General features: G+C 47.4%; 51 protein-coding genes, 1 tRNA gene and 1 riboswitch (2 of these 53 cut by a window edge). Of the genes, 14 read left to right on the top strand and 38 right to left on the bottom strand.

The window, feature by feature from the left end; genetic code table 11:
- Positions 1-291, top strand: the 3' portion of a protein-coding gene (locus MKY97_RS10385) for a hypothetical protein (RefSeq protein ID WP_342555355.1). 9 nt of this gene lie to the left of the window's left edge; only the last 291 of its 300 coding nucleotides appear in the window; the start codon falls outside the window, past its left edge; its stop codon occupies positions 289-291.
- A 107-nt stretch (positions 292-398) separates the two neighbouring features.
- On the opposite strand, the gene MKY97_RS10380 is transcribed toward MKY97_RS10385, so the two are convergent.
- Positions 399-881, bottom strand: a complete 483-nt coding sequence (locus MKY97_RS10380; RefSeq protein WP_342555354.1) for a MarR family transcriptional regulator — start codon at positions 879-881, stop codon at positions 399-401.
- 285 nt (positions 882-1166) lie between these two features.
- Here MKY97_RS10380 and MKY97_RS10375 point away from each other — a divergent pair, with 285 nt between their 5' ends.
- The gene (locus MKY97_RS10375) at positions 1167-2300 is read left to right on the top strand and encodes an FAD-dependent monooxygenase (protein ID WP_342555353.1); all 1134 of its coding nucleotides are present in this window, start codon (positions 1167-1169) and stop codon (positions 2298-2300) included.
- Between the two features lie 126 nt (positions 2301-2426).
- On the opposite strand, the gene MKY97_RS10370 is transcribed toward MKY97_RS10375, so the two are convergent.
- The 13 genes from MKY97_RS10370 to MKY97_RS10310 all read right to left on the bottom strand — a co-directional run bounded on the left by MKY97_RS10370 (position 2427) and on the right by MKY97_RS10310 (position 21870).
- The gene (locus MKY97_RS10370) at positions 2427-3311 is read right to left on the bottom strand and encodes an IS3 family transposase (protein ID WP_342553462.1); all 885 of its coding nucleotides are present in this window, start codon (positions 3309-3311) and stop codon (positions 2427-2429) included.
- The gene (locus MKY97_RS10365) at positions 3260-3577 is read right to left on the bottom strand and encodes a transposase (RefSeq protein WP_342553461.1); all 318 of its coding nucleotides are present in this window, start codon (positions 3575-3577) and stop codon (positions 3260-3262) included. Before MKY97_RS10365 ends, MKY97_RS10370 begins: the two co-directional genes overlap by 52 nt.
- 173 nt (positions 3578-3750) lie before the next feature.
- Positions 3751-3966: a hypothetical protein gene (locus MKY97_RS10360; protein WP_342555352.1), complete on the bottom strand. Its 216-nt coding sequence runs from the start codon at positions 3964-3966 to the stop codon at positions 3751-3753.
- An 87-nt stretch (positions 3967-4053) separates the two neighbouring features.
- A complete protein-coding gene (locus tag MKY97_RS10355; RefSeq protein ID WP_342555351.1) occupies positions 4054-6636 on the bottom strand; it encodes a glycoside hydrolase family 2 protein in 2583 nt (860 codons plus the stop codon).
- Between the two features lie 19 nt (positions 6637-6655).
- Positions 6656-8257: a helix-turn-helix domain-containing protein gene (locus MKY97_RS10350; protein ID WP_342555350.1), complete on the bottom strand. Its 1602-nt coding sequence runs from the start codon at positions 8255-8257 to the stop codon at positions 6656-6658.
- Positions 8254-10083: a sensor histidine kinase gene (locus MKY97_RS10345; protein WP_342555349.1), complete on the bottom strand. Its 1830-nt coding sequence runs from the start codon at positions 10081-10083 to the stop codon at positions 8254-8256. Before MKY97_RS10345 ends, MKY97_RS10350 begins: the two co-directional genes overlap by 4 nt.
- A 29-nt stretch (positions 10084-10112) precedes the next feature.
- Positions 10113-10988, bottom strand: a complete 876-nt coding sequence (locus tag MKY97_RS10340) for a carbohydrate ABC transporter permease (RefSeq protein ID WP_342555348.1) — start codon at positions 10986-10988, stop codon at positions 10113-10115.
- Positions 10989-11002: 14 nt separating this feature from the next.
- Positions 11003-11884 carry a sugar ABC transporter permease gene (locus tag MKY97_RS10335; protein WP_342555347.1) on the bottom strand — a complete coding sequence of 294 codons (882 nt, stop codon included), beginning with the start codon at positions 11882-11884 and terminating at the stop codon, positions 11003-11005.
- Positions 11885-11969: 85 nt separating this feature from the next.
- Positions 11970-13283 (bottom strand): extracellular solute-binding protein, encoded by a 1314-nt coding sequence (locus MKY97_RS10330; RefSeq protein WP_342555346.1) that lies wholly within the window; start codon positions 13281-13283, stop codon positions 11970-11972.
- 305 nt (positions 13284-13588) lie between these two features.
- Positions 13589-15655, bottom strand: a complete 2067-nt coding sequence (locus MKY97_RS10325; protein ID WP_342555345.1) for an acyltransferase family protein — start codon at positions 15653-15655, stop codon at positions 13589-13591.
- A 563-nt stretch (positions 15656-16218) separates the two neighbouring features.
- Positions 16219-16842, bottom strand: coding sequence for a hypothetical protein (locus MKY97_RS10320; RefSeq protein WP_342555344.1), 624 nt, complete (start codon positions 16840-16842; stop codon positions 16219-16221).
- 89 nt (positions 16843-16931) lie between these two features.
- Complete coding sequence (locus tag MKY97_RS10315) at positions 16932-17789, bottom strand: ABC transporter ATP-binding protein (RefSeq protein WP_342555343.1); 858 nt, start codon at positions 17787-17789, stop codon at positions 16932-16934.
- A gap of 244 nt (positions 17790-18033) precedes the next feature.
- Positions 18034-21870 carry an LAGLIDADG family homing endonuclease gene (locus MKY97_RS10310; RefSeq protein WP_342556295.1) on the bottom strand — a complete coding sequence of 1279 codons (3837 nt, stop codon included), beginning with the start codon at positions 21868-21870 and terminating at the stop codon, positions 18034-18036.
- A 503-nt stretch (positions 21871-22373) separates the two neighbouring features.
- Here MKY97_RS10310 and MKY97_RS10305 point away from each other — a divergent pair.
- From MKY97_RS10305 to MKY97_RS10295, 3 genes are all read left to right on the top strand, one after another.
- Complete coding sequence (locus tag MKY97_RS10305) at positions 22374-24134, top strand: SNF2-related protein (protein ID WP_342555342.1); 1761 nt, start codon at positions 22374-22376, stop codon at positions 24132-24134.
- Positions 24135-24138: 4 nt separating this feature from the next.
- Complete coding sequence (locus MKY97_RS10300; RefSeq protein ID WP_342555341.1) at positions 24139-25350, top strand: YqhG family protein; 1212 nt, start codon at positions 24139-24141, stop codon at positions 25348-25350.
- Between the two features lie 125 nt (positions 25351-25475).
- Positions 25476-26513, top strand: a complete 1038-nt coding sequence (locus MKY97_RS10295; protein ID WP_342555340.1) for a hypothetical protein — start codon at positions 25476-25478, stop codon at positions 26511-26513.
- A gap of 189 nt (positions 26514-26702) precedes the next feature.
- Here MKY97_RS10295 and MKY97_RS10290 read toward each other — a convergent pair whose 3' ends face one another.
- On the bottom strand, positions 26703-26894 hold the full coding sequence (locus MKY97_RS10290) for a YqzE family protein (protein ID WP_342555339.1): 192 nt from the start codon (positions 26892-26894) through the stop codon (positions 26703-26705).
- Positions 26895-27092: 198 nt separating this feature from the next.
- Here MKY97_RS10290 and MKY97_RS10285 point away from each other — a divergent pair, with 198 nt between their 5' ends.
- Positions 27093-27839 (top strand): N-acetylmuramoyl-L-alanine amidase, encoded by a 747-nt coding sequence (locus MKY97_RS10285; RefSeq protein ID WP_342555338.1) that lies wholly within the window; start codon positions 27093-27095, stop codon positions 27837-27839.
- Here the strand turns inward: MKY97_RS10285 and MKY97_RS10280 are convergent.
- A complete protein-coding gene (locus MKY97_RS10280) occupies positions 27814-28671 on the bottom strand; it encodes a divergent polysaccharide deacetylase family protein (RefSeq protein ID WP_342555337.1) in 858 nt (285 codons plus the stop codon). The two genes, MKY97_RS10285 and MKY97_RS10280, sit on opposite strands and share 26 nt — an antisense overlap.
- Before the next feature lie 422 nt (positions 28672-29093).
- On the opposite strand from MKY97_RS10280, the gene MKY97_RS10275 reads away from it, so the two are divergent.
- Positions 29094-30773: a carbohydrate-binding protein gene (locus MKY97_RS10275; RefSeq protein WP_342556294.1), complete on the top strand. Its 1680-nt coding sequence runs from the start codon at positions 29094-29096 to the stop codon at positions 30771-30773.
- Between the two features lie 212 nt (positions 30774-30985).
- Here the strand turns inward: MKY97_RS10275 and MKY97_RS10270 are convergent.
- Together MKY97_RS10270 and pelA are read right to left on the bottom strand one after the other, a co-directional pair.
- Positions 30986-31070: transfer RNA gene (locus tag MKY97_RS10270), tRNA-Leu, on the bottom strand.
- Positions 31071-31269: 199 nt separating this feature from the next.
- Positions 31270-32223, bottom strand: a complete 954-nt coding sequence (gene pelA / locus MKY97_RS10265) for a pectate lyase (RefSeq protein WP_342555336.1) — start codon at positions 32221-32223, stop codon at positions 31270-31272.
- A 400-nt stretch (positions 32224-32623) separates the two neighbouring features.
- Positions 32624-32755, top strand: a riboswitch (cyclic di-AMP (ydaO/yuaA leader).
- A gap of 5 nt (positions 32756-32760) precedes the next feature.
- Between pelA and MKY97_RS10260 the strand changes: the two genes are divergently transcribed.
- Complete coding sequence (locus tag MKY97_RS10260; RefSeq protein ID WP_342555335.1) at positions 32761-33225, top strand: C40 family peptidase; 465 nt, start codon at positions 32761-32763, stop codon at positions 33223-33225.
- Between the two features lie 90 nt (positions 33226-33315).
- On the opposite strand, the gene MKY97_RS10255 is transcribed toward MKY97_RS10260, so the two are convergent.
- The 4 genes from MKY97_RS10255 to MKY97_RS10240 form a co-directional block, all read right to left on the bottom strand.
- The gene (locus MKY97_RS10255; RefSeq protein ID WP_090924755.1) at positions 33316-33645 is read right to left on the bottom strand and encodes a carboxymuconolactone decarboxylase family protein; all 330 of its coding nucleotides are present in this window, start codon (positions 33643-33645) and stop codon (positions 33316-33318) included.
- A 113-nt stretch (positions 33646-33758) separates the two neighbouring features.
- Entirely contained in the window at positions 33759-33977 is a 219-nt protein-coding gene (locus MKY97_RS10250) for a hypothetical protein (protein WP_342555334.1), read from the bottom strand.
- 119 nt (positions 33978-34096) lie between these two features.
- On the bottom strand, positions 34097-34426 hold the full coding sequence (locus MKY97_RS10245) for a hypothetical protein (RefSeq protein WP_342555333.1): 330 nt from the start codon (positions 34424-34426) through the stop codon (positions 34097-34099).
- A 98-nt stretch (positions 34427-34524) separates the two neighbouring features.
- The gene (locus MKY97_RS10240; protein ID WP_251502829.1) at positions 34525-35106 is read right to left on the bottom strand and encodes a xanthine phosphoribosyltransferase; all 582 of its coding nucleotides are present in this window, start codon (positions 35104-35106) and stop codon (positions 34525-34527) included.
- Positions 35107-35310: 204 nt separating this feature from the next.
- On the opposite strand from MKY97_RS10240, the gene MKY97_RS10235 reads away from it, so the two are divergent.
- Complete coding sequence (locus MKY97_RS10235; RefSeq protein ID WP_342555332.1) at positions 35311-36369, top strand: hypothetical protein; 1059 nt, start codon at positions 35311-35313, stop codon at positions 36367-36369.
- Between the two features lie 144 nt (positions 36370-36513).
- Positions 36514-37164, top strand: coding sequence for a type A chloramphenicol O-acetyltransferase (gene catA / locus MKY97_RS10230; protein WP_342555331.1), 651 nt, complete (start codon positions 36514-36516; stop codon positions 37162-37164).
- 65 nt (positions 37165-37229) lie between these two features.
- Here catA and MKY97_RS10225 read toward each other — a convergent pair whose 3' ends face one another.
- The 6 genes from MKY97_RS10225 to MKY97_RS10200 form a co-directional block, all read right to left on the bottom strand.
- A complete protein-coding gene (locus MKY97_RS10225) occupies positions 37230-38360 on the bottom strand; it encodes a glycosyltransferase family 4 protein (protein WP_342555330.1) in 1131 nt (376 codons plus the stop codon).
- Between the two features lie 380 nt (positions 38361-38740).
- Positions 38741-39289, bottom strand: a complete 549-nt coding sequence (locus tag MKY97_RS10220; protein WP_342555329.1) for a GNAT family N-acetyltransferase — start codon at positions 39287-39289, stop codon at positions 38741-38743.
- Positions 39290-39423: 134 nt separating this feature from the next.
- A complete protein-coding gene (locus MKY97_RS10215; protein ID WP_342555328.1) occupies positions 39424-40548 on the bottom strand; it encodes a hypothetical protein in 1125 nt (374 codons plus the stop codon).
- A 130-nt stretch (positions 40549-40678) separates the two neighbouring features.
- On the bottom strand, positions 40679-41482 hold the full coding sequence (locus MKY97_RS10210; protein WP_342555327.1) for a Cof-type HAD-IIB family hydrolase: 804 nt from the start codon (positions 41480-41482) through the stop codon (positions 40679-40681).
- Positions 41483-41507: 25 nt separating this feature from the next.
- Positions 41508-42269, bottom strand: a complete 762-nt coding sequence (locus MKY97_RS10205) for a pseudouridine synthase (RefSeq protein ID WP_342555326.1) — start codon at positions 42267-42269, stop codon at positions 41508-41510.
- On the bottom strand, positions 42266-44002 hold the full coding sequence (locus tag MKY97_RS10200; RefSeq protein WP_342555325.1) for an RsmB/NOP family class I SAM-dependent RNA methyltransferase: 1737 nt from the start codon (positions 44000-44002) through the stop codon (positions 42266-42268). The genes MKY97_RS10205 and MKY97_RS10200 overlap by 4 nt, the downstream gene beginning before the upstream one ends.
- Before the next feature lie 219 nt (positions 44003-44221).
- Between MKY97_RS10200 and MKY97_RS10195 the strand changes: the two genes are divergently transcribed.
- Positions 44222-44770, top strand: coding sequence for a thioredoxin family protein (locus MKY97_RS10195; protein ID WP_342555324.1), 549 nt, complete (start codon positions 44222-44224; stop codon positions 44768-44770).
- 83 nt (positions 44771-44853) lie between these two features.
- On the opposite strand, the gene MKY97_RS10190 is transcribed toward MKY97_RS10195, so the two are convergent.
- The 3 genes from MKY97_RS10190 to MKY97_RS10180 form a co-directional block, all read right to left on the bottom strand.
- Entirely contained in the window at positions 44854-45375 is a 522-nt protein-coding gene (locus MKY97_RS10190; RefSeq protein ID WP_342555323.1) for a DUF309 domain-containing protein, read from the bottom strand.
- Entirely contained in the window at positions 45362-46177 is an 816-nt protein-coding gene (locus MKY97_RS10185; protein ID WP_342555322.1) for a GTP pyrophosphokinase family protein, read from the bottom strand. Before MKY97_RS10185 ends, MKY97_RS10190 begins: the two co-directional genes overlap by 14 nt.
- A gap of 134 nt (positions 46178-46311) precedes the next feature.
- A complete protein-coding gene (locus MKY97_RS10180; protein WP_342555321.1) occupies positions 46312-47409 on the bottom strand; it encodes a quinone-dependent dihydroorotate dehydrogenase in 1098 nt (365 codons plus the stop codon).
- A gap of 249 nt (positions 47410-47658) precedes the next feature.
- On the opposite strand from MKY97_RS10180, the gene MKY97_RS10175 reads away from it, so the two are divergent.
- On the top strand, positions 47659-47796 hold the full coding sequence (locus MKY97_RS10175) for a hypothetical protein (protein ID WP_342555320.1): 138 nt from the start codon (positions 47659-47661) through the stop codon (positions 47794-47796).
- A gap of 96 nt (positions 47797-47892) precedes the next feature.
- On the opposite strand, the gene MKY97_RS10170 is transcribed toward MKY97_RS10175, so the two are convergent.
- The 3 genes from MKY97_RS10170 to MKY97_RS10160 all read right to left on the bottom strand — a co-directional run bounded on the left by MKY97_RS10170 (position 47893) and on the right by MKY97_RS10160 (position 51146).
- Entirely contained in the window at positions 47893-49335 is a 1443-nt protein-coding gene (locus MKY97_RS10170; protein WP_342555319.1) for a L,D-transpeptidase, read from the bottom strand.
- A 170-nt stretch (positions 49336-49505) separates the two neighbouring features.
- A complete protein-coding gene (locus tag MKY97_RS10165; protein ID WP_062322102.1) occupies positions 49506-49748 on the bottom strand; it encodes a ferredoxin in 243 nt (80 codons plus the stop codon).
- A gap of 120 nt (positions 49749-49868) precedes the next feature.
- On the bottom strand, positions 49869-51146 hold the full coding sequence (locus MKY97_RS10160; protein WP_342556293.1) for a DNA polymerase IV: 1278 nt from the start codon (positions 51144-51146) through the stop codon (positions 49869-49871).
- Positions 51147-51811: 665 nt separating this feature from the next.
- On the opposite strand from MKY97_RS10160, the gene cimA reads away from it, so the two are divergent.
- Positions 51812-53431 (top strand): citramalate synthase, encoded by a 1620-nt coding sequence (cimA, locus tag MKY97_RS10155; RefSeq protein ID WP_342555318.1) that lies wholly within the window; start codon positions 51812-51814, stop codon positions 53429-53431.
- A 267-nt stretch (positions 53432-53698) separates the two neighbouring features.
- On the opposite strand, the gene MKY97_RS10150 is transcribed toward cimA, so the two are convergent.
- On the bottom strand, positions 53699-54253 hold the full coding sequence (locus tag MKY97_RS10150; RefSeq protein ID WP_342555317.1) for a TlpA disulfide reductase family protein: 555 nt from the start codon (positions 54251-54253) through the stop codon (positions 53699-53701).
- A 163-nt stretch (positions 54254-54416) separates the two neighbouring features.
- Between MKY97_RS10150 and MKY97_RS10145 the strand changes: the two genes are divergently transcribed.
- Positions 54417-54920 carry a M67 family metallopeptidase gene (locus MKY97_RS10145; protein WP_342555316.1) on the top strand — a complete coding sequence of 168 codons (504 nt, stop codon included), beginning with the start codon at positions 54417-54419 and terminating at the stop codon, positions 54918-54920.
- Here MKY97_RS10145 and MKY97_RS10140 read toward each other — a convergent pair.
- The 3 genes in view from MKY97_RS10140 to MKY97_RS10130 are tightly spaced (at most 38 nt apart) and all read right to left on the bottom strand, a layout consistent with a single transcriptional unit that may run on beyond the window.
- A complete protein-coding gene (locus MKY97_RS10140; protein ID WP_342555315.1) occupies positions 54906-55643 on the bottom strand; it encodes an exonuclease domain-containing protein in 738 nt (245 codons plus the stop codon). The genes MKY97_RS10145 and MKY97_RS10140 overlap by 15 nt on opposite strands.
- Entirely contained in the window at positions 55640-56728 is a 1089-nt protein-coding gene (locus MKY97_RS10135) for a DUF294 nucleotidyltransferase-like domain-containing protein (RefSeq protein ID WP_342555314.1), read from the bottom strand. The genes MKY97_RS10140 and MKY97_RS10135 overlap by 4 nt, the downstream gene beginning before the upstream one ends.
- Before the next feature lie 38 nt (positions 56729-56766).
- A protein-coding gene (locus MKY97_RS10130) for an ammonium transporter (RefSeq protein ID WP_342555313.1) crosses the window boundary here: on the bottom strand, positions 56767-57671 show its 3' portion. It continues 493 nt past the right edge of the window; the window shows 905 of its 1398 coding nt (coding positions 494-1398); its start codon lies beyond the right edge, outside the window; its stop codon occupies positions 56767-56769.

The following is a 57671-nucleotide window of genomic DNA, read 5'->3' as shown; positions in this document are numbered from 1 at the left end:
GGAATTAAACGACAGGAACTCGCAGCGTGGAAGGAACAAGTCGCCCGCGGCGAGATCGCTTTTCTCACTCATTTCTGGATCGATTCCCGTTTTCCAGGCATGACCAGCGTTACCAAAGTAGGCTGTGCAGATCTGAATCGTTTGGAACAATGGTGCCGCGAACACGGACTTGACCCCCGTTATATTCATCGAAGACAACCCTTCCCTCATTTTGATTTAATGGGCAGCAGACAGAAAGACATCCTAATGCAGGAAGGCCTGAGCGACCATGTATCCCGTTTTCACCTGTAACGCTGCTGAACGCGCAAAACGCCAGTCTTCACGGTTCATACCCGGTATCGGGTTGAAACATGAGGACTGACGTCTTCAGATGTCATATCCAATTAATTTCTTATGCACTAACGATACGTCTGCTCTAGTGATCTCATTTTTTCCAGCAGCTTCATTTCTATTTTTTTGAGCATACCCAGCATTAACTGCTGCTCCTCCTCCGTAAGCGCTTGTAACAGCTCCCAAGTCATACGACCGCGGTTGGCATTTAGCGCCGTGGCTAACTGCTCGCCCTCTTCTGTTAAAGACAGCCACACAATTCTGCGATCTTCCTCGCTGCGTTCCCGCTGAATCAGATTTTCACTTTCAAGCTGATTAAGAACGATCGTTGTTGCCCCGGATGACAGACTAAGCTGACGCGCTACATCGACAGCCATGCAGCGCTTTTCACGCAGGATCATACCCAATATATGGCTTTTTGTTGGATTCAGCTTACAGTTGGTTTCCGATTTTTGCTGCTGGTCCAATACTTTATTTTTATATCTGAAGAAGGCCTCCAACAATTGATCGACGTTTGCCAATTGCGAGTTTCGCTCCGTATTCGGGCTCATATATGTTCCTCCTGCCTTTCATCGTAACCTGCCTTATATTGTAACATATTTACACACATTTGGTTGTGAAAAAAAGAGAGCTGCAGTTGGAAGCTGTTTCTCCGATCATTCACATTAAAAATTACATATCAGCCTATTGTATATGTACAGCTGTTTGATTATAATAACGTATATCCTTTTAAGTTACTTTTAGTTACTTAATTATTTAAATAAATCTGTTGTAATAAAGTAAACTTTTTTTCTATCGTTATAGCTTTACCACTATACTGCAGGGGAATAATGAACATGAACTCAATAAAATCTTATCAAGCATCGGACGCCAGCGATACAGATGTCTGTATCGTCGGGGCAGGCCCCGGAGGCGCATTGCTTTCATATTTACTAAACCGGAAAGGCATTTCCTCACTGCTCATCGAACGGCAGCCGCATCTTCATAAATCGTTCCGCGGTGAGCTGCTGAACGCAGACGGCGAAGCCATCTTGAACAAGCACGGCTTGTATGCTCCGATTCAACAGCGCGGGGTACTGCCGCTGGAGCAGATACAATATTGGGAAGAAGGCAGCATCATCCATACGATTCATCCTGATGTAAACAAAGGGGAGAATCATGTCGGTATACACGTCCCGCAGGACCACCTTCTTGAAGCTATTACAGCTCAAACCGAAGGCTTGAGTCCGCTGCATCAGGTCCGGTTTAATACGGTCATGACCGGTCTGCTTCGAGACAAAAGCGGCAGGGTTGCTGGTATTAATGTACGGCAGAAGGGTGTTCCTGCCTCCATTCGAGCATCAGTCGTTATTGGTGCAGATGGCAGATATTCAGCAGTTCGCAAACATGCGGGTCTTGTACCCGATATCCGCAAGCACGGTTACGATCTGTTATGGGCACGCATCCCTGCACCAGCGGGATGGGAACCCGCTGTACGCATGGCTGGTATGGATGGGCAGCAGCTGGCCCTGTTTTCGCAATACGGCGGTTATGTTCAGATCGGATGGAATATTCCCGAGGGCGGGTATGCCAAACTGCGTGAAATGCCCTTTGCTCCCTTCGTAGGCAAACTTGTATCTGCCTTCCCTTGTCTTGCCGACGCTGTCGCTGCGCATATTCAGAACTGGAGTGACTTTGTACTGCTGTCCGTAGAGAGCAGTTATAGTTCCCGATGGGCGGAGGATAACGTCGTGCTTATCGGCGATGCTGCTCATACGATGACCCCGACAGGTGCCTTTGGACTGAATGCTGCGCTTGAGGATGCCGATGTCCTCTCTGAACTGCTGCTTCAGATGGCAGAGGGCCGTTTCGAATCTGCCGAGGTGCTGCAGCAGCTGCAGGCCATCCGCGGCCCGAAAGTACAGCAGCAGTTGGCTCGGCAAGTTGAGATGGAATCTTCTTTTCGGCAGCGTTATGAATCCTTCCGTTAAAGAGATGGGTATTCTGATTTCCTTTTAAAGATTTCACGCGCTCCGGGTGCTCACTGACATAATGACATAAGAAAGCCATGCCCCTAACTGGTCAAGACCCCATTTAGTAGACATTATAAAAAGACCCTAGGCTGCAAACTGGCGTCGGTACTCTACCGGCGTCAGTTTTTTCAGTTTCCGTTGTGGCCGCTTTCGATTATAAAAACGAATATATTTTTCGATTTTGCTTTGTGCTTCGTTAAGCGTTCGGATATGATAAGGGTAGAGTCCTTCCGTTTTGAGATGCGAGAAGAAACTCTCCATCGAGGCATTGTCATAACAATTTCCTCGGCGAGACATGCTGATTCGGGCGCCAACCTTTGGCAGCATGTCGTGGTAAGCATGAGACGTGTACTGGAAACCCTGGTCGCTGTGAACGACGAGTCCGGTCACGTCTTTTTGCTTCGCAAACGCCTTACTGAATGTGCGGAGCACCAGTTCATTATCGTTGCGTTCGCCTATTTCGTAGGCCACAATTTCGTTATTAAACAGATCCTTTATAGCTGAAAGATATATCCAGCGCTCTCCCACACGATACTGGGTAATGTCCGTTACCCATTTCTGATTCGGTTTTTCTGCACTGAAGTCTCGCTTCAGGCAGTTCTCTGCTACTCGCTGCGCAGGTGCATACGGGCCACTGGAGCGTCGTTTACGACGAATCCTGGATTGAATACCGAGCATTTGCATCAGGCGGAGCACCTTTTTATGGTTCATCCAAGTCCCCTGATCTTGCCAAAGGAACAACTGGAGTTGTCGATAACCATATTTCCCTTCATATCGTTGATAGGTTTGAAGTACTTGGTTCATCGCCTTTGTATCGCGGTCAAATCGTTTACGTTTTATGTAGGCATAAAATCCACTCCGTGACACGCCAAATACATCACAAAGTTTCTGGATATCCCCGTATGCCGCTACTTTTTCTATGATCTGAAATCTTTCTTGTTTGCTTCCTCCTTCCAGATGACCAAGCACTTTTTTAGCAACGCATTCTCCCGTTTCAGTTTTTGGACATAACGGTCTTGGTCCAAGTATTCTTTACGTCGCCCTCGCTGATCCATCAGTCCAAACTCACCTTGTTCCCGATATTTTCTCATCCAGCGCTTCATTCGTCCTGGGTCATGAATTCCCAGATGCTCATTAATCTTTCGATAAGTCCAGCCCTCAACCGTGTGCAGACGAATAGCCTCATTTTTCAACGTCTCCGAATACGTTTTAAACTTTTGTCCCTTAATCGCCATAAAAAATACACCCCCTAGAATTTCATCGGTTAAACCCAGGGGTTTTTCCAATGTCTATTCTAAGGGGTGCACTTCAAACAGAGGCATGGCTTTCTTGCTGCTTGCGGTTACAAGTGATCTGTTCATACAGGGGATACACAGCATACATAGGCTTCATTCATGTTCAATCAGAATCACGACGCTGAATCTTCCTTCTTAAACGCCTGTTCCTGATGCATCTCATAAGAGGGGTCGGATGACCGATTAGCGTGCTCATATACAATTCTCTCCAGATTGCTGACCCTGCGAAACATTTGTCTGGTTTTATAAATAACGTAGGTTATACCGATGATGAACAGCACGGCAATCACAAGAAACACGATCATTCCAGGAAAAAACACAAAAGACATGAATGTACATCCTCCTCTCTATGGTCATGTTTCCTTGTCCCGAATACACAATCGTATATTACTCTACGTAAATAAAACACAGGGGTTTCAAGCTTCGCCGCCATTCATCGCACTTACGCGAAGCTGTGTGAACGGCAAAGCCTGCATCTCTGGATGACGGAGTGTTACCGTTCGGCTCTCTCCCGGGAGTAGATTAAAATAGTTATCACTGAAGCGAATTCGGCCCATAGGCAGTTCCAGCTTCACCATACGTGCAATGGCATCACACGCCGTGACGGTAACGGATTGTTCCTCTTCATTCACGTGAACACTGAGCTGAGTAGGCGGCAGCAGGACATCCTTAGGATCACGCAAAAAGTAACGATTCACGGGTGCAGCAAACCCCTCGGAAACCAGCTCCACCATTACCTCTTCGGGGCGTCTTACACCCAGAATATCCGCTTCATCCACTGATACAGCGCACAATGAAGACTGCGGCTGCACCTTAACCCCATGTGCGCTGGAGTGCAGCACTTCTCCATGCAGATCATATATATTCAGCCGAAGTTGGCCGCTAATTTCATCTTGTGTATCGTTAACGATCCATAAGTCCAAGGGTTCTCCCGGCTCATGGTCCAGCGACATCAGGACCGGATGGAAGAACGTCTTGGCATAATAATAGGAAGCTTTAGGCAGCAGTTCATAATCAATCATCGACCAGCTTGTCCCCGGCCAGCTGTCGTTCAGCTGCCACACAAGCGCACCACGGTTACGATGATTGATCCGCCTGAAATGTTCAATACCATAGCGTAGGCCCTCTGCCTGAGTCAGCATGGAGAAGTTCATGTATTCCTCTATATTTTGCGGGAGGCCCGTATAACCTTCCATCAGCAGCATGCCTTTCTGGTGATTCGTATCTTTGTTCCGATAAGCCATCTCGGGGCTGCCCCAGTAAAACTGGTCTGCAGGCATATTTTTCTCCAATGTATACCGGTTGGCCGAAGCATGCATACCAAACTCACTGCTGAACAGAGCTTCATCTTTTTTATAATTTTTAAATGTGACTCCTTCAATGCTGTAATCCAGAATCGGTACTTCTCCGTATTTTCTCGGGTATACCGACCCGTGCCACACCTGCCAGTTATGACGATCCCCGGTGTCCGGATCATTCGCATCCTGTCCGTGACTTTCGCCATAAGGCGAGGATGGCCAGTACGGACGGGACGGATCAAGCTGCTCCAGCAGCTCCGGGATCAGTTCGTGATAGATCAATTCCCCATAGAATGGGCTGGTGATATCACCGCTTGCGGTTTTCATGTCATACAGCCAGTCAATCTCATTGTTGCCGCACCAGAGGGCCAGGGAAGCCCGGCTCCGCAGTCGAAGTACATTATTTGTGACCTCCTGCCGCACCAGATCCATAAAATCACGGTTAAAATCCGGAAACAGTGCATTGGCAAACGCAAAATCCTGCCAAACGAGCACACCTTGACGATCACACTCATCGTAAAATACGTCCTTCTCATAGATGCCGCCTGCCCACACACGCAGCATGTTCATATGTGCCTCCACGGACAGCTCAACCAGCTCTCTGTACCGTGAATTCGGGATGGTGCCAATCAGTTGATCCGCAGGTATCCAGTTCGCCCCTTTAGCATATATTTGGACACCGTTCAGGATAAAAGCAAAACGGTTCTCCCCCTGCTCATTGTTAAGCGCCAGCTCCAGTGTCCGTATACCAAAGGGCTGACGGTATTGATCTAAAGCCTGCCCGTCCGCATAGAGCGTAACCTCCAGTGTGTACAAGTAAGGCTCGCCCAGATCATGAGTCCACCATAAGCGAGGTTCGGAAACATGTAACACCGCATCCGTTTCCCCATCGGCCACAGGCCATGAATCGGCTCCTGCCACGGTGTCACCACGGTCGTTCAAGAGTCGAATATCACAAGTCATAACGACAGGTTGTGTACGCTTTTGCCTGTCGCGATAAGACAGCACAGAGCGCACAGCAGCCGTTATATGGACTTGAGCCTGTTCCTTGCTTATCCGTTCGGTCCGGGCATAGACATTCTCCAGCTTCGCAACCGTGCTGCGCTCCAGGCGTACCGCCCCCCAAATCCCCACGGTAACCATGCGCGGCCCCCAATCCCAGCCAAAATTCATCGCGGCTTTGCGCAGCCACGGACGTTCTTTGGTATACGAGGACCAGTCAAACAGCTCTTTGTCGCGGTGATGTAGATGGAGTGGGTCGAACCGAACCGCAATCGCATTCCAGCCATTTCGCACGACACGAGTCACATCAAACGTATGCGACATCAGCATATTAGCCGTTGTACCGATCTCATGACCATTTACATAGATCGAAGCAAACGTGTCCAGCCCTTCAAATACCAGCTCAATATGTTCCTCCGATGAGGCGTCCACATCTGTAAGGTTAAAGGTAGTACGGTACCACCACTCCTTCTGCTCGATCCAGCGGCTCTTGGCATCGTTATGCCCGAAATAAGGCGGATCGATAATGCCGCGCGCTGCAAGTGCTCCATGAACATCTCCAGGCACGGCTGCCCCGATCCAAAACCGGTCATCCAGTGCGGCTGCTGCAGCATCCATCGCCCCCTTTTCCCCAACCTCGTAATGCTGTATCCTCCATTGTCCTGACAAATCCTGACTTGAACGTCGAACGTTCACCATATCCCCTCGCTCCTCTCACCTAGCTGCCTGAAGATTTAAATACGAGTGCCTGTTCCCGGTATTCACTGGGGGTCTTGCCTGTATGCTTTTTGAAAAGTCTGCTGAAGTATTTCACATCGTCGTATCCGCTGACGGCTGCAATCTCACTCACTTTGGCTGGTGACACGGCGAGCATATCCATCGCTCGTCGAATTCGCATATCCGTGACAAAGTCTCCAAAGGTCACGCCCATTTCTTTTTTAAACAGCTCACTGAGGTGTCCCGGATGCAGATGAATCTGCCCAGCTACCTGCTGCAGACTGATATCCTGTGTGAGTGAAGATTCAATATAACCAATCGCCTTTTGCACATGTGCAGCCTGCCCCTGTCCCAAGCGGCTGTGATACGTATGCATCAGATCGTATAAATGGTGAAAAAGCTCATCACCCAGCGCCGCAGCATCCTTATCCGGCTCCGGCGTCCATGGCTTAAGCCGTGCAGGCTGTTCACGTCCAATAGCCTGCAGCGTTCGAGCGAACCAGCGGTGCCCGGCGATGAGAGCTGAGTGCAGACAGGCCGTATACGATCCGGGTGTAACATCAGATTCGGCAATCAAACTTATAACGAGTTCACGAGTCCATACCGTCAGTGTGACGGGATCATTGTCCATCAGCAAACGGCCAAGTACCGTTTCCTCCTCCTGAGTCAGCACGGTCTTGCCGCCCTGCCGGTCGCTGATCTGCTCATACCGCCACACTTTGGCATTTGTGAGTCCGCGATAACGATAGGCCGCCAGCGCGGTCTGATAGCTGTGGTGAAGCTCAACAGATTTTTGAACAGGCTCACCCGCAGCAGCACGAAGGGAACATTTCAACCACTGTTCCACTCGGTTAATCCCATCCTCAAGCCTGTATCCACTTCTGTCCAGTGCTGCGGCATAAGGCAGTATACAGACAATATGCTGCTTCTCAACCTGTGCCACAGCGTCAGGCAGGACATCTTCGAGCATATTTTGCACAGCAAATCGCAGCAGCGCATCCGAGGCTCGGTTCCAACCTGATGCCTGAATCAGGACAACCTGTCTGCTTATGGATCGTTCACGGCAGCTCTCCTCCCGCATGGATGAGAAGATGTCCGCCTGATCTGTATCAAACTCCAAAAAAGCAGGACAGACACCAGACTCGGTATTGCCTTCAATTACCCAGCTCGCAAACAGCCTTTCCCGGTTCTCGCGTAACTGCTTTCCCTCTTGGGACTTCGCTGCCCAGCGTTCTGTAATTCTGCTCTTGGCCTGCAGCACGGTTTTGATAATCTCTTCCGGTTTACTCGTTTTGAGCAGATAGTCCGTAACCCCGTTACGAATAGCCTGCTGGGCGTAACTGAAATCATCATAACCTGATAAAATAATGACCTCCAGCTCCGGTAACAGATCCAGTGCTGCTTCTGCCAGTTCCAGCCCTGATCTGCCATTCATTCGAATATCCGTCATCAGGATATGTGGACGCTCTTCGCTTAAGCGTGACCAAGCTTCCTCTGCCGAAGCAGCAGGATGCAGCAGCTCGATACCAAGTTCGTGCCAGGCAATGACACTGGCGAGTCCTGTACGTATAATGACTTCGTCATCAACAATTAATAATCTCATGGCGATTCCTCCAGGATTGGTATGGAGAACGAAATCCGGGTGCCCTCGCCCTCTCTGCTGTGAACTTCAAGCAGCGCATCCCTTCCATAATGAAGCAGCAGCCGTTCATTCACATTGCGAAGACCATAGCCTCCTACAGACAGAGGGTGTTCCAGCCGCTCTCCGTGTAAAGGACGATCAGATGAAATTAAACCGCTCTCATCTTCAGGAATCAGGCCTGCCTGCAGCTGCTTCAGCTTGTCCGCCGTCATCCCTGCCCCGTCGTCCAGCACCAGTACGTTCATTCGCTTGTACACATGATCCTTCTGAATCATTATGGTGATCGTGCCCTGATTCCCCGCCTTCTGAATCCCGTGAATCATTGCATTCTCCACCAAGGGCTGCAGCAGCAGTTTCAGCATCATTTGCTGCTCCAATGCAGGGTCAACAATGTAATGAAGCACAAACTGATCCGGGAAACGGATGGACTGCACCCGTACATAATGACGGATATGCGCGATTTCCTGCGCAACCGGGCAGTAATCCTGTCCCTGGTTCAGACTGATTCGCAGAAAATCACTCAGTCCCTCCACCATATCTGCAATTCGGTTTTCTTTGGACATCAGTGCAATCCAATGAATGGAGGAGAGTGTGTTATACAGAAAATGAGGATTGATCTGTGCTTGAAGCACACGCAGGTCTGCTTCTTTTTTGCGTGCTTCACCACGAATGATCTCTTCCTTCAGCATATCGATATGCGCACCAAGCAGATTGTAGCTCTCGCCGAGCTTGCCAATCTCGTCATCACTTTCCGATCGAAATAAGGGCAGTGGACGCTTTGGGTCTATTCGTGAGAGATGCCTGGTTAACAAAAGCAGCGGTCTCGTGATTCTGCGAACCGTAAACCAGACCAGGCCGCCGCTGATCAGGGCAGACAGGGCAACTGCAATAACAGTCAAAATCAAAATATAGCTATTCTCAGACCGGTATTGTTCGTAAGGAACCGTGCCAACCAGCATCCAACCCGTCAATTTCTCGGGATAATACAGCACGGTACGCCGCTGCTCTCCCTCGCCATACGTTGTCGTGCCCCCGCTTCCCTTCTGAATACGTGTCAAAAGTCCAGGTTCGATGTCAGACATATGAAGTCCGAGTCTGGACTTGTTCATGGAGGATAATATCTCTCCGGCGGTTCCGATCAGTTCCAGTCTGCCTTCACCCTTGCCCAATCCCAGTGCGGGCCAACCTTTCGAGATTACTTTTTCATCCAGACTGATCGCCAGCCAGCCCAGCGTGCGATAATCGTGAATGCTGCGGATTGGCCGAATTAACGTAATCACATTTTGAATGCCCGCATAATTTCGAACGGAATACACTCCCGTCCACCGTTTATCTGTTTCTCTACCGGTACTTTGGCCGGAAAAAGGCCCATAAAAGAGATCTGCGCCATCCGGCTCATACCAGGCAGCCGTTGAAAGGGCAGCGTCAAAACGCCCGGGGTAAATCGCAATGTTGGCGATATATTTTTTGGATGCGGCCAAGTTGGTCATTCTGCCCAAAATGTCTATACGATCGAGTTCATGATCCTCATTACGGCTCAGATACTGCTGTATATCCCGTTCTCCGATCAGGAAGATTGATAAATTTTCGGCATCCTGGAGCATATAGCGAAGGTTCGCCTCGACCTGCTTTAGCGTATCCATCCCCGATAATTTTGTTTTCTCCTCGGTAATCCGTGAAGAGAATAGAAAAGCAAATACTCCAAGTGCCAGCAGCGGCACAATCATTGAAGCTGTCACAACAATGGACAGCTTACGCTGCAGTGAAGATGTAAGCCAGCGAACCAACTCGGTTCCTCCTTTGGATGCGCTTTCGCTTACCCTTTGACTGCACCTGCTGTCATCCCCTTCATGACCTGTTCCTGAAAAATCAGATATACAATAATCGTTGGAATGACAGACAAGGTCATGGCAGCAAGTGTTAAACCATAATCGGTCTGATATCCGTCTGCAAAATTTGCAATGGCAAGCGGTAACGTTTTCAATCCGGTTTTATTGATAAATACAAGGGCAAAAGAAAAGTCATTCCACGCATGCAGAAAACTTAATATGGTCACGGTTGAAAGTGCAGGCAGCGACATGGGAAGCATGATCCGGGTGAAGAGCCCCCATAGACCCGTTCCATCCATAAATGCCGCTTCTTCAATGTCACGGGGAATGCTGACCAGATAAGCTGTTAGCACAAAAATTGCCGTAGGCAGTGCAAACGCAGTATACGGCAGAATCAATGCCCAATACGTATTAAGCAGGGACATTTGTTTCATCAAAATAAATAACGGAACGAGCGTGCTGTGAATCGGAATAAGCATGCCTACAACGAAAAAGGTCATGATTAGTCCTTTCCAGCGAAACTGAAATCGTGCCAGTATGAACGAAGCCAGGGCTGCGATAAACAGTGTCAAGATTAGTGATCCAATCGATACCGTTAGCGAATTGCCAAAGGCAGTTCCAAGCTTCGAACTCTGCCAGGCATTCGTGAAATTGGCCGCATTCCAGTGAGCTGGTAGACCGAAGGGCCTGCTGTAGAAATCCTCATTTGTTTTGAAGGCACTGATGACGAGCCAATAAAACGGATACAATGTTAAAATACCATAGACCGTCAGCAGCGTCCAAACGAATCCGCTGCGAATCCGGCGAACGGTATGTCCTGTGCGGCCTCGTGGTGCTGGCATAGGTACTGGTGTTCCTCGCATGAGCTTACTCCTTTCTATCGGTTCTCTTTGCGTTTGCGGCTGGTCACCCACTGGCTTGTTCCGATGAGCAGCAGGGAAATCAGAACAATCGTTGTCGAGATTGCACTGCCGAACCCATATCGGTATGTTGTAAAAGTCGAATTGTACATATATGTTGCCAGCAGCTCTGTTGCATGGGCAGGACCGCCTTTGGTCATGATGTAAACCAGATCAAAGGACTTCAGACTGCCGGAAATACACAATATAATGGCGACCTGAACCGTGCCCCATATCATCGGAAGGGAGATGGAAACCAATTTGCGTATTCCCGATGCGCCGTCTATTTTGGCCGCGTCATGGATTTCACCCGGGATGTTCTGCAGCGCAGAGATGAAGATAATCAGATAAAGTCCTACAAAACTCCAGAGGAGCGGCGGTACGAGTGAAAATATAGCGATCTTTGCATCCGAGAGCCACTGCAGCTTCCAGCTCTCCAGTCCCAGCGCATCCAGCAGGAAGTTAAGAATGCCGATCTGCGGATGATAGATGTACTGCCAGATCATCCCGATCACAACCGTAGACAAGACCATCGGCAAAAATACAGCCGAGCGTAAAAATCGCTGCAGCGGGCTGCTTTTATGCAGCATTACCGCCAGCATGAGCGCAAGTGGAATCTGGCCAAAAACCGAAGCCAGCACAAAAATCACATTATTTTTCAGAGCGCGCCAGAAGATTGTATCGTTCCAGATTTCTACATAGTTGTTCAAACCGATATACGTGGATGCTCCAATGCCCGACCAGTTGAAGAAGCCGTAGTACGCGGACCATACAACCGGCACAAACACAAACAATGCATAGATGATCACGGCTGGGGCCAGCCCCAGCATAATAAAACGCCGACTTCGCAATGCGTTCAATCTGTTCACTTCCCCTCTATTAGAAAACCCCTCCCCTGCCGGGAAGGGGAACGAACCTGTATTCGCAATAAGCATCCAGCACCGTCTATTGTTTCATCGCACCAGCTTGCGCTGCCTGAATTCGGCCTGCAATGTCTTCCGCTTTGCCGCCCATCAGCAGCTCCTGCAGACCGTTATTAATCACCTCAACCGTGGCTGACCCTAATTTGGAATCGTATACCGGCGTGATTTTCACTTCCTGCATCAGATCATACAGTTCCACAAACAGTGGATGTGCTTTCGTTTTATCAAGTTCAATCTTGTAACTGACCAGTGTGCTGCTGTCCAGCGTAGCTTTCTGACCATCCGGCCCAGCCAGTGCATAGAACAGCTCCATTGCAGCCTCTTTCTGAGCACCGCTTAGCTTTTTACTTACGCCAAGACCTGTTCCAACGACGCCTGACGTTGTTCTTGGCTCACCCTTGCCGCCTTCGACAGGAGGCAGAATCGTAATATGCGTACTGTTCAGCACCTCTTCCGGCGCATTGTTGACAAGGTTCGCAAGGGCCCATCCGCCATTCATCACCATCGCTGTTTTTCCTTGAAAATACAGCTGCATCATCTGCGTTTCATCGATGCTGTTAAATCCGTCCTGGAAAGCCTTGATACTGCCAAGCTCCTGCATTTTCTTCAACGCTTCGATAAATTCCGGGTCTGTGAAGCTTGCCCCATCCTGAGCCGCCGCTTTCAAAAACCAGTCTGTACCCGTCACCCGGTCAGCCAGCGTACTGAAAATAGTAGACTGAGCGACCCAGTTCGTTTTGTTGCCGAGAGCCATCGGGATGATTCCTTTTTCGTTAAACGAAGCGACCGCCTTCTCCAGTTCAGCCCAGGTTCCAGGCACCTTCACATTATGCTCTTTGAACAATGCTTCGTTGTAATAAATAAAAGAACTCGGTGCGAGATTCATCGGAACGGAATAAATATTTCCATCTACCGTATATCCATCCAGCGCATTTGGAATAAAATTGTCTTTCCATTCCGGCTTCGCATCCAGTTCCGCATTGATTGGCTGTAACAGATCCCCTTTTACAAACTCTTTCGTCATCGCATCCGGCCACATCACAAAGAGATCCGGCATCTCATTTGCAGCAGCAACTGTACGCAGTCTTGTTTTCAGCCCATCCGTCGGCAGTCCTTCATCTACCACTTCGATGTCCGGATGCGCCGTGCGGAAATCTTCGATAATCTGGCGCATCGCCACTGCCTTGGCATCCTGCCCGGTCCAGTTATGCCAGATCGTCACCGCGACTTTGTCTCCACCGCCACCTGCTTCGGATGAATCACCACTTGTGCACCCTGCAAGAATTACAGTGAACAAGGTCAATGCCAGTACGCCTGCAAACCATCTTTTCAACATTTTTATACTCCCCCTTGAGCATCGGATACCTGTAATTGTAAATGGTAACGCTATCATGATGGAAGGTGACGATCCGCGGATACAGGGGTGAATAATATCGGCTTCCCGCCGCACATCACAAAAAAAGCCCCCACCAGGAACATGTCAACAAGTTAAAAATCTACTCGATAACATTGCCCCAGCAAGAGCTATTCTACAAATGAAAGTAAGCTTATGAATATAACCATGCCGCATGATTAATGGAAGAAGAGATAAATAATTAGATGAGTTCAAGAGTCAGCTCGTCTGCTTGGCAGATCAATCTGTTATTGAAGACTGCTCTTTACAAGTGCTGCAAAAGCTTCAGAACCTTCGGCGGTGAGATGCACCCCGTCTTTCTCAAAATATTCGTCATGACCTTCACTTGACTGATTCCAGTCGATCAAGGAAACGTTACTGTAGCTGGAGGCAGCATCGTTCAGTGCCTTGTTGACTACCCGTTCCCAAGGCCGCGGTACACGTACGGTGACCAGATATACCCGGGTTTTATCCTTCAATCCATCAAGTACAGCATTCAAATTTCTGGAATTAAACGAACCATTCGTTCCGAGCTCCAGTACTACCTGGCTGCCCATTCGGTGATTACGCTTCAGACCTTTCAGAACATCCCCGGCCTGCCACATCTGGCGGCCAACATGGCCATCGACATAGACCCGGGATATGTTCTGTTCCAAATAAGGTTTGGCGTCCAGTATAACCGAATCTCCGATAATCGTATATTCGACTTTTCCATCCTGTATGACAGGTACTGACGGCTCATCTTTTTTGCCTGAATCCGATGCATTACCTGCAGGATTACCTTGCTTGGAACCGGAGGAATCTTGTGAATTCGAATCCGGTTTGTTCCCGGCTGAGCCATCCTGATCTCCGTTATCGCTGGGTGAATCACCTGGCTCAGGTAATTTCGAACCTGCTGCAGAACCAGTTTCCGGCTTGCTGCCTGCATCTGTTTTACCCTCAGACCCTGATTGGGCTTCTCCTTGGGTATCGTTATTCTTTTCTCCAGAATCTGAAGATTGGGTTGTGATCGGCATCACATTCTGTCCCTGTTCCTCAGCCGTTTGATCTCCGTTTAATACGGTAGACATGGATACTGAATGGGAATCTGAATTAGCTGCTGCAGGAAGCACCGTCTGTGACACGGTATAACACAACAACAGAACTGTCATTAACAGACCTGTTCGTTTCCACCAGACATGACGGGGAATAAGGGAGGTCCGCCCTCTACCCCATAACTTGGAAAAGGAATGACGGAATCCGTTATGCCGAATTGGATTTTCAATATATTTCAGCGACATGGAGGCAAGTACGATTGTCGCAATCACCTGCAGCAGCATGCGCACAGGATGTGCACCCCCGGTATCTACAGCTGGGCTGGTCAGTACAATAACCGGATAATGCCATAGATACAGCCCGTACGAACGTTCACCGATCCAGCGCAGAGGTTTTGCACCAATCATACGTGCCAGCATGGATGAAGGGTGAGCAAGTACAGCTACGAGAACAGCAGCAGCTGCCGCCTGCAGCACCATCCCCCCCTGATACAGAAAGGAATCATACTCACTCGTGTTCAACATCATATAGATCAGCACTGCAAGAGCAGCAAGTCCAGTTCCATCCAGTACGAGCCGATTCAACCCGGACAGTGTGCTCGGCAGCTTACGGCTGGGCCAGACTACAGCTAATGCAGCACCCGCAAGCAGCGCGAATGCACGGGTGTCAGTTCCATAATATACTCGGCTTGGGTCCAGATCCGGATTATACATGATGGCCATTGCGCCAGCAGACAGTTCAGCCGCCACCACAATAAAGACGACCAGCCATCCTTTCCTCTTGAACAGCACAATGGCTGCAATCAGCAGCAGAGGCCAGACCAGATAAAACTGCTCCTCCACGGCCAGGGACCAGAAATGTCCAAAAGGAGATGGCGGACCGAAACTTTCAAAATAGGAAACATGGTGAAAGATATACCACCAATTGCTTATGTACGCAACACCGGACACGATATCCCCTCGCAGTGAAGCAAGCCGGGAGGAGTCTGTGCACAGCAGCCAGAGCATGACTACCGATGTCATGGTCAGCATACCAGGCAGCAGGCGTCTAAACCGCCTTAACCAAAAATCACCTAGTGCGATGCGCCCGTGCTCACGCCACTGAGATAATAAAATATCCGTAATCAGATAGCCGGACAGAACAAAAAATATACCTACACCGAGCAGACCGCCCGGAATAAAATCCAAGTTCAGATGATAAGCGATTACGCCGATTACCGCGATGGCCCGCAAGCCATCCAGCCCGTTCATATGTCTCTTCGTATTCACTGATTGTGACATGTGCGCCCCTCCTTGCTGCTGCGAGTCCACATCCATGGAGATCGGGGCATCCTGAATCTTTCAATCGTTCTGGTTGTTATTGACATACGTGCTGCACCTTCCATCTTTCATTTACAACATAAAGAAGACGAACTGCCTATAGATTTAGTTGTATAGATTATGAATTAACTATATTTATTCGCGTAATCACGATAACATTTAGCATTATACCCCTAAGAGTATCTCTACAATTTACAAGAATAGTTACAGACCCGTTTAAGGGATGTAACCTTTCCTGCCAGCATAACCAGCTGTAAAATCATACTCTATATTCAATGTTTAATATAGTGCTTTGGCTCGGCTGGACAAAATTACCTGAGGCCTGAAGGAATACAATATTGCCTGCACTCCGGCTCTCTTGAATAACCCGTTAAATCGAAAAAAGCTGCCGACTTGCTCAGCAGCCACTATCCATTATAAACCGATCCGGAACCGGATTGAAAGTTTTGCTCATAATTGCTTCTTCCAGCCTAGGACTCTGGAGGTGGAACGGATGAACCATTTCTTGTAAACGATTTTCAACATCAGGGCATGGAATCCAGCTTCCGCCTGTGAATCATAAAAAGAAATCCACCTGCTGCAGCAGCACCATATACGATTGGTGGAATGGTTACCCATAGCTTATAAAGTGCAGTCTGTGAATCATAATTAACCAGTACATTTATCGTATCATTTAGAGGAGGCAGCAGTACGATCAATGATTTGAATCCCTCTGGCAAAACATGTTCTATACCTTGAACTGAAAGTGTAATAACAATGAGAACGCTGAGCATTAAAAAAGACATAACACGAGAACGAATAAACTTGGAACTAAACCAGCAGGTCAAAGCGACTGCGAGCCACGATGAAACCATATGATAGATCAGGGACATGCCTAACTCTTCCATACTCGGGTTTCGATCAAACTTCTGAAACAGGGCTGGATAAAGAACGGCATAAACCGCCATAGGAATCGTAAAAAGCCAGCCATACAGCAATTTTGAAAGATAAAGTTTGACTAGACTGCCGCTGTGCAGTACAGTCACCGCTTCCTGATTTGTCGTTTCAATATCAATCAACGTATAACAAATCACAGCAGCAATAATAAATATAAATGTTGTGGAAAATGCATAACTAGCCATGACCGGGTTAGGAACGACACTATACACGAATAGGATACCCATAAAGAAAACAAAAACAGGCGGACCATAGCGATAAGAGCGCATGAAACAGGTATGTACATAGGATATGATTGAGATCATAAGCTCAGTTCCAGTTCCTTTCTTGTTAAGCTGACAATCTCTCCGCCTTTATTGATAAATTCGGGTAAAAATCCACGATAATCTTCATACATCAAGGTCAGGACCAGATGCCCGCTTTCACTGCTTTTATATGTAATGTCCGGGAAGAATTCAAGTAGGTGATCCATGATGTCCCGATCTATCATCCCTTCTAGTTCAAAATACACAGCCTTCTGTTCTGCAGCAATGCTTCTATTCTCCTCACTTAGTCTCCCTTGACGGATCCAATACGTGTTACTTTCCAATTGACCTGCTAATAAAGGATCATGAACAGCTGCCAAAATGGATGTCCCTTCTTCTTTAATTTTCTTCAGAGAATGAACCAAATGCCCGGTGGATTCTTTATCCAAGCCCGAGAAAGGTTCGTCCAATACGAGAATATCCGGCGTCTTCATCATCGCCTGCATTAGATTTGTTTTTTGCAGCATTCCTTTTGAAAATTGACTCATCTTTACATGCTCATTTTGTTCCAGATTAAAAAAAACATGCAGCTCCCTGATGCGATCTTTCAGCTCTCTTTTAGGAATGCCAGATATTCTTCCCATGTGAGTTAAATACTCCGTCGAAGTCATTCTTAGTTTTGATAATCGGTCAGGTGTATATCCAATCACGATATCGGAATGCTTAAGCAGTCTCTGTCCGGACGTTAATGGAATTAGTCCACTTACCATTCGGAGCATCGTACTTTTCCCGGATCCATTGCCTCCTCTTACAATATTACATTCCCCTTGACGAATCGTGAGCGAAATATCTGTTAAAATCTCTCGACTACCATATTTCTTAGAAGCTTCTTTTAATGTTAGCAGCGCCTCCATGTTTCTATTTCACCACCTTGCAAAAATGAATACAAATATAGATTAACACAATAATACAAAATAAGTTATATAATGTATTCGATAGATTCAATCATTCAGCCATTTCCTGCAAAAGAAAAAGACGGGAGCATGAACACATGCTGCCGCGTCTTGGTAAATGGTCATACTCTATTGTATTGTCGATGCGTTGTTCGATGTTTTGTCCGATGTTTTGTTCGATGCTTAATTTGATGTTAAATCAAGCTCAGTTACACCTGCTGTACCCGCAGGTACCGCAAGTTTTGCAGCCCTCAATATTGATCAGGGACGCCGACCCGCATGATGGACATAAGTCAATCGATTTGTTAAAAGTATGCTGCTCCTCACCCACCGTGTCGTTTGAATATGAACTTGGTGTCTTTGTGCTGTGCAGTACTTCCTTCATTTCGTCCTTTTTCTCGTGCGGCGTTTCGACTGCATCTTCCGTGCGCTGCGCCTCATTCGTCTGCACATGGCTTTCCAGCGCTTTGGCCACGGCATCTGCAATGGATTCCACCCGATTCGCTCCGAAGCCAATCGCTCCTGAACCGCCGATGCCCTTTAGATGTTTGATCAACAGTTCCACCTTATGACCGTGATCTCCATATCTCAGGAATAGAGAACATACCCGGCCCAACGCCTCAGCCATAGCAAACACGTCCGAGCCTGCCTTGCCCACGTTAAGGAAAATCTCACCTGGTGTTCCGTCCAGATCATTAATCGTAATATAAGCCATACCAAATGGCGTATTGATCTTATACGTTGCTCCGCGCAGCACCTGCGGACGACGTTTGTACTGTTTGTCGACGACACCTGCAGCTTGCTCTGGCGAGACGGACGTCCTTGTACTCTGATCCATTGGCACCGAACGGGCTGCCGAGATAAGCTCAGCTGCCCGGTTTCTAAAGTCCTCTTTGTCCATCCCGATTTGGCTTGTTTTCTCATCTGTGTTCATGGAGTCTATTTTCTCGGCAGCCTCCGCGTTCTGGTCCACCGCCAAGGTTTCTTCTTTTTTGGACGTGGACAACACCTGCACATCCCTGCTGCCATCCCGGTAGATTGTTACCCCTTTACAGCCTAATTCAAAGGCCAGCTCATACAGCTTTGCGGTATCTTCTACCGTAAAATCAGCCGGACAATTCGCCGTTTTCGAGATCGAACTATCTACCCACTTCTGGATGGCGGCCTGAACGCGAATATGATTTTCAGCCGAGAGGTCCATCGCTGTGACATAATAATCTGGGAGAGGTTCACCGGGATGCTGCTCCAGCCAGTTCTGGGCAATCGGTACAAACTGCTCATCGTAACCGAGGCGGCTCTGACGGAAATATTTAAAGGCAAAATACGGCTCAATGCCGGTGGACGTGCCCACCATCGTTCCGGTGCTGCCCGTAGGCGCCTGAGTAATCAGCGTCACGTTACGAATCCCTTTGTCACGGATCGCCTCTTCAACCTCAGGGTACACTGCGGTCATCTGTTTCATGAATCCGCTTTGCAAGTAAGGTTCAATCTCAAACGCAGGAAACGCTCCTTTCTCTGCAGCCATCTCCGCCGAGGCCAGGTAAGCCTCTTTAGCCATGAATCCGTACAGTTTATCGAGAAAATCAAGCGACTCTGGGCTGCCATAACGGATACGAAGCTTAATCATCAGCTCCGCCAGTCCCATCGTGCCGAGGCCCACGCGGCGTTCACGCTGTTGATTTAACCGGTTTTCTTCAAAATGATACGGCGTCGCATCAATGACATTGTCCAGGAACCTGGCCGAGATGCGTATTGTTTCCGCCAGCTCATCCCACGCCACATCTCGATTCATTTCATCATAAAATTTGGACAGGTTGATCGCCGACAAGTTACATACTCCCCAACCTGGAAGGCCCTGTTCTCCACAGTTATGAGCCACAATTCCACCAGCAAGCAGGGAATGTGTAACTGGCTCTGTAATATCATATACCGTGACGTATTCTCCTTTTTCCAACGTTTTAACTCTCGACATAAACTTTTCCGGCTTATTTGACGGTTTTGCAATTCGCTCCAGAGCCTGTTGTTTCCTCGCAGCATAGTTAAAACCTATTTTTTCTTTGAAGCAAAGAAGATTGTTACCCGAGATAATTAACTCACAGTCTCCTTTACTCCGGTAATTCCTACATTTCCCACCTTTTGTCGTGTAATCAAATAAAAATTGTGGAGATTCAGTTCGAGCATAAATAGAACTATTAATTCCATAATTCAATAGCAGCAGCTGAACACCCTGAAGCAGCTTCTTGGAAGTGGAAGTTAAGCTTACTGAATGATGCGCTTCATCTCTTTCATATACTGCAGCATCCGCGCTAAACAAAGCCTGTAAAAATGCTGTCACCGTTTTTTTCGAAGAAGTAAATATCAATTCGGGTACCTCTTTCTCCGGTCCTTCTGATAAAGTCACCCCGATATCTGCCAGTTGCGAAACCAAGTGTTTCCTCCGCCAGCAGACCTGCTTTGTTCCATTTGTTCTTTGACCAATCTCTGCCCTTATTCCTGAAATTTTCTCGCCGGCATCAACAAGATGTGCTATAACCTCTTCATCATCAGCTCCGAAAACCATACCTACTGTCCCACGGGCAGAAACCCATCCATTACCGACGTACCATCCTAGAAATAATCCCCCTTCTGCTCCTAGTCGATCGTCCTCTGCAAATCTGCCTTCTCCTGACTGAATATACACATCGTCTTCGGAATTGAGGTTTTTGGCTTGTTTCCATCCGGATTTGGTGTACAGCTGATGCTCGGGAGTCACACTGATTTCAATTCCATTTTGTAAATGTATGGTAAGGGTCTCTTTCTTTCCCGTTGGAAACACGACTGCTGGTGTCATATGCAATCCAGGTATTTCATATGAATGACCACCAACAACATCGGCCTGTTTAATAAGCCGATGATCCGTCCCTACCAAAAAGGACTCTCCTGCTGTTCTTTTATACAGATCTTCAATGGTTATAAGCCCATATTGAGTCGTTATTCTTGTCTTAGGGTGGAAACACGGATTCGTACATATGATTGGATTGAAATACCAGCTGTTGGACATCTGGTTGTAGTATTCCATGAATACTACGCCAGGCTCCGCTGATTTCCACGCCGATTCAATAATGGTATGCCATATTTTGCGTGCTTTCACTGTACGGTATGGGACGATCTCATGGCCTGTTTCCTTCCATTTAGACAGATCGCCATCCCACACCGTGTCATAATCCGGATCACGGGTATCGGGAAAAACTAGCTCCCAATCATCGTCCTGCTTCACGGCTTCCATAAATGCATTGCTCACGCAGACGGACAGGTTGGCATTGGTCACCTGCCCCATCGTTTGTTTAACTGTAATAAAATCAAGCACATCCGGGTGCCAGTCATTCATCATCAGCATGAGCGCACCGCGGCGACTGCCGCCCTGTTCAATCAGCCCTGTCGTATAGCTGAACAATCCACCCCAGGATACAGATCCGCTGGACGAGCCATTAACCCCTTTCACCACAGCCCGCCGAGGACGAAGTGAAGACAGATTAATACCTACACCTCCGCCGCGCGCCATAATCTCGGTCATTTCGGTTAATGTCTTCATAATGCCGCTGCGGCTGTCCTGTGGAGAAGGAATGACATAACAGTTAAAGAGCGTCAGCTCATCACTGGCCCCTGCACCAGCAGCAATACGGCCACCAGGAACCAGTTTCCAATCGTCCAGCACCGCACGAAACTTCATCTCCCAATATGTCCGCTTCTCAGGGGTTGATTCAACGGAAGCGATAGCTTTCGCCAATCGATCCCACATTTCTTCCGGTGTCTTCTCTATAGTAAGTGTCAGTTTCTCGACATCCGTTTCTACAATTACATCGCTTCGTGTCCGTACTTTGACATGCGGCCCCTGTCGTTCCACAATCTCCCCGACTTCCTTCATTGGAAACTTGGGATCATCCTTCGTTAAAACAAGCACAACATCCCCGACTTTTGCATGATGCGGATCAGCGTCTTTCCATGCGTAACGATCCAGAAATATCTTTTCGCTGAGTCCTTCCAGCTTGTGCAGCGGCTTCATGTTGTTTGTAACAGCATGCGGCTTATTCTCCTGATTATCTTCTGGATGAACCATTTGTGTGTTGGATGTCATGGTTACACGCAGCCTCCCCGGAATTAAATATTTCCACTGACAACGTTCTTCTCCTGCGAATAAAATATGCACAATCACTACATATAGTGATATTAATCCATTATAGTACACCATATATTGATTTTCCATCGAATTTCCATTATAAACTCTTTTGATCATGGTGCTGTACTCAACTAATTTCTCTAAATCATCACGTTATCTCTTACGAATGTTGTGCAATTTACAGGACGATCTGATCCGTCTGATCGATAACATTCTCCGCAGCAAACGGAATTCCAATATGAGTTATGAACTGCCTCTCCTTCGTCCATACTATTACCTACGAATAAAACGTCATCTATATTTTGAATGAGCTTTTCACACGAGCTGCTTCGACGGCTTATGTCAAAGTGAAGTTCAACATCCATAGAATGGCAGGGGAGGTCCGCATCATGAACCGGAAAAATCCGCAGCATACCAATCAACCTGCAGCCGAGTTACCTGTACCTCTTGAGTTTGATCGCAGCTGGCTGACGCAGCTGGAATCGCGATTAGATAAAGGCGGCCCTTGGGGAGACTATCGGCTCTTTCAACTGGGCATTCAGGCTGAAGAAACGAATCTGATTCCTAACTTTGACGAAATTCAATGTCTAAAGCACCTGCAGGGTCTTACTCCACTTCCTCACCAAATGGATACAGCACGTAAAGTATTATTTGAAATGTCTGGCCGAGCCATTCTCGCCGACGAAGTCGGTCTGGGCAAAACAATCGAAGCCGGTCTTATCCTGAAAGAATATATGGTCCGTGGTCTGGTATCCAAAGTATTAATCCTTGTGCCCGCCTCTCTCGTACTGCAGTGGGTACGTGAACTGAATTCAAAGTTTGGCATTCCTGCAGTTGCTCAGAAAAAGGCCTACTCCTGGCAAAACGAGGTCGTCGTTGCATCGATGGATACAGCCAAACGTGACCCGCATAAGGATATGCTGCTCAGTATCGACTACGACATGATCATCATTGATGAAGCTCATAAACTCAAAAATAAAAAGACAACCAACTATCAATTCATGCTGCAGTTACGCAAAAAATACTGCCTGCTGCTCACCGCTACGCCGGTGCAGAACGATATGAGTGAGCTCTTCAATCTGATCAACCTGCTGAAGCCTGGTCAACTGGGTCGTCAAGGCGATTTTGCAGCCAACTTTGTCGTCGATAAGCGGGTTCCCAAAAATCAGGAACAGCTCAAGGATGAGCTGTCCAAAGTCATTATTCGCAACAGACGCGGCGAAGGTCCGGTGCAGTTCACAAAGCGTAATGTTTCGAACGTGGATCTGCGCCTCTCCCCGGAAGAACAGGCACTCTATGACGGGGTCACCTCGTTTGTTAAAGACCAGTACCAGGAGGCGGGCGGCAATCTCAGCAGCATGCTCTCCCTCGTAACCCTGCAGCGTGAAGTCTGCAGCAGCCGGGATGCGGTGTTCGTGACACTGGTGAATCTATCGAAAAAGCTTCCGCTTGATTCTCCGCTCCGGGATAAAATCTGGGAGCTTGTAGCACATATCAAAGCGATAAAAGAAAATACAAAAGCCGAGAAAACGATGGAACTGATTCGTAATATGAATGAGAAAGTCATTATTTTCACGGAATACCGGGCAACGCAGGAGTATCTGTTGAACTATTTTCGCAATAACGGACTTACTGCCGTTCCTTATCGAGGCGGGATGAACCGTGGCAAAAAAGACTGGATGATGGACCTCTTCCGTGGTCGTGTACAAGCGATGATTGCCACGGAAGCAGGTGGCGAAGGGATTAACCTGCAGTTCTGTCATCACATGATTAACTTTGATCTGCCTTGGAACCCGATGCGGGTCGAGCAGCGAATTGGCCGGGTCCATCGCCTTGGGCAGCAGAATGACGTTAATATTTTCAACCTGTCCACCAAAGGTACCATTGAGGAACATATTCTGAACTTGCTGCATGAGAAAATTAATATGTTTGAGATGGTCATCGGCGGGCTGGATGTTATTCTTGAGCGGCTGGAGCAAAAGGAATCGATTGAAAAAAGCCTGTACAAGATCATGCTGGAATCCCAGAACGAAGAGGAACTTCGCAGCAAAATGGACTCACTGGGGCAGTCACTGCATACGATTCGGCGCGAGGTTGCGGATGAGGTACCTCTAATAACCAAACTTGATCTTGGAAAAGGAGGCCGCTGACACCATGACGATGTCACCACATGAGATTCAGGCTTATGTCCTGACCTATCTTGAAGCACTGGATTGTCAGATCATGGAGCGCTCACCTGCCCATGTGACCGTTAAGCTCTCTCCGGAAGCCGACAAGGCATTAACCAATCGCCCTTACTATTGGGGGTTTGTGGAACGTGTAGGCGTGGAGCCGGAGACGATGTCTTTTACGTTTGTTTTTGACCCGGAGGCCTATCAGCAGATGATGGAAGCTGCGGAAGCGAAGACCAAGGCCGCACAACCCGCCCCATCTGCAGCTGAGACCAATTCCAATGCTCCCAAAGAAACGATTCTCGGGCGTTATTTTGGCATCACACCCTCCATGCCGCAGCTCGGTCCCGGACGAATTTTACGGGAAGATGTCGTATATGGCAGCCGCAGGCTGCAGCAGATTTTTGCCGCGGCCCGTGAAGGCGGTGCCTTTGTCAATCTATTCGAACAGGCTGCAAAACGCCAAATTCGGGCCTCGGTTCCAGCCGTATATGAACCTTGGCTGGGCGTTTGTTTCAAAGTTGAGTTTGCCTGCGATCTGAAACGGGAAGAATTACACTTCCTCGGCATTTCATTACGCTCAGGTGAGATTATCGAGAACTTCGGCAGCAAGCTGAACCGGAGGGATCTCAGTCCAAGGCTGGCCGAGAACATGCATGCACAGGCACCCAAAATTTCGCTGGTCGATGCAGGCGCTGCACTTGAACTGCATCTGACCCGACACTTAAGCCAGCTGGACTATGGCTGGGCGGCCAAAGCCAAGGAACGGCTGCAGCTCGAACTGGATGTTGTCGATGCCTATTACGAAGCCGTACTGCGTGAGGATATGCCCGAGGTTGCTGAAGCTGAAACGGAGAAGGAGAAGGATCGTGCACCATCCTCTGCAAACCGTACAAGTGCCCGCCGATCCGCCAATGTCCAAGCAGCCCCCTCGCCTTCGGCCGTTCCCTCTGTGAATAATCGAGTGCGCAGTGTACTGAAACCGGTCACTGCTGATGCGGAACTGGCGGCCGAACCTGCTGTTGAACAGACAGATGAAAGTACTGACTCCGAGCAGGAAAAAGCAAAACAAGCCGTTATCGACCGTGAAGCAGTGAAACTGCAGTATGAAACACGGCGGACCGAGATGATCTGGCAGTACGAACCCAAAGTGAAGGTTACAGCCATCAGCAGCGGCATGTTTCACTTAAGATAGACGAAGACACTACTTTTCCTGCAAATGCTGGCAAAAGTAGTGTTTATTCATTATGGGCGGAACGACAGGTTGCAGCATCCTTTGCATGTTCTCTCCTCTACAATGAAATCAGGAAGAAGGTGTTCATGTTGAAAAAAAATTCTGCCAGAGAACGGACCAGCATGCAGAAACGCATGCACGTTTTCCTGAGCGTGCTCATTGTCTTCGCCACCTTTTCGTTCTGGCCAACAGCTCACGCAGCCGTACCGGCAAACACTGCAGCACCCCTCGCTGTAGAGCAGTATGCACAGCTGCAGGCCAATGCACTCGGCACGTCCGATCCGGACTGGCTTGCAGCCAAGCTGGAATATTTCCCTTTGGGGCCCGGAACCCACGGCTGGCTTGTGTATGCGAGCGTACAAAACAAGCAGATCGGATATATGATTATCTCCATAACTGAACAAGGACAGCTCATCCTCAGCGAATATGGCCATGGAGAACAATCCCTGTATAATAACGAATTGCTCGGACAAGCCTTGGAACGACAGCATATAAATCTGAAAACACTGCAGAACGGCGGCTGGAAAGTTACTCGTCATTATGCTCCTCCTTTGCTGGCGTATTGGAAGGTGGCACGAGCGAATCATATGGATATGTATATTGATGCTTCTAACGGGGATCTGCTGCCAAACGCTGCGTTGGAACATTTGGAGACAAGCAGTTTATCAGAGCACGACAGCCTGAACAAATATCCGAATTCGCCTATCTATGCTGCTAAATCAACGTTTACGACAAGTTCTGTGCATGTACGGGAGCCATTCGACCCATCGCTTCAGCTGACATGGCTGACTTCAGAACCGCTGCGGATCTCTCAAGTCCAAGCACAAATTGTGGGAAGCAGTTCAGGTGCACTCGTTTTCGCAGCAGAAGAACTCAATCTATTCTATGGTGGTCCTCTGCCGGTAAGTGGACACCAACTTTGGCACGCAGAAACTTCACCTGAAAAAGGGTCGGATAACCTCATTAGTCCCGGTTCGAACTCGAACTCAGGTTCAGACTCCGATTTGAACTCAGACTCAGGTGCTGCTTTTTATGTCGGTCTGGGTGGTTCTAACTCAATTGAGCGATATGTACCCCTTAGGCAGCTGCTGCGAGACGGTGGTTTTTATATGACCAGGCCGTAAATTGCAGCACCCAGCTTCTTTTGCGAAACCATGAACTCTAAAGAACTCTAATCTCCTGCCAAACACAATCCGATATACTTTTTCCTTGCTTACCCACCGTCAAACACAAACATCCACAAAAAGACGCGTTCCTTTCTTTAAGGAATGCGTCTTTTTGTATCTTTTAATAGACAATCCAGGTTTACACAGTTACCTTGATCTGTTTTTCTTTTTGCGGACCCACAGCGATACAGCAAAGGGAATCATGCCAAACCACTTCATCGTCCAGGGTTCTTTCTTTCTGCTCTGCTCTCTCCGTTCTTTCCGCTCATCTTTAGGGGTGTCAATATAATGCACCACACGCTGTGTAATGTATTTGACAAGCTCATCACTTTTAGCCATACTGCAGCCTCCTTTGTTCCGCACAAATTCAGATGAAGCAGCGTTACTACTATTGTGCGCTGGAGGGGATTAATCTAAACAATTTTTTTGTGCATTGGTGTATGAAATTAACAAAAATGCACAGTCTAATGCCAAAGGTATCCACCCCGTCCCTGATCTGCTTCAAATCCCTATTTCCATGAAGGAGTGTACATTTTCATGTATAATCTGCTTGTCTTGACAGCGGCTCTGTTAATCAACTTTCTTTGTGTTCCCGCTATGCCTTCTGCTTCAGCAGCCATTCACACAGATCCTTCTGTCTACCAGCCCTCGATTATGCCTATGACAGATGGGGATGCATATCGCTCCAGCCATCACGCTTTTGCAGCACCCGTCATTTTGCTTGACGTTGGACATGGAGGCATTGACGGCGGCACGACTGAAGCAGGCGTTCTGGAGAAAGACATCAATTTGGCGATCAGTCAAAAAATATATCTGCTGCTTCGCAGCAAAGGTTATGCCGTCATCATTAACCGTCTCGGCGACTACGCACTCAGTGATGAGAACAGGTGGTTGAACAGCCGCTCACGTCATGTCAGGGATCTCGCTCAGCGCAAAAGTCTCAGTGAAGAAGTGAGTACGGATATTGTCGTCAGCATTCATGCCAACTGGAGTCCACGTTCGGCCACGCACGGACCTGTCGTTCTTCATCAAAAAGAAGGCCGAAGCTATCTGCTGGCACAATCCATTCAGGATACCATGAACCGCTTATACGGCACGCATCGTGAAGTCGTGTGGGGTAAGCCCTTTTACATGCTGAATTACGTGAAGCAGCCGGCAGTTATTGTGGAAACCGGCTTTTTAAGCAATCCAGCAGATCGGGCCAAAATCAGTAATCCGTTAGAACAAAAACGAATTGCCCAGTCTATTGCTGATGGGATCATTTATTACCTGTCGGTAGTGTAGGCGCTGCCTGCCAGTGCCACACATCCCGTACCAGATCTCCAATACCCACGAACTGCACCTGATGCTGCAAACGTGAGACGGACTCACAAATAACGGCTGAGGTGTTCAACCCCGTATGACCGACGTGCCCAATGACAACACAGCTTTTCTTATCTACGGCGCGTTGAACAGCCAGATCGAACTGCTTCCGAATATGTGCTTTTGAATTATGATCATCCAGAAATATGTCGTTTCCAACGGGCGGCATATTTTTGGCTGCAGCAAGCTCGCCCGCAACAGATCGAAAGTTAGTGCGGCTGTCGACAAAGAACAACCCACGTTCCCGGCATACATCCAGCACAATGGACATGATGCGTTTATCCGAAGTGATTTTGGAACCCATATGATTGTTCATACCAATGGCGTAGGGCACATCATCAATCGCCTTCTCCACTCGTTCCCGAACCTGTTCGTCTGTCAGATTGGAAGTGATCGCCCCTGGACCAAGCCATTCCGGTCTTCCCTTTTTAGGTTCCATCGGCATGTGTACAATCACATCCATCCCTTTTTTATGCGCTGCGACCGCATCTTGTTTCGTTGTTTGCAAAAAAGGCATCACGGCTACGGTCAGCTTCACCGGCATATCCAGAATCTCCGCCGTCCCCTTCATATCATTGCCAACATCATCAATGATGATGGCTATTCGATTGGGCTGAGGTGCTGTACTTGTCTCCGGCTGGGCCAAAGCCCCCCTTTCCCCTAACGCTCCGGCAGCACTTAAAATACATAGGAAGACCAAACATCGAAATCCCATTCCAACTGAAAAACGGCGTCCTTTATTCTTACGCATCATCTTCTGATCCTCCTCCATACTTGGTGTTCTCATTGTTTGATTACTTGGGCACTTCTATGTAAGCTCGCACTCCCAATTCATTCTAAAAAAAATCTGAACAGAAAAAGTCTCCATCAGAGCTGAATCCAATACTTGTTAAACTCTTTTTACATATTCAACCCATCCAATAAGGGATGCTGCTTCTTTCATCTTCTCAGGTCACTTTAATGCAAAAAAAGCGATTTTTTTACAAATAACTGCAATTTGCAGGGTATTTTTTGTCCAAGCTATATGGTAAAATTTTCAAATCAAGACCAAGCACACAGTTTATGTGACGGAGGGGTGTGATGCGCGATACCATTTGCTGCCAAGCGGGCATTTTTATGTTTTTCTTGATCAGCTGTTGATGCAGTACTCAATCCGAGGGAGGGTAAAGTATGAAGATGAGATTGAAATGGAAAAAGTCAGTTAATATTTTGCTTGCCTGTTTAACCGCATTACCCCTGATGTTGACGCCGACGAACGTATCTGCAGCCAGTGATGCCAACATCAACTTGGCTTCAGAAAAGCAGCTCATCAAAGGTTTTGGCGGTATAAATCATCCAGTCTGGATTGGTGACCTTACACCGGCTCAACGTGAAACCGCTTTCGGAAATGATCAGAACCAGCTTGGGTTCTCTATTCTCCGAATCTCCGTCGATCCGAACCCCAATAACTGGGCTCTAGAAGTCCCAACAGCCAAGCGCGCAATCGAGAAAGGTGCGATTGTATTTGCATCACCTTGGAATCCTCCGAGCAGCATGGTGGAAACTTTCAATCGCAACGGCGATACCAATGCCAAGAGACTGAGATATGACAAATACGGTGCGTATGCTCAGCATTTGAATGACTTTGTAACCTTTATGAAAAATAACGGCGTGAACCTGTACGCGATCTCCGTGCAGAACGAGCCGGATTACGCTCACGACTGGACGTGGTGGACCCCGCAGGAAATCCTTCGTTTTATGAAGGAAAATGCAGGCAGTATTCAAGGTACCAAAGTTATGGCCCCTGAATCTTTCCAATACTTGAAAAATATATCTGACCCTATCCTGAATGATCCGCAGGCACTCGCCAATATGGACATCTTGGGAGCTCATACGTATGGAACGCAGTTCAAAGATTTCCCATACCCGCTCTTTAAGCAAAAAGGAGCCGGTAAAGAGCTGTGGATGACAGAAGTCTATTATCCAAACAGTGACAACAACTCCGCTGACCGCTGGCCAGAAGCGTTGGACGTATCGTACCATATGCACAATGCAATGGTTGAAGGCGACTTCCAAGCTTATGTATGGTGGTATATCCGCAGACAATATAGTCCGATGAAGGAAGATGGAACGATCAGCAAGCGTGGTTATAACATGGCTCATTTCTCCAAATTTGTTCGCCCTGGATATGTCAGAGTAGATGCTTCCAAAAACCCGGATACCAATACCTTTGTATCTGCCTATAAAGGCGATAACAAAGTCGTGATCGTAGCCATCAACCGCGGTACTTCGTCTGCAAACCAACGATTTGTACTGCAGAATGGTAATGCTTCCACCGTTTCTTCATATGTTACGGACAGCAGCCGTAATCTGGCGAGCCTTGCACCGATTAACGTTTCCAATGGCGCATTCACCGCGCAGCTTCCAGCACGGAGTGTGACTACATTTGTTGCTAACCTCACTGGTGGCGGCGGGAATGTAGGCACAGGTACCACTTATGAGGCTGAAACAGGAACAACGCTTACCGATGCAGTGATTGAGAACCTGTACCCAGGTTTCTCCGGTTCCGGTTACGTGAACTTTAACGCGTATACAGGTTCCGCAATTCAATGGAATGAAATCAACAACACGATTACCGGCACTAAAAATGTCAAGTTCCGTTATGCTCTGGAAAGTGGTACAAGAAACCTAGACATTTATGTTAACGGCACCAAAGTAATCAGCAACCAACCCTTTGAGGCAACAGGGAGCTGGTCAACCTGGGGTGAGAAAACCATTCAAGTGCCTATGAATTCAGGTACAAATACCCTTCGAATCGTAACCACAGGTTCAGAAGGACCCAATATTGATAACATCACGGTTACTGCTGCATTATAATCTTCATCCTAATATTGGTCTGCTTCATGCTCTACATCTTTCTATCATGGCAAAAAGTGGCCAAGCCCCGTTTCTGCAGCAGCTCGGATCGATGTGTGAACGAGCATCGCGCAGCTGCAGGACGGGCTCCCCTCATCGAATGACTGGCTTATGACCAAAAAGATTAAAAAAGCTCCTTCAGGACATGTCCTGAAGGAGCTTTTTTAATCTGATGCGGTCGAGAGGACTCGAACCTCCACGGGGGGTTAGCCCACACGGACCTGAACCGTGCGCGTCTGCCAATTCCGCCACGACCGCATATTCTAGTCTCACCAATTATTATCGGCGACAAGAAATAATATATCATGCGAGATCCATTATGTCAACACTTAAAACATCTAACAGGTTCGAACCAGATCTTAAGATCTGGTTCGAACCTGTTAGACTCTTCTTATACTCTTCCTTCAGAATGTAAATTCAATAAAACAAGCTTAAGAAGATTCCAAAAAACAGGTTACTACAGCTTGGAAGGCCAGCTGCCATACCAAGCATAACCTCCTCTTCTTTCCTTCTCGATCTCACTCAGCTTATATTTCACAATCCCGTCACGACCAACAAAAATAGGTCTGTCCGTACCAAGCTCATAGAAACGAGCCCAGATTGGTGAAGCGCTGGAATCCGCAATAATCCGGCTGTCTCCGTTCCCTCTCTCATATCGGTATCCTGTAATCTTCACTTTGTTAAACCAGGCTTCAGCGCCTTTAATGGATGCCGTTATTCTGGCATTGGGTGGTCTTGTCTTCAGAAACTTGACGATGTTTACACTCTCAGCAGCCGTTAGCGAAGGCACTTCGTAACTTCTTCCGCCTGCTGGTCTCAGCGTACTGGAATCATGCTGCTGACCCCAAACCGTCAATTTCCCGCCGGATGACACCTGCGTGTTCAAAATGGCGTCAACCCCTTTAGATACCGCATTCTTACTGCGATTCGCAAGTGAAGTATCGATAAAAGAAAAGTCCCCTTTCCGGCCTGCAACTTCATCGAGCATGAACATCACATTAATCATCGCGTCATCATTGTAAGTAATATGCTTATGATAGCCGGAGCTTTGATAGATTTGCGGCCAGCCGCCGTTGGAATACTGCATGTTAAGCAAAAAATTTATGCCCTTAATGGCTGCAGCCGAGTAACGCGGATCTTTATTTTTCTTGAATTCCTTCGCAAGTCTTCTAATCTCGGAGTATGTAGCTTTATTATCGATCGTTGATTTGGCCCATTCACCTGATGTCTGACCGTAATCTTTTCTCCAACCTCCGTCCGGGCGCTGATTTTTCAAAATATCAGACAAACTTGCGGTTGTGCCTGATGCATCAGCTGCGGATACGGATGCTGCAGGAAGAACGACCATTCCTGCTGTGGAAAAAACCATGGAACATGCGAGTACAAACGTCATCCACTTTTTGGCTTTCACAAAACATCACACTCCCAATTCATAAATTTTCCGTGCATTCTGGCTTACAACGGAATTATAAATCCCATTGTAAGCAATTTAAATACAAAATTTGTATGTATTTAATAAACTCATCATATGCAGCATCTCTTTCTTTGTCAATGTATGCGGCAGCATACGCTTATTAACTTCATTTCACCGGAACGGAATATTGCTTTTAACTCTTGACAAACTTGTTTATTATCCATTCTTACACCGATGAAACATTAATGACTATTTTGTAATCTTTAGTAGTCTGTTTTAAACATAATTCCGACTAAATTCGATAATTCCGCTAACATTGAGCCGGAAAGAAGACGTTAAAACAGGTTTGACAATTACGCATTTATGCAATATAGTTTCAAATAGTTACAAAAACTTAATTATTCATTTGCCGAGTTTCAGGATTGAAAACGGGGGAACCATTTTGGGTGAATTATTCTTATACATAGGAAATATAGGGAACCTTCTACCGAACCCTTAGCTAACTCCGTAGGCATCGAAGGGAGAACATTGATTTTGAAAAAACTGATTATCTCCATTTTTGGAGCTGCTGTACTATTTACATCTGGGGCAACAACCACTGAGGCAAGCACAATAAATACCGTAGTTAACAATATGACAGGCATCCCGTACAAATGGGGCGGCACAACGATGGCCGGTTTCGATTGTTCCGGGTTTATGAGATATCTTTTTAATAAATACAGCATTGAACTGCCGCGCACGTCACAGCAGCAGGCCAAAGCGGGGACACCTGTTTCCAAAGCAGGAATTCGCACAGGCGATCTGGTATTTTTTAACACAACCGGCAGAGGGATTTCACATACAGGGGTATACATTGGCGGAGGTCAATTCGCACATGCTTCCAGCAGCAAAGGTGTCAGCATCACCAAGCTCTCGAACCCTTATTTCAATGATCGTTATGTGACGGCAAGACGGGTAACAGGTCAGTTTATGTACAACAAAATGATCGGAAAATTATAAGATCACCCTATTCTGCAATACAAAAAAGGAGACACCGGTTCATTCCGGAGTCTCCTTTTCTTTTCCTTGTGAAGGGATCAAACGAACGAACTAATGCAGGGCCTTCTGCACCCGCATTGCTCCTTGTGACAAGGCATGACCGCCCCCTACAGCTCCAGCGACAGCTACAGTCTCCATAATCTCCTGATCCGTCGCTCCCTTGGAACGAGCCTCTTCTACATGATAGAACGTGCACACTTCATTATTGGCAAACAAACCGATGCCCAGTGCAATCAGCTGCTTTGTTTTGGCATCGAGCACACCGGGCTGAAAACACTCCCCCGTAAACTCGTGGTACGATTTCACCACGTCTGGGAGTACATCGCTTAAAGCGCCAATCTGATCCTTATAAGCATGAACTTTATCATTCATTAATGTCATGGCTTGCAGCACATCCTTTCGGCTGTAAATACAGCGAATTTTTCCACTGTACCTATGTTCTCTCGACTATGCCGCAATTATGCCATTCCACGATGGTAAATCCAAACATTTAATCATTCGCTCAGAACACTTTGGCGAGGTTCACTGAACAACTGGTAACGATAACGGCGATCCAGCTTCACCACACGGCGGTTCTGACGACGAATCAGCACCTGCTCATCATCCCAGGCAACGACGATGCCTGTCACATCATTCGACTCCAGTTCATCTCGCACAACTCTTACTTTCTCCCCTGATAAACGCAAGGCATCCAACTCTGTATCACTAATCATGTCCAGAACTCCTATATTCAAATTACCTTACAAAAAGAGACCTAAATGAAAAGTCATTTAGGTCTCACGTGACTGTATTGGACTGTCATGTCATTCGAAGAAAATGTCCCGACTGAGAGTTACCGCTGCGCGTGCTCTTTGCTGTCGTTCTTCTCGAACCAAAAATCTAGCACTTTGGCGGACATCACACGTTCTTCAAGGTACTCCACTTGGTGCGTTGTAAATTGTTCTTTCCAAGAGAAGGACAACTCTTCACACAAGCCTACAATCGTCAGTAATTCTGACCAGGCAACATAGCGTTTGTACCAGAAAAATTGAGGATGTTCAATCATATAGGGATAAAGGTCATCGAATTCCGTATGTTTACAATCCAGGGCACGTTCAAAATGAACTTTCGATTCCGCCAGCTTATCAATAAAAAATTGTTCCGTTGCCGGTTGGTTCCCCATGGTGCTGCCTCCTCTCCCTAACATACCCCCATTATAAAGGAAATCTACGGCCATGCAAAGCCATAGTTCAAAAATTAGGTCCTATTTTCTTCAAAAAGTCACATTTCATTATCGTCGAACTGCACCGTGCCATTGTTCAGCGAACGAATGCGTACAAGTGCTTCCACCGGAATGCCCTGCTCCCGAATCGTACGTGCACCAGCCTGGAAGCACTTCTCAACCACAACACCGAATCCAACCAGTTCCGCGCCAGAACGCTCGATAATCTTGATGACACCGCGGGCAGCGTCTCCATTGGCAATAATATCATCAATGAACAAAATACGGTCATTCTCATGAATGTATTCGCGAGATACCATGATGTCCGTTACGATTCCTTTCGTAAAGGATGGTACACGTTCGCAGTAGGCGTCAGGATCGGCCAGAAGCGTTTTTTTGCGGCGAGCAAATACCAAAGGAACCCCCAATTCATGCGCTGCGGCAAAGGCAACCGGAATCCCCGAAGATTCAACCGTAATTACCCGGGTTACCCCGCTTTCGCGAAACCGTGCAGCAAACTCCCGTCCCATTTCCATGGTTAATGCAGGATCGATTTGATGGTTCAAAAGCCCGTCCAGCTTCAAAACCTGATCCGATATGACGACACCTTCTTGTAAAATTCGTTGTTTTAATACGTCCATGATTTGACCTCCCAGCCTATCCTATGAGGTTTAAAGTATCATATATCCTGCTGCAAGTTCAAGCGAAATCAGGCACATGTCCATATCCCATCCATATTTTAGAATTGTAACTTATGCTGCTGTCATGACTTTAATAGGTCAAGCATAACTTGTACTATGGTACCCGCATGTCCAATCAATCAAGGGACCTGAAAGGGGTAACACATGAAACAGGCATTCCGGGTGCTGCAGATTGCATTTACTTACATCGGAACCGTTGTCGGAGCCGGCTTCGCCACAGGGCAGGAGATACTGCAGTTTTTTACCCAGTATGGCAAGTGGGCCACAATCACCATCGGTTTGTCCACCATGCTCTTTGTCTGGCTCGGCACTAAAATGATGCTTATTGCGCATGATACGGGTTCCCGGTCATATGAAGACCTGAACAAACATCTGTTTGGCCACAAAGCTGGTAAATGGGTTACGTGGATAACGCTTATCGTTCTGATCGGGGTCAATAGTGTCATGCTTGCCGGAGCAGGCTCTGTTTTTATGGAGCATCTTGGTTTGCATTATCAAACAGGGTTAATCATTACACTGGTTGGCACTTATCTGCTTCTGGGACGGGGCATGCAGGCTATTCTGCAAATGAACAGTATTGTCGTGCCCATGATGCTCCTGCTGTCCCTGCTTATGATTTTTAGTACGGTCCATCACCCTGGTGCACTGCGTTTTCTCACCCTGACAACCGACAGCAATCCCCTTCAGGTATGGATATCCCCACTGCTCTACACCGCATTTAACCTTGCTCTCGCTCAAGCGGTACTTGTTCCTGTTGGCAACCAGATCCGTCATCGCAATACATTAAAATGGGGCGGAATTGCAGGCGGAATCGGCGTAGGTTTTATGCTGATGGCAGCTCATTTTGCCATGTCGGCGCAGATGCCCGGCATCGTCCAGTTCGAGATCCCGATGGGCAGCCTTGCCTTTCAATTAGGATGGATTGTGCAGTCGGTATATGTCACGCTTATTTTTATGGAAATTTTCACGACGTTTGTGGCCGACATTTATGGTATGACCCTGCAGCTCAGACAGCATATTAACGTTCATCCCCGATTAATTACGCTCGTCATTATGATGCTGTGTTACTCCTTGAGCCAATTCGGCTTCAGTTCCCTTCTGTCCATCCTCTATCCGATTTTCGGATGTATGGCCCTCTTTTGGGCGGGCAAACTGATTATGGATCGCTGGGGCACATTACGTGGACGAAATACACCTAACTGATGGCGTCGAGGCCGTTTTAAGCCGATATGTTTATGTTATAATTACAATGATCCATGACTCTTGAAAAAGGACTGTTGTTATGAAAAAAACAGACAAGTTCGCCTCCTGAATTCGCTCTAACAAAAATTTAGGAGGCACATGAAAATGAAATTTAACAAAATCGATTTTGATGACTGGAATAGAACTGAGATCTTTCATCACTATATGAACCAAAATACGAGTTTTAGCTTAACGAAAGAAATGGATATCGGTGTATTATATCGGCTGATAAAACAAAAAAAATATCGATTCTATCCTGCTTTTATCTTCTTAGTCACCCAGGTTATTAATTCACACCAAGCTTTTCGGACGGGTTACAATAAGGAAGGATCTGTAGGGTATTGGGATAAACTAGAACCGCTTTATACGATTTTTGATCAGACATCCGAATCATTCTCTGCGATTTGCACTGAGGTAACCCATGATTTCAACACATTTCACCTGGCTTACCTTGATGATACGGAAAAGTATAGCGGTTCCGGCAAATTATTCCCCAAAACACCTATGCCTGAAAATATGTTTTCTCTTTCGATCCTTCCATGGACATCGTTTACTGGATTCAACTTGAATATTAACAACAACAACCGTTACCTTCTGCCCATTGTTACAGCAGGAAAATTTGAGAATAAAAACGATTCCATATACTTACCCTTATCATTACAAGTGCATCACTCCGTTTGTGATGGTTACCACGCAGCATTATTTATGAATGCTGTTCAGGAACTGGCGTTAAAACCGCATGATTGGATGCGGTAAAATTTCTTATATGTACAAAAAGCCGCTGTATCGCTACAGCGGCATGTTTCATAGTTCTGCTATACTCAGGCCTGTGCCTCAAATTGCAGATACATCTTTTTTAATTCATTCACTGATCTGCCGAGAGAGTAATGAGTCTTCGCTTTCTCACAAGCTGAACGAGCCAGTTCATAGCGGAATGCGGGGTCAAGCATCACTTTTTCAAGAGCATCAGCCAAGGCAGATGGATCTTCGGGTGGTACGAGCAGCCCGTTAATTCCATCTTCAATCTGTTCAGGGATTCCTCCCACATCTGTACCTATAAGAGCCAGGCAGCTCAATGCTGCTTCAGCAAACACTGAACCAAAGGCTTCTGCTCGTGATGGCAGTACAAACACATCAAAGAACGGCATAAATTCCTCAGGATGAAGCGTATATCCATAGAATATCGTCTCGTTGTAAATTCCCAGACGCTGTGCCAGCTCCTCCAAATCAGGTCGAATCGGGCCGTCACCGATAATATGAAGCACGTAATCATGACCTCTGTCCTTCAGTTCCGCACATGCCTTGAATAAAATATCCAAACCTTTAGCGGGAACAAGACGGCACACCGTGACCAGCTGCGGAACTGCATTTTCGTGAGGGATCGGCTTGAAGCGTTTCTCGTCAAAACCATTCGGGATAATTCCGATTTTGTCGGGATGTTTCACATAGGGACTCAAATATCGCCGGAATGAATCCGATACTGTCAACAGCCGTTCTGCGCGATGTTCCAGTTCCCCATAGATGGCAAGCAGGAACTGATGCTCCAATCCGTTTGGCTCAATCCGGCTGTTAAGAATAAGTTCTCGTTCGTAACTGGAGTGAATCGTTTGAATCAGCGGAGTTTCAGGAAAAACGGATTTCATTGCAAGTCCTGCAATAGGATGATGCGCATGAATCAGATCATAGGGCTTCTGAATACGAAGCTTGGTCCACCACAGGTAGTCGCGATACGTCTGTATATATTTCTGAACCACAGGACTATCTCCGTAGACGGTCCAATCAAACGTCTCAAAATGTACTTCCTCCCGGCCTTTATTACGAATACGTTTCGGCAAAGAAAACAGATCCATTTCCCATCTCGGGCTCGCAAACCTCTCCTGCAGGTATGGAATCATAGAGGATACACCTCCGGGCTGCTCCGGAGGAAAGAATAGAGCCTGTAACAATTTCAACGTCATTATCCCCCTCTCCAGCTTGATTTCTCTTCTTCTACATTCATTTATGATATATCAGAACATATGTTCAGTAAAGCGCGCTGGGTTTCCCACCTCAGTACTTCATAGGAAAAAATGTATTTTCATGCATTTTACTGTATACCATCACTGTTCATTATGACATAGAAAAGCTCGAACATCTACCATTTTGCTGTATGAATTACGAAGTCGTATATACAACATATTCAGCGAACGTTTCATGCAGAAGTCCATTATTTATATTACATACTCTTCTTGGCTGCAGGCAGATTATGGTCGTTATATCATTAAAGCCGGGCAAGCTTGTCAGCTTCCGGCTACTTGTTTATTACATTTTATAACTAAACATTCCATATTCTCTACAACTCAATCGATTTCTCGTAAATGCTGAATCCATCCTGCCCACCTGCATAACTGAAACCATTTCTTGCATAAAAGGCATTTAACGTCACGTTGTCAGCCCCGCAATCCAGTCGAACGAGAGACTTTTTTTCGAATTGTATCCCGCTGCTGGACCATTCCAAAATGGATTGCCCCAGACCTGTTCGAGCATACTTTCTTCGAATGGCCAGACGATGCAGATAAAGTGCTCCATCCTCGGCATGGGCCTTATCTCCCCACAGCTTGTGATCCCAAGGACTTGGCTTCTGCATAAGAATGACCATTCCCGCGATCTCCGCCTCCTTTTTAAAAACAAATACATCGCCCCGCCGAATGGCGGAAGGTGTATCATGGGAATCCTGCCCTTGAAGCAGAGCATTCCATTGGGAGGAGCCCTGACTTTTCAGCCATGAAGCAGTTTCAACAAGCAGAGAGCGCACCTCTTCTGTATCCTCCGGCTGTGCCTGCACAGCTTGGAATCCGTTATTTATGTATTGGCTGCGTATTGTGAATGAATGCGTCATCATGCCCCTCCTTGTTCCATACTAAAGTATACGAAATTAACTAATCGTACTATACCGGGAAATCCATTTTTCGTCAAAATCAAATGAATAATCTATTCATAAAGTATAAAAAAAGAAGGATAAAAGGCTGCCGCCTCTTACCCTTCCATTCTGGCTTCATCAATAATCTGATTGCGATACAGCATGGTGAGATGCAGCGAGTCAAATTCGATCTCTTTGTTCAACTCCCGCATCAGCACGTCCACCAGCGCTTTTCGCTGCACACTTGTACCAGGCACATCATAATCCATATAACCTGTCAAATCCGAGTATGACGTATCAATGGTCGCTGTACCTACCGGAAGTCCCCCACGCTCTTGAATGAACAGATCATATATTCTAAACTCCCTGTCCCTGCTGCTGAGCATGACATAACCCGCTTCTTCCGCATCTTCCAGTTCCGTATCTTCCAGATCCGTGAATGCAGCGTTTGGATCGAGCATTCTCTCATCTTCAACTTCTTCGTTGTCTTCATCACTGTCGTCCAGCAGCTCTTCGGAAAAATCACGATGCACCCACTCCAAAGTCTGCAGCTCATTCCCCTGATGCCACATTCGAATCGTGATTGTATCAATGATCTCCTCGTCCAGTTCTCTTACAAGCAGCTCTGCTGCAGCTTCCTGTATCGTTTCATCAGGTTCATCGTACCAGTGAATTTCTCCCCGTGCATCCGCTCCATACTGTTTTAGCGCGGCTTCTGCCAATTCTTCTCCCTCAGCATCATTGAACACATAGGTGGATATGTTACGACCGGCACTTACCATCTCCATCTCCAGCAGATGTTCGCGGTCTTCGTATGTAAAAGACTCATCCTGGAATGCAGGAATCACATTCGCACCTTCTGGCAGTGCATCATCGTAACGGATTTCGTCATACTCCCGATGGTCTTCAGCAGATGCTGTACTCTGGGAAGACCACGCAGCCTGTTCATCCATATCCGATGGCTGCAGGACAGAATGCAGCGTGCCGCAACTCACCAAAACTTCATAGTAAGATGAAGCTACCGCATCTGAAAGCGAACGGACATAAGCATGAACCTTGTCTATGATGATCTGTTCATCCGCATCTTCTATAGATTCCTGTTCCAACTGAAGGCTGCCCAAAAGACGTTCCCCTTCCCTGTATACAAGCAAGAGGGAACCTGCATATCGGTCATCCACCATAATATCCTGCACTTCACCATTTGCGGTGCGCAGATCCGTCATTATATCGATCTGTTTCATTGCCAGTCCTCCTCATTCCTAACGTATTCTCCTAGGATGTCCATGGAGACAATAGTTTATGAGGTGCTGTGCATTTTCGCAGGTCCAATACTTCGATATTCGTAGATCAGGCAGCAGGAAGAAGAAGGCGTTATACCGACAAAATATATTTATGAATAGCGTGCGCCACCCCTTCATCATTGTTGGACAAGGTCACTTCATCCGACGCTGCTTTCACCTCTTCAGGAGAGTTATCCATTGCGATTCCTTTTCCGGCAAACGTCAGCATCGTAATATCATTAAAATAGTTGCCAATCGCCATAATTTCGGAAGACGCAATACCTCTGGAATCTGCAAGCCTTTTGAGTGCTGCTCCTTTGGAAGCTTCAGGATGCATCAAATCAATGAAAAAATCACCACTGCGCGTCATATAATACGGCAGATTCCATGAAGACCATTCACGCTGAACCATATCCATCTGCTCGATTGGGCCAAACGCTGTAAACTTGGCAAGCGGTTCGTTCATATCTGCCCATCGCGGAAGCTTGAGCGGCTCGGCCAGAAAATTGTAGTACATCTGCCTTACCTGCAGCTCCAAACCTTCGGGTTGATCCACATAAAGTCCAAAGGCCGTATTAATATCAAAGTGCACACCATTCTCACGGCAGTACGTCATAATAGGGTCAAGCCCCTGGGTATCCAATGAAAATTGATGAATGACTTCCCGTGTCTCCACCTGCGCAGTAACTGCCCCGTTGTGAGTAATGACATAACCATCCAGCCCCATCTGTTTCATAAAAGGGATCGTATTTCCCGGGCCGCGGCCTGAACAGAGTACAATTTCGGCTCCTTGGCGCGAAGCCTGAATTAATGTTTCCTGTGTCCGTTCGGTCAGCTCGTGATGATCATTCAGTAATGTTCCGTCTACATCCAGCGCAATCAATTTGTACGTCATATGATATTCATTCCCATCTGTGTTTTTAGTTGGCTGCACCATGCTGCTGTAAACAAGTCAACTCAGCTGCAGTTAACTCGCGGTAGCTTCCCATCGCGAGATCAGAAGGCAGCTTTAATTCCCCCATCGCTGCACGTTTCAAGTAGATCACACGTTTATCGACAGCCTGGAACATGCGTTTCACTTGGTGAAATTTGCCTTCATGGATGACAAGCGATATCCGTGATACCGTGCCTGCTTCTGTTTCATCGTACCCAAGCACCGTCAATTCGGCCGGCATCGTCTCGTAACCATCATCAAGTCGTACTCCAGCCGCGAAACGCTTCACGTCCTCTTCATCCACTCTCCCCAGCACGTTTGCTTCATACGTTTTGGGGACATGCTTGCGAGGGGATAACAGGTCATGGGCAAGGGAACCGTCATTTGTCAAAATAAGAAGTCCCTCCGTATCCTTGTCCAGCCGCCCCACCGGAAACGGTTGAAAGATCCGGTCTTCCCTGCGCAGCAGATCCAGCACCGTTTTATCACGAGCATCTTCCGTGGCTGATACGACGCCCGGCGGCTTGTGCAGCATCAGATAGATCATTTCCCGGTAAATAATGCGCTCACCATCCGCTTCGATGATTTGATTTTCCGGATTAACCTGGATTCCACTGTCTTTTACCGCCCTGCCATCCACATAAATACGCCCCTGCTTCACCATTTTCTTGAGCTCGCTTCGTGTCCCTACACCCATATGGCTCAATATTTTGTCCAGGCGCTGCGTTTGTTTTCCTTTCCCACTCATATCGATGTCCACCTCCATCCCGCAGGATATTCATTCTTTAACACACCATCCAGCCATTTCCCCCAGCCAGCTGCATATCCATCAATACATACAAGAACATAACCCTTAGGGGCTGTTTCCGGGTGTACGTTAAGCCGCTGCTGCTCGATGTTCAGCGTTTCCCCTTTCAGGTATCTCACCGCTTCTCCGTCAGCAGAGGACAGATTTACGCTTCGCTGCGCCTCTGCTGCGTGCAGAGCGCAGGCCAGCGGATGAGAAGGCACAAATCGTCCATTCCTGATCGTGCCCATGAACCACCCGGGCCGAACAACCTTTAATCCTTCCAGACGATTAGCGCCTACTGCCGACTGGTACACCCGATCTCCATAGCATACCGTTTCCCCTTCAAGCTGCATATCCAGGTTATCTTTTATAAATTGACTGTACACCGTCAGCGGATCAGCTGCATTCGGATCAGCACCTCGTCCCTGTCCGCGTTCAGACCTTCGTCCTCCTGCCTCTTTTCCTTTCCTGCCAGGTTTACCCGCATGTTTGCCCGCACGAGTGCTTCTGTCACTGCCTTCTCTTGATTCTACTCGTAACAAACGTTCCTTTTTACGATCGGCTTTGGTTATGGGAAGCGAAGCCGATCGTAAAAAGGAACGATCCTCACTTGATTCATGCAGCAGCGCAGACTCATGCTCGTTTTGTCCAGCAGCATACCTTTCTTCATCACCTTCTTTATCGGACTCTTTCTTAAATTCATCAATACGTTTTTCGGAGCATCCTGTGCCAAGTTCAGTTACTTCACGATGTTTTAACACGGCAACGTAATGACCTTCTCCTTCTAACTTATGGGGCCACAATCGGGCTGTGCCGCGTGTCTGATCCAGTACTTCTTCTGTTTCGGCAGCCTTGATCGGCAGCATCTTGCGCACCCACTCCGGACGGCCCGCGGCAAAACCGGCTGTATTCGGAATATGCACCACCGCAAAGTCCCGATTCATCTTCAGAAACTCCGCAATCATCGCCTCATTTTCCTCCGGCGCAAAGGTGCAGGTCGAATAAACAATTGTACCTCCCGGAGCCAGAAGACGCGCTGCCGTTTCCAGAATATCCCGCTGCATCAGCACACATTTCTCCACGGAGTGATGTTCCCATGATTTCACCATGTCTTCGTCTTTGCGGAACATCCCTTCGCCTGAGCAGGGTGCATCAATTAGAATTTTATCAAAGTAATGGGGAAATGCATCCGCAATGCGCCCCGGAGACTCGTTCAGCACTACTGCATTTCTCACGCCATACAGCTCGACGTTTTTGGCAAGTGCTTTGGTCCGCTCGGCATGAATGTCGTTTGTGACAAGCACACCCCTGCCCTGCAGCTTGGCGGCGATTTGAGTGGATTTCCCCCCAGGAGCCGCACATAAGTCAAGCACGCGGTCTCCCGGTTGTACTTTCAACTGTTCAACGGGTGCCATCGCACTCGGTTCCTGAATGTAATACAAACCTGCATGATAATAAGGATGCAGACCAGGCTTCACCCCGTGAGATACATAAAATCCGGTTTCGCACCACGCAATGGGTCTCAATTCAAAAGGAGCAATGTCTTCAAATTGTTCCTTTGATATTTTCAGTGTATTTACTCGAAGTCCGGCATGCGGTGATTGTTCATACGATTTCATAAAAGATTCAAATTCTTCGCCAAGCAGACATTGCATCCGCTCTGCAAAACCCAAAGGCAGCTGTACAGCCATAGTTCCACTCATCCTATCCTGTTAAAATGACATATTGCTCTATGTTATCATATCCTGATTTTGCTTGCCTATCCTATCATGTGTATTCCACTACAGCGTGTAATGTAGTATAATGCTAATAGACTGTTTTATGAGCAAAAATTCGGTTGTTTATGCATATTACCCCAGCCTTGATTTTTGCCTCAACGATATCTTGATATGAATAATGGGGGATGAACAATGAATTCCAAGAAGAAAAAGAAGAGCGCCTCAATCCTAATATTTCTCGGTATTTTAGTCGTCTTGCTTGCTGCGCTTGTTCTCGTAAACCAACAGTCCAAAAAACAGATGGATAGTGTGAAAAACGCATATGGCATTGCCGCTTCCAAGCTTAATCCGGCTACACGGGAACTGCTTGATGATCCTAACTATCAACAAATTATTCTGCCAGCTGACTTGAAAGCCAGAATAGATAATAAGGACAGCTTCTTTGTTTATTTCTTCGCTTCCGACTGCTCGCACTGCCGTGCAACGACACCGCAGTTAATGCCGCTTGTGGACAGTGAGGGTATTAAGCTTCCGCAGTTTAACCTGCGTGAGTTTGAATCCGGCTGGACAGATTACAACATTGAATTCACACCAACATTGGTCTATTACCAGGACGGCGTGGAGAAAGACCGGATGGTTGGCGGTCTGAAAGAGAATGGAAGCGACAACGGTTATTCACTAGACGATTATAAGCAGTTTTTTGAAAAGTACAAAACCAGTGCGGCGCCTTCTAAAAGTTGAACCGCACTAACCAAAAACACCCCGATAATTCCTTCATTGGAATTGTCGGGGTGTTTTGTATACAAGACATAGGATACGTCATCCTAATTATTTGCATGTTTATTCGTATTCTCAGGGTCGTTCACTGAAGCAGCCTGCTGCAGCGCCTTCATTTTCTCTTCATATATCCGTCCTCTGGTCGGACTTCGCCGCTGCGGAACATTGGGCTTCAACTCCAGCGATCTGTTCTGCACCAATTGGGTAAGCGCACTATCCTCAATGGCGATGGACAAATCCCGATATTCGAGCAAACTCCATTCATTTTGCTGCAGCTCCCTAACGAGTTCTCGGACATCCTCTCTCAGCTCTCCGAGCCGGATTCCGAGAATAACGTCTGGAAACGAAGCCAGCAAGTCGAGTGAACTCTGCAGCATCATGAGACCTCCGCGATAATTACCGTTTCTGTAATGATAGAGTCCCACCGCAATCTGCAGCAGTCCTTTATACAGCGGGTCACGGTCACATTCGAGCCACAGCTCCTCGAGCACCTCATGGCACTCAAAATAGTCCTGATCCCGATTAAAATAAATCAAATAATCAATGTAGAGCGGTTCATAGCTGCTCATCGGGATTTTCGCCCTTTCTGGCGTTGTTCAGAAGTTTCTTCACATCATCCAGCAGCACCTTAAGACCCTCCATATCATTCCGTTCCCAGCAGTCATTGAATCGTCGCTGTGCTTCAATCGCCTCATGAACGAGATGATAGAAATACAGCTGTTGAATGATGCTGAGTGTTCTAGACACAATATTAGAGTCATCCTCGAACGCCTTTTGTGCCTCCAGAATCTGCAGGCGAATCGCTGACATCTCATTATCCAGAACGAATGCAGCCTCTGCCGTTTTCTTCAATCTTGCTCTCATATCATCCGGAAGGCTTTCCCGGTATTTATAGCTTAAGGAATGTTCAATCGTTGCCCAGAAATTCATCGCCAGCGTCCGAATCTGAATTTCGGCAAGCACCTTTTTCTGACCCAAGGCTGTTTGTACCGGATACTCAATAATCATATGGAAACTGCGATAACCACTCTCTTTGAAGTTAGTAATATAATCTTTTTCAATAAGGACTGTCAGATCCTTCCTTGCCCTGATATATTCGGCAACCCGGCGAATATCATCGACGAACTGACACATGATCCGAATACCAGCAATATCCTCGATGCCTGTTTCCACATCATCCAGCGCCACATTGAGGCGTCTTGATTTTTCCAGAATGCTGGAGATTTTTTTGACACGGCCAGTAACGAATTCTATCGGGGCATACTCTTCCCGTTTCTTTAGTTCGGCCCGCATCGTCTTGAACTTGACCTTCAATTCCTCTACCGCTTGTTCATAAGGAAGTAAAAATGTACCCCAGTCTCTACCGTCCATGGTTAAGCCTCCTGTCTCTATAGCATCCCCTGTTCTTATCCATTATACATGATGTTTGCCGGGGGGAAGAGTCCCGATCCATAATACACTCTTCCTTGCTTCTATCATTCCAGTTCTGGGGATTTTATCGCTGCTTAACGGTGATCGGCACCGACAGCCTCTGAAATATGACTGTAACCGTCCCTCCGCAGTAATTCGCGCAGTCCCGCGTGAATGCGGCGGTTGACCTCTGGCCCTTCATAGATCAGAGCAGTATAGATTTCCACCAGACTTGCCCCGGCTTTAATTTTCTCATAAGCATCTTCACTTGTAAAAATACCGCCTGAGCCAATAATGGGAAGCCTGCCCTCTGTCTGTTTGTAAACCTGGCGAATAATCTCGGTTGAACGCTCACGCAGCGGCCTGCCGCTCAGCCCGCCTGCTTCCTTCGCATGCTGGTGCGAAAGACCTTCACGGCTGATCGTTGTATTCGTTGCAATAATACCCGACACCCCGCTTGCAGCAATCGTACTAACCATATACTCAAGTTCCTGATCATTGACGTCAGGCGCTATTTTGACAAGTACAGATTTGGCTGTTCCGCCAGCCTGAGCCTGTTGACTGTTCATCTCGCTCATCACGGCAGCAAGCAGTTCCTTTAATTCATTCCCATGCTGCAGATTACGCAGATCCGGCGTATTTGGTGAACTGATGTTCACTACAAACAGGTCAGCATAATTATATAACGCCCGAATGCACTTCGCATAATCCAGATGAGCTTCCTCATTTGGAGTTACTTTGTTTTTGCCGATATTAACCGCGACGGGAATCGGTCTTTCCTGAAGACGCGCAAGCTCGCCTGCCATTGCTTCTGCCCCCAGATTATTGAAGCCCATTCGGTTCACCAGGGCCTCATCTGGCGGCAAACGGAACAGACGCGGCTGTTCATTACCGGACTGTGCCAGAGGTGTTACCGTGCCCACTTCCATAAATCCGAATCCGATGGAGGAAAAGCCGGTTACAGCCTGTCCGTTCTTGTCCAGACCTGCAGCAAGACCAACCGGTGTAGGAAAATGACAACCGAACATATCGACTGCCAGATCCGGGGTTTCACGGACACCGTAAATCACACGCAGCCCGGACGGAACCGGACGGACCCTGCCCACACCACTAAGACCACCGATGATCAGATGATGGGCCTGTTCCGGGTCCATTTTGAACAATAAAGGTTTAGCAAGACTTTTGTATAACAAATCACTCACTCCGTTCTAGTCCGGTACGCCATATAGCCGCTCCCCGTCTCTTATATGTAAAAAACCTACACATAAGTCTAGCCGTTTCTTACTCAAAAAGAAAGACATTTGCGCATAGACAAACAAATTTCAAATCAGGCCTTATATACATAAGAAATCAACCCACCTACTGGAAATAACGATCTGAATTCTTTACAATGAGAGCAGGGTTACCTAGACCAGTTCGATACATATTAAGGAGGAAAAAACATGGCTCAGAAACGTAAACCGCCTGCACTGCAGCAAAAGAAAGAAGAAGTTAATCGCAAAGCCATCATATGGACAGCAGCCAGTGTTGGCGGCTTGATCATTATTATTGGTGCTCTGATTATTATTGCCAATATGTAGATGATGCAGCAGGACTAACCGAAATCCCTGCACATCTGACCTCGGCAAAACGGAAAATGGATGGACATGCCGAAATGCGCAGGATGAATTGCAGAACTAGTTTAACCAGTGATATGTCTTGTTAGGATTGTTCTGCTGGGGAACCAGTTTGTACGTATACCGCTGTTCGGTTTTTGGCACAGACGTAAGCTCTGGCAGCAGATCCTTACCGATGCGCACCGGAGTCCCCTGCGGAGCGAGAGCGAACAGTTCCTCTACATCCGCTTTGCGCATTCTCACACATCCAAGGGACTCGTCCAGTCCGATGCTATCAGGCTCATTAGTCCCGTGGATGGCATAATTCGTATTCGAAAGCTGCATACCTCGACTGCCAAACTCTCCATTGGAACGGCCATTCGGATTCACAACCTTGTCCGTAATGACGTACGAACCCTCAGGCGTCCGCTCTCCCCCAAGACCGACTTCATACATTCGAACGATCGTATCACCGCTAATCAGAGCGAGCCTGTGTTTACTCTTGTCTATGACCATCTCAAATGGTTTATCCAAAAACGGTTGCCCGCCAAGTGTATCAGCAAACGGAGACTCTTTGGCTTCGGGCGAGTCGGAAGTTTGCGTTTTCCCTTTCCCCCCGGAACTTCCGTCTTTCACTTGAACCTTATTCTGATGCACTGCCAACAGCTGCGGAAACATCTCGCTCATCTCGGCTGAAGTTTCTCCTAGAATGTTGTTAGGAAAAGGCTGTGCAAGGGCTGTAACACTCTTCGGCCACGTTTTGTTCTGTTTATGATAAGAGATGATTGCACTCGATAAAGCCGCTGCAGCTTCTTGTCTGGCTGTCCAGGCAAGGGCCATTCGTTTGATTTTGGAAGATACTTCAGGAGGTTTGCAGCTGCATTGTTCAGCATCATAACTCTGAGCCGTAAGCCTGCCTTTGGGGTTTGTCTGCATAATGTATTTCACCGGCATGTCCCGCTTCCAGACAGACCATGCATCCGCTGTCTGCATGCCTAGTACAGCCGTGGTTGTAACGCCAGCACCCGAACCGGACCATGCGGCAGCAAGTGCTGCACCTCCATCATTGCCCCCACCTAAGGCCGCCGCAGTGAACACACTGCTCTCCAATGAACCTGCTTTTGCTTCCTGCTTCTCGTCTACAGACTGCGCCTCCGGTGTGTCATTCTCTGGCTCCAAAGCTTCGGACAGGGCGTGGGAAGCCTTCATATTCGCTCCAGGGGCATCCGCTGGCGGCAGACCCGCTAACAGCAGAAGCATCAGCAGCGTCAGCCCCATTTTACGCCTGCGCCTCTTTTTCTCCTTTTGCTCCGACATCTCTACCAGCTTCTCCTGGTAATCCATCCATATATCCGCAGGAGCTTTACTGCGTTCAAAGGCTTCATACACTTCGCCCGCTTGCTGGAAACAATAATTGGCCTTTGCTTCCTGTCCTTCGCCCAAATACTCTTTGCCAAGCAGGTACCATGCCATTTTATTATCCGGATGTTTTTTGACATATGACCTCAGATCCGTATTCTGCATCTAATCCTCCACTTTTCCGCCTTGAACTTATAGAATGTTATATCGGCATCCAAGGGCAAAAAATGCATAGGACTTCAGCACCTGGTACTAATCATCCAGATCAAAAGAAAAAGCACATCTCATGTCTCCAGGACAAAAATGTGCTTTAATGTATATTATTTAAGAAAAGATTAACCTTCTTTATTAAAAGGCTCGTCCGCTACTTTAATCGAATCTGTAGGGCATCCATCGCAAGCATCCTGCATATCGTCGAACAAATCGTCAGGAATAGCTTTGATCCCTTGGTTAGCATCACCATCAAAAATGACTTCTGCCAAACCTTCATCGTCATAATCATAGATATCTGGAGCTGTCGCTCCACAAGCGCCACATGCGATGCATGTGTCTTTTTCGACCCAAGTATATTTACTCATTATACAATCTCTCCTCCTAGGATTCACCACGAACCGTGTTTTTATCTAGAAACATATTAATACAAAGTTAGAATAATTACAAATCAAATTACAGCAACCACAAATTTATATTATCCCTATTTAGTCCAAACTTTGCAAGTTATCTTTTTGCAATGACGTTCCCCTTACCTTATGGTTGCGAAGTAATGTGGAAGGATCATCGCCCAGCATGCCTGCAGTCACGACAGCATTCTCACCAAACTTATCCCGCAACTGGTCCATAATTCGAATCAAACTTTCCTTTTTCGGCTTTTGCTCATACTCGAACAAATCCAGCTGCACAGCCGATTCCTCACGCGGAATTAAATTTTGCAGCGTGATTCCAAGCATTCGTACTGGTTTTCCATTTCCCCAGTGTTTTGCAAAGAGCTGACAGGACTCACGATATATCACCGCAGCATCCTCTGTGGGAATATCCATCATTCTTGACCTCGTGATCGTTTTCATGTCTGGAGTACGAATCGTAATCTGAATGCCTTGACTCAGCATTTCGTGCTTGCGCAATCTACGAGCGACCTGATCACTGATGTTCAAAAATACCCGGTGGATATCATTCATCTCAGAGACATCCGCTGGCAGTGTCGTCGTATGGCCAATGGATTTATTGGCTTCACGCTCAGCCACTACAGGAGAGTGATGAATGCCGTTCGCCGAATTTTTGAGCCATGTTCCATTAATGCCGAATAAGTCTGTCAGCATTTTCTCATCGGATTTCGCCAGCTGTCCGATTGTATCAATGCCCAGCTTTTTAAGCTTCTCAGCCGTTTTTTTACCAATACCAAACATCTCGTTACACGGTCTGTGCCATAAAATACGCGGTACATCTCTCATTCGTAAAATCGATATACCGTTGGGTTTTTTCAGATCCGAAGCCATTTTGGCAAGCAGTTTGTTCGGCGCAATCCCAATGGAACAAGGCAGGCCAAGCTCATCCCGGATTCTCCGCTGCATCTGTTCTGCAATCTCGATGGGTGTACCGAATTGTTTCGAACCCGTAATATCCAGATAACACTCATCAATCGAGGTCGCTTCCAGCTGAGGAGTATAACTATAGGCAATTTGCATAAAAGCTCTCGAGTACTGCCGATATAGGTGAAAGTCTGGACGGATGACGATGAGATCAGGACATTTTTTCATCGCCTGCTGCACAACCATGCCTGTCGATATGCCTCTGCTACGGGCTGTATACGAACATGTCACGATAACCCCTTTGCGAAGCTCACTGCTTCCGGCAACCGCCGTCGCCTTCCCTCTGTATAACTCCGGCTCTTCTGCTTCATGAACCGAACAGTAGAATGCATTCATGTCCACATGCAGAATCACTCGGCCAGCTGCCGGATAATACCCACTTACATCCATTGGAGGATTGCCGTCTGAAGACTTCACGCCCCCCACCCTTTCTACCCTCAAGATATTAAACCTGAGCGTTAACCCGCTGCATACATCGATATACTCATGTGTATCTTGGGCATTTCTCACTTCTCAAGTTATAAAGCCCCAAGTGTACAGCATCTATACATTATATCAAAATCGATATGTAAATTCATTGCAGATGGAGTTCTTACAATCGGGAATATCTTATTTTCATCTTCTACTGTTATTGCGAAAAATCGCCCTTAGAACCAGACCAATGCCCACAAGAAAGACAACTGCAATTAGAACATTCTCCCATACGATGGTCATCCGAATCCCCTTCCTTCCATATATATAACGTTTCATTCATAAAAAAATTTAACCTTTAATAAGGATATCATAAGAAGCCTGTTCAGCCTCCATCATGCTTCTCTTACACTTCATTCTGCAAATGTTTACGTTAACCTGCGAATTCGATGTAGCATTTGGCTATAATGGTGTTATAATAATTCATTATACAAATTCACGATTTTGGGACAAATCCATCATACCAGTTTAACACAGTGTAGCGGTGCTTCATCGAAGGGTTTATCCATTAACGTCCTTACCAGCTTCTCAACTACTCCATCAAAAACTGATAAAAAAGCGCTTTACCTTAAAGGAGGATCTTCATGTCAAAGGCCATTTCCATCTTCGACACGACTTTACGTGACGGCACACAGGGAGAGGGGGTCAGCTTGTCCGCAGATGACAAACTCAAAATTGCCAAAAAGCTGGATGATCTCGGTGCTCATTATATTGAAGGCGGAATTCCCGGCAGCAACACCAAGGATATTGAGTTTTTCAAAAGGGTCAAGGAACTGAATCTGAACGCCAAGGTTGCTGCATTCGGAAGCACTCGCCGTAAAGGAAGTATCGCCAGTGAAGATGCCAATCTGAAGCGAATAATTGAATCCGGGGCACAGGCTGCTACGCTGGTCGGAAAATCATGGGATTTCCATGTGCATACCGCACTGCAGACCACACTTGAAGAAAACCTATCCATGATCTATGATTCGATCGCCTACCTGAAGCAGAACGGCATGGAAGTCATCTTTGATGCCGAGCACTTCTTCGATGGATTCAAGCATAATCCCGAGTATGCACAAGCTGTCATGACTAAGGCCCATGAAGCCGGAGCGGATTGGCTTGTCATGTGTGACACCAACGGCGGAACGATGCCGCACGAAGTTCATGAGATCGTATCCAGTCTGCATCGGACACTCCCTCATGCACATCTCGGTATTCATACCCATAATGACTGTGAACTGGCTGTCGCTAACACCCTTAGCGCTGTACAAGCCGGGGCTCGTCAGGTTCAAGGCACGATGAACGGTTATGGAGAACGCTGCGGCAACGCCAATCTTGCTTCCATTATTCCAAACCTGCAGCTGAAGCTTGGTTACGAATGTGTGTCTGAGGATTCCATGAAACAGCTCACCAATGTCGCCCGTTACATCAGCGAGATTGCGAATGTGAATATGCCAATAAACCAACCTTATGTCGGCAATGCTGCATTTGCTCACAAAGGGGGAATTCACGTATCCGCTATCCTGCGGGATGCGCGGACTTATGAACATATCGTACCTGAACTGGTCGGCAATAAACAGCGCGTGCTTGTCTCCGAGCTGGCGGGTCAGAGCAATATCGTGTCCAAAGCACAGGAACTGGGACTGGAGTTTGATCCAAGCAGTGCGAACTCACGTCAAATCATCGAAAAAATCAAGGATCTGGAGCATCAAGGTTATCAATTCGAAGGTGCTGACGCATCACTGGAATTGTTAATTCGTGAAGCTAACGGAGATATGAAAGAACTGTTCACATTCGAATCGTTCAAAATGCTAGTAGAAAAAACGGCTGGCAAATCCGTTGTATCTGAAGCTTTTGTCAAACTTAATGTTGCAGGTACAAGTGTATATACCGCAGCAGAAGGAAACGGCCCGGTCAATGCGCTGGATAACGCACTCCGGAAAGCACTAGTACAGTACTTCCCTTCGCTCGCTCATATGCATTTGTCAGACTACAAAGTACGTGTACTGGATGAGAAGGATGCCACAGCAGCCAAAGTTCGAGTATTGATTGAATCCAAAAATACGGAAAATACCTGGAATACGGTTGGCGTATCCGAGAACGTTATTGAAGCAAGCTGGGAAGCACTTGTTCACAGCTTCAGGTATGCCCTGCTTCAGGAAAATATACAGAACGCACCGGATTCCCTTTCAGTTCCCACTCACGGGTTAATCAATCACTAGAAATCCAGCCATGCTGCCTGTTATTTCCCGGAAAATACAAAAAGCTTCTGCAGCCATAATCCATGGGGCAGAAGCTTTTTATATTACATGAGAACGAACGAAATTATAGGGTGTGTCTTGAAACCTACTGCAGTGTAGTTTCTATCCTCTTTTTGCCAACCGCTGCGTCACTTTCCATTGATGTGCACCTGTACGCCTGCGGTAAACTTCCTTGAGCGGAACGAAAGTTCAGTAAATCGGGCTTCCTTCAGCGTTTTCAAACACATCCTAGTTTGCGATCAGCTTTTTGATTTTTTTCTCCAGCTCTTTTTCAGGCAGTATCCCCAGTACGACCTCTTGAATGACTCCGCGCGAATCAATCAGTACATTTGTGGGAAAGGCTACCCCGTTATATTGGGCATACACCGTTCCTTTTTCGTCCAGCGGGATTGGAAATGTCAGCTTGTACTTATCCACAAACGCTTTCGCATCCCTAAGCTTGTCATATGAGGTGACATTCACACCATACAGATCCAGCTTATCTTTATATTTTAGCGCCAAATGGTTTAGTTCAGGGGCTTCCTGCTTGCAGGGCTCACACCAAGACGCCCAGAAGCTCACAAAGGTCGCCTTCTCTTTTGCCCCACCCACACTGTAAGTTCTCCCATCCAATCCTGTCAGCGAGAATGGCGGAGCCAGCAAGCCTGCCTTAGGACCCGTTTCTGTAGGCAGGGGCTCCTCCTGCTTGAAAACAGCAGCAATACCATTGTCCGCATTTTGAGCCAAAGCAATCCCAACAAGCAGGACGACTCCAAGCAGTATGTATATGTTACGTTTCATCATTCGCCACCCTCTTTGTTCATTCATAATGTCTCCACTTGTTTTTCAGCATTTCTTTATCATATTGTACCCTTTTCCCTTAAAATTTTACAATCCGGATGGAACAAAATAAAATGAAAAAGGACTCCTGCATCAGCAGGAGCCAAAGAGAGAGGGGTGAATACATGTGGCAGCACTTCATGGGCAGCAAAATACCCTAATGCTTCCCCGCTCGGTGGAACAGGAAATGTTCAGGCACATGCATCTTTCACTGCCGCAGGAAGCCTGCGGGGTTGTGCTGGGTGAATCCGCAGCGGGCGGCATACGAATCAGTCGGTTTCAGCCCATTCGTAACGTAGCGCCTGACCCGCTGCATCACTTCTTCCTGGATCAAACGGAATGGATCCAATGTTTTTTCTCTGAACTCACTATCGTTGGCATTTTTCACACTCACCCGCGCACACTGCCCATTCCTTCGCAAGAGGACCTGCAGGACCTCCCCAACTTTGCCGGAATGTTACAGACCTATTTAATCGGCGCACCTGATCCTTCAATTACACCTACAGGCGAAGCGGCACTCCATATGGTACTGAACGCTTATGAAATTAAATCGCAGGGAAAAATACCAGGCAGCAGCGCTGCTTCTTCATCCTTCTACAGCTTGGTACCCATGCTCCTATGCGTGACTTAACCGCGCATAGAGATCACCCAATGTCTCAATGTTTTTACGCTGCATATCCTTGAGATAACAGGACCATAACTGCGCTGTCATCTTGGCATCTTCAAGCGCATGGTGCCGCCCATAGATCGGAATACCTCTGGATTCGAGCAGTTCATCCAGGCCATATCCCTGTCTCGTCGGTTCAAGCCAGCGGGCAAGCATCATCGTATCAATTAAACGATGAGTCAGCCTGACCTTGGATGTGCGCCATAACGCTGCGTTAAGGAAGGCCCGGTCATGCGCACTCGCATGGGCAACCAGCACATTTCCGCCAACAAAGGACATGAAATCGTGCAGCCCTTCAAGCAGCGTTGGAGCTTCTTCCGTCATCTGCTGTGTAATGCCTGTAAGTTCTGTAATATGCTCGGGTACTGCCGTTTTGGACTGCACCACCGTGTAAAACGATTCCTCTTCCAGTAGAGCACCGCCTCGAATACGTACCGCCCCAAAGGACAGAATCTCATCTCCATGCTGGGGAGAGAACCCCGTGGTTTCCAAGTCAAAAACAACTGCATCCAATTCGTTTAGAGGTGTATGCAGCACTTCTGGCCTGCGCTGCTCCCTCATCATGGAACGGATAAACGCCATATGCTGCGCCGTAGGGGCTCCCATAATGGAAGCGATAGCGGAAGGAACCCCTCCCTGTCGCAGCGAATTCCAAAATCCAGTACTGCCCCTTGCCGGCTCTCTCATGGACGTCTCCTTTCTGCAAAACGCAGCTGTCGCTGCAGAGCACGATGCACTCGCTTGACTAGTCCCAGTGTCTCTCTCAGATCATAATGGATCCGTTTCTGCTTCATCTGTTTCTCATCCAGAAAACCACTGCTCTGCTGCAGGTCCTGCCGGATGACAACAGGCGTGCTGCGGCGAAGCTTCAAAGCAGACATAAACGCGCGCTGGCACGCATCCATTAACGGGAATGGCACTGCTTCAAGCGAAGACAGTCTCTCCATTCGTTTTATCGTTGATGATTCCTGAACTCCGTGCTGCAGCGCCAAAAACCTGACACTGTTGACCAGCGGAATATAGAGACCGTATTTTATATCAAATCCCCCGGCATGTTCACCAAACCGTTCTGTAACAACACGACCCAGTATGTTCAACGTCGCTTTATGTTTCACCGTATTACGAAGCACCGCATCGGAGAGCCCCGGCATCCGGCGGAACTGTTCGTAGAAACTCGCAAACCATTCTTCTGCCAGATCAGCCTCCCCTGCAATACAGCGCATATCGGAAGCAATGATCAGGTTGCGCACTGGCTCCCAGTTCAGATCAGAGCTCCACTCAAACAGCTGCTCTTTCCAGGATGCCAGCGTTTTACGCCAGAGCGGCTCCGAGCACATCACCTTGCCTTCACACTTGGCATAACCCAGTTCTTCCAAAAGATCAGTTATACGTTTTCCCAGTTCAGCAAAATACTCCTCTTTTCCTTCGTGCGGAGCATCACTGATAATCATGCCATTATCCTGATCACTCCATAATGTCGCCTCTTCCCTGCCGGAGCTTCCGAATACGATAAAGGCATAGGGGACGGGAGGCTGGCCAAAGCCCTCCTCTACCATCCCCTGAATGCATAACTCTACTGCTTTCCGTGCAATGCGGTCATGCAGTTCATTTACCGTCTCGTACCATTCTACCAGCGACAAGGAAGCGGACAGTGATTTCTGGAGCTCTCTCTGGAGGATGACGCGTGTCTGGCGCAGTTCATATGCAGAAGCCGCACCATCGATCCCTTGATAAGACCAGGAATGGTTTGTTATGGAGATAGGTTCCATCATATCCAGCCTCCTTGAAGCAATTTCAATCATGATTCACCTCAGGAGCTGAACGTACCGCCCGATTTGGATTCTGCATGCTTCATTTGCTCAGGATATCCATACGTACCGTGTTCACTAAGGTCGAGACCCATCGTTTCTTCTTCTTCAGTAACTCGAATGCCCATGACAGCTTTCATGCCCCCGAGAATAATGAAGGACATCACAAGAACGAAAGCAAATGCACCTACAAGACCTAACAACTGCACGCCCAGTTGGTGGAACCCACCGCCATAGAACAGTCCCGCTTGACCAACGCCTACTTTCTCGGCAAGTTCAGGTGTAGCGAACAAACCTGTGGAGATGGCCCCCCACATACCAGCGATACCGTGTACAGAGAACGCATAGATCGGATCATCAATGCCTTTACGATCAAAATATTGAGCCGTGAAGAATGTAATGATACCTGCAAGTGCACCGATAACCAGAGCTGCCCAAGGTTCTACAAAAGCACATGCCCCAGTAATCGCTACGAGTGCCGCAAGCACCCCGTTCAGCATGCTCGGGATATCTGATTTTCCAAGAACTGCCCAGGAGATCAACAGAGCAGCAACACCACCCGCCGCAGCAGCCACGTTGGTAGTCAGCGCCACATAACCGAAGAATCCTTCGCCCATGGCAGACAGCGTACTACCTGGATTGAAACCGAACCAGCCGATCCAGAGGATAATGACCCCGAGTACGGAATATACTTGGTTGTGACCTGGAATGATGTTAGGTTTACCGTCTTTGTTGTATTTGCCGATCCGAGGTTTCAGCAGGATAGTAGCTACCAGCGCAGCCGTTGCACCTGTCAAGTGGACAACGGTGGAACCTGCGAAGTCCTGCATACCCAGTTCTGCAAGCCAGCCGCCGCCCCATACCCAGTGAGCAACTACCGGATACATAATAATGGTGTACAGTGTAC

It is taken from the genome of Paenibacillus sp. FSL R7-0652 (assembly GCF_038595045.1).
Taxonomy (GTDB): domain Bacteria; phylum Bacillota; class Bacilli; order Paenibacillales; family Paenibacillaceae; genus Paenibacillus.
The sequence above is the reverse complement of the archived record's forward strand: the minus strand, read 5'-3'. Positions and strand labels throughout refer to the sequence as shown.

Coding starts and splice junctions, on each gene's coding strand:
- MKY97_RS10235 (WP_342555332.1), top strand. CDS start 35,311: ATGAAACAGGCATTCCGGGTGCTGCAGATTGCATTTACTTACATCGGA.
- MKY97_RS10280 (WP_342555337.1), bottom strand. CDS start 28,671: ATGATGCGTAAGAATAAAGGACGCCGTTTTTCAGTTGGAATGGGATTT.
- MKY97_RS10195 (WP_342555324.1), top strand. CDS start 44,222: ATGAATTCCAAGAAGAAAAAGAAGAGCGCCTCAATCCTAATATTTCTC.
- MKY97_RS10340 (WP_342555348.1), bottom strand. CDS start 10,988: ATGCGAGGAACACCAGTACCTATGCCAGCACCACGAGGCCGCACAGGA.
- MKY97_RS10220 (WP_342555329.1), bottom strand. CDS start 39,289: ATGATGACGCATTCATTCACAATACGCAGCCAATACATAAATAACGGA.
- MKY97_RS10375 (WP_342555353.1), top strand. CDS start 1,167: ATGAACTCAATAAAATCTTATCAAGCATCGGACGCCAGCGATACAGAT.
- MKY97_RS10140 (WP_342555315.1), bottom strand. CDS start 55,643: ATGAGAGAGCCGGCAAGGGGCAGTACTGGATTTTGGAATTCGCTGCGA.
- MKY97_RS10200 (WP_342555325.1), bottom strand. CDS start 44,002: ATGGCTGTACAGCTGCCTTTGGGTTTTGCAGAGCGGATGCAATGTCTG.
- MKY97_RS10315 (WP_342555343.1), bottom strand. CDS start 17,789: ATGGAGGCGCTGCTAACATTAAAAGAAGCTTCTAAGAAATATGGTAGT.
- MKY97_RS10205 (WP_342555326.1), bottom strand. CDS start 42,269: ATGAGTGGGAAAGGAAAACAAACGCAGCGCCTGGACAAAATATTGAGC.
- MKY97_RS10325 (WP_342555345.1), bottom strand. CDS start 15,655: ATGTCACAATCAGTGAATACGAAGAGACATATGAACGGGCTGGATGGC.
- MKY97_RS10245 (WP_342555333.1), bottom strand. CDS start 34,426: ATGGGGAACCAACCGGCAACGGAACAATTTTTTATTGATAAGCTGGCG.
- MKY97_RS10285 (WP_342555338.1), top strand. CDS start 27,093: ATGTATAATCTGCTTGTCTTGACAGCGGCTCTGTTAATCAACTTTCTT.
- MKY97_RS10175 (WP_342555320.1), top strand. CDS start 47,659: ATGGCTCAGAAACGTAAACCGCCTGCACTGCAGCAAAAGAAAGAAGAA.
- MKY97_RS10365 (WP_342553461.1), bottom strand. CDS start 3,577: ATGGCGATTAAGGGACAAAAGTTTAAAACGTATTCGGAGACGTTGAAA.
- catA (WP_342555331.1), top strand. CDS start 36,514: ATGAAATTTAACAAAATCGATTTTGATGACTGGAATAGAACTGAGATC.
- MKY97_RS10295 (WP_342555340.1), top strand. CDS start 25,476: ATGTTGAAAAAAAATTCTGCCAGAGAACGGACCAGCATGCAGAAACGC.
- MKY97_RS10210 (WP_342555327.1), bottom strand. CDS start 41,482: ATGACGTACAAATTGATTGCGCTGGATGTAGACGGAACATTACTGAAT.
- MKY97_RS10300 (WP_342555341.1), top strand. CDS start 24,139: ATGACGATGTCACCACATGAGATTCAGGCTTATGTCCTGACCTATCTT.
- MKY97_RS10355 (WP_342555351.1), bottom strand. CDS start 6,636: ATGGTGAACGTTCGACGTTCAAGTCAGGATTTGTCAGGACAATGGAGG.
- MKY97_RS10310 (WP_342556295.1), bottom strand. CDS start 21,870: ATGAAGCCGCTGCACAAGCTGGAAGGACTCAGCGAAAAGATATTTCTG.
- MKY97_RS10190 (WP_342555323.1), bottom strand. CDS start 45,375: ATGAGCAGCTATGAACCGCTCTACATTGATTATTTGATTTATTTTAAT.
- MKY97_RS10150 (WP_342555317.1), bottom strand. CDS start 54,253: ATGATGAAACGTAACATATACATACTGCTTGGAGTCGTCCTGCTTGTT.
- cimA (WP_342555318.1), top strand. CDS start 51,812: ATGTCAAAGGCCATTTCCATCTTCGACACGACTTTACGTGACGGCACA.
- MKY97_RS10330 (WP_342555346.1), bottom strand. CDS start 13,283: ATGTTGAAAAGATGGTTTGCAGGCGTACTGGCATTGACCTTGTTCACT.
- MKY97_RS10215 (WP_342555328.1), bottom strand. CDS start 40,548: ATGAAACAGATCGATATAATGACGGATCTGCGCACCGCAAATGGTGAA.
- MKY97_RS10290 (WP_342555339.1), bottom strand. CDS start 26,894: ATGGCTAAAAGTGATGAGCTTGTCAAATACATTACACAGCGTGTGGTG.
- MKY97_RS10250 (WP_342555334.1), bottom strand. CDS start 33,977: ATGATTAGTGATACAGAGTTGGATGCCTTGCGTTTATCAGGGGAGAAA.
- MKY97_RS10360 (WP_342555352.1), bottom strand. CDS start 3,966: ATGTCTTTTGTGTTTTTTCCTGGAATGATCGTGTTTCTTGTGATTGCC.
- MKY97_RS10240 (WP_251502829.1), bottom strand. CDS start 35,106: ATGGACGTATTAAAACAACGAATTTTACAAGAAGGTGTCGTCATATCG.
- MKY97_RS10165 (WP_062322102.1), bottom strand. CDS start 49,748: ATGAGTAAATATACTTGGGTCGAAAAAGACACATGCATCGCATGTGGC.
- MKY97_RS10135 (WP_342555314.1), bottom strand. CDS start 56,728: ATGATGGAACCTATCTCCATAACAAACCATTCCTGGTCTTATCAAGGG.
- MKY97_RS10255 (WP_090924755.1), bottom strand. CDS start 33,645: ATGACATTAATGAATGATAAAGTTCATGCTTATAAGGATCAGATTGGC.
- MKY97_RS10160 (WP_342556293.1), bottom strand. CDS start 51,146: ATGGATGTAAGTGGGTATTATCCGGCAGCTGGCCGAGTGATTCTGCAT.
- MKY97_RS10305 (WP_342555342.1), top strand. CDS start 22,374: ATGAACCGGAAAAATCCGCAGCATACCAATCAACCTGCAGCCGAGTTA.
- MKY97_RS10380 (WP_342555354.1), bottom strand. CDS start 881: ATGAGCCCGAATACGGAGCGAAACTCGCAATTGGCAAACGTCGATCAA.
- MKY97_RS10185 (WP_342555322.1), bottom strand. CDS start 46,177: ATGGACGGTAGAGACTGGGGTACATTTTTACTTCCTTATGAACAAGCG.
- MKY97_RS10350 (WP_342555350.1), bottom strand. CDS start 8,257: ATGAGATTATTAATTGTTGATGACGAAGTCATTATACGTACAGGACTC.
- MKY97_RS10170 (WP_342555319.1), bottom strand. CDS start 49,335: ATGCAGAATACGGATCTGAGGTCATATGTCAAAAAACATCCGGATAAT.
- MKY97_RS10275 (WP_342556294.1), top strand. CDS start 29,094: ATGAGATTGAAATGGAAAAAGTCAGTTAATATTTTGCTTGCCTGTTTA.